This window comes from Ignavibacteriota bacterium (assembly GCA_016716225.1).
GTDB lineage: Bacteria > Bacteroidota > Ignavibacteria > Ignavibacteriales > Melioribacteraceae.
On sequence record JADJWT010000001.1, the window covers coordinates 288358 to 346028 of the forward strand.

Consider the following 57671-nt stretch of genomic DNA (forward strand, 5'->3'; position numbering starts at 1 on the left):
TTTTGTGGAAATGTAAAATTCCCAATCTTTTGTTTTAGAAATTTGTCCGATATTTGAGTTTATTGAATTCAAATTAAATTCCAAATTTTTAAATATACCAATTCCATAAAAATTTAAAGATTGTTGAGCCAATAAATTATTACTCAGCAAACCATAAATTATTATCAATATTGAAAAGCGAGTTTTATCTAATATCAACCCAAATATTATGAATACTCTGCGCAGCAAACTGAATTTCACCTAAATTACTTATTGTTGGTTTTTCTATAATTTTTTTTACAAAAGTAAAAATTAAATATTTGTAATTTGTTTTAAGTATTTGTCGTAATAAATTATTTGGAATAACAATTCTATTTTTATTGGGATTCTTGATTCTAAAAAACGGTGTAAGTTCATCATTTATATTTCTTTTAGCGCCAATAATTATTTGCACTTCACCGGAGTTTTCATTATTCCATTCCAAACTAACTTCAAAATCCTCTGTTTCTCTCGAGCCGGTAACTGAAATTTTCCCCGAAATTTGATTAGGAATTTTCATTATTGAAATTGTTTCTTTATTGTTTTGATCAGTAAATGATAATGGAATGTTAGAATTGTATGGAAAATTTAGTACGCTTTGAAGTAATACTCTTTTATGATATAAAACATTTTTAACACCGACTAAAGTATCAATTAGTTTGAAGTTATCAAGAAATTTTAAACTGTAAGGAATTACTCTTGCTGGATGATTATTAAATTTTACTTTTCCAAAATCTATTGTTTTGTAACCAACAATTTTATTTTCGGAATTTTTAATTGGCTGATTGTTATCAATAAATATTGCTTCGCCGTATCCGGAAAATCTGGTTAAATTATTATATGTATTTTTAATTCCACTGTAAACAACTAAAGATTTATCAAAAGAATTTTCTTCAATTACTCCGGTTGAATCATATCCGGTAAGTGTATATGAGCCCGGATTTTCATTAATTATCTCAATTACATCATTTGATTCATCATTATTAATTAACTCAATTGGAGCTGGCTCGTTACAGCTAATTACAAAGATTGAAATAATAATTGAAGTGAGATATTTATTCAGTTCGTTCATGTTCAAATATATAAATATTTTTTCCGGATTAATTAAAAAAAGGCTGTCTTAAAAGTAAATTACAAAATTCCGATTAAGACAACCTTCAAAAATTTAATTGACTCTGTAAGGAATTCCCCAAGATTTACTTTCAACCGATGCTTCACTATCATTTAGTGTTGAATGTGAGAAAGCGTTAATAACTGCATGCCTTCTTCCTCTAAATTGGTTAACAATCCATTCACCGGAATAAGTTCTATGATAATAACTTCCATCAAATTCTTCATTTATTAGTTCTAACTTTCTTTTTGCTCTGTTTGTTAATCTATTTTTAATTGCACCGTAAGTTAAAGTTACATAATCATTCGTTTCAAATTTACTTTTTATATTTACTTCAACTTTCACTTTTTCAAATTGAATTAAAGTAGGAATATTTGAATTTCCTCCAGAAATTCCCAAATTGAAATAATAATCTAAAGGATTATCAATTACAATTTCTTCATTGTTTGGTAAATAAATTTTTATACTTTCTATTTCAATATTTTCAGTTAATGTTCCGCCTTCAGGAAGTGAAATTGATGTAAGTCTCCAATTGCTATCCGGATTTGACGTATTTGCAATTTTTGTAAAAATTAAATTTCTCTTAATTGTTGTATTAAATGGTTTTTCATAAACATCTAAATCAATATTTCCCCAACCGCCTTTTGAAGAATCTTCTGAAGCCATAATAAATAAAACTCCTTCATAATTTGAAGTTAATGTTCCATAAGCAAGTTCTCCTTTAAATTCAACATCCAAAGTTTTATCAACTAATTTCATCCTTTGTCCAACTTTTACTGGATATATTGTTGCAGAAGTTTTTCCTAATACAAAATCCATTGCTTCTTCTTCGTTATAATTTAGATCAAAAGATTCTAATGATTCATCCGATTCAACAATTTTTTCTAATGTTTCTTTTTCAGTTGTATTATTTTCATTATCCAAAGGATTATTTTCTTCATTACAGGCATTTATTGAAAAAAGAAAAAATACAATTGCTAATATTAAAACGATTTTTGAACTTATTATTTTCATTGTTTCTCCTATGATTTTTGGTTTGCAATTCTTTTCCCAAATAATGCTAATTGCATGCCAAATCTTATTTTTCACTTAACTCGTTATAGTAAAATAGTTTACAAATTTTAGACGTTTTTATTAAATGCCTGAATTAAAACATATTTGCCTGAAAAGTAATTTCTCAGGCTAATTTTCGGTAATTTTTTGAATAATTTGATCGAGATAAGAATGATATTTTTGCGGAAGATTTTTATATTTTGATGCAAATTTTGATTTTAATTCATTTAGTGATTTTCCTTTAAATTCTGCAAAATCACTTTCAAGATTTTTAAGATAAATATTTACTTTTTTATCAACATTTTGATTTATTTCAGTTTTATTTGAATTGGAAATTATTTTTATAGTTTTTTCCAAATCAAAATTATTTTCAACATAAGATTTAAAGAAAAATCCTCGTAAATATTCTGAAACAATTGTTCTGCTTAAATTTCCCAATTCATCAGAAGTTTCATTAATTGATGAATGTGAAAAAGATTTTTCTCTTAATGATTCAATTATAGAATTTTCCATATCACTTTTTTCAATTTTGGAAAGTTCTTTTGGCAAATCTTTCAATTTTATAATATTTCTTTTATCTGCACGTGTAAAAATTACAGCTCGTTTAATAACACCTTCCAATTCTCTAATATTTCCTTTCCAATTATTTTCTTCAAGTTTTTTAATCACTGCATTGGAAATTTTAAATTCTTTACTTTCCTTTTTTGCAAAAAATTCTGCAAGAACGGAAATATCTTCAATTCTTTCATTTAAGTTTGGAAGATTGATATCAATTACATTTAGTCGGTAAAATAAATCTTCTCTAAAATTTCCCGTTTTAACTTGTTGACTTAAATTCTTATTTGTTGCGGTTATTATTCTAACATCAACATGCTGAGTTTTAGATGAACCAACTTTTTGAAAATCACCAGTTTGTAAAACTCTCAACAATTTCACTTGAAAATTTTCACTCGTTTCACCAATTTCATCTAAGAATAATGTCCCTCCATCTGCTTCTTCAAATCTTCCAATTTTATCAGATTTTGCATCAGTAAATGCTCCTTTAACATGTCCAAAAAGTTCGCTTTCCAACAATGTTTCAGGTAATGCTGCACAATTGATTATGACAAATTTTTTATTTTTTCTTTTGCTAAGATTATGAATTGCATTTGCAACAAGTTCTTTTCCGGTTCCGCTTTCGCCTTGAATTAAAACAGAAGCATTTTCTGGTGCTACTTTTTTAATAAGACTTACAATTTGCTCAATTTTTTTGCTTCTGTAAATTATTCCTTCAAAATTATTTGGCTCAATTGAATGAATAAATTCCGTGTTATCTTCAGTTTCAATATTTTTTAAATTCTTAATTTCCTCATTTAATTTGTTGATTTGATTTTTTAATTCATCAGATTTGTTCTTTTCAATTTGTCTATTAAGTTCTAAGAGTTTTGCTTCCTTAATTTCCAACTCACTTTTTAATTCAATAGATAATTCTTCTGAAGTAATTCTTTTTTTTCGTTCATCTAAAAATGTAATAAACGAACTTCCCCAAATGGTAAAAATGTAAGGAATGATAAACGCAGAATAATCAAACTGGAAATAATTTATTTTCCAAAGTGAAAAAATTATTATAAAAAAGACTACTGATGCGGAAAGCAAAATTTTAAATTTATCAAATAAAAAATATGAAATGATAAAAATTGTGAACAGAAAAATTATTGTAGAAATTTTAAAGTAATTATAATTTAAATTTTCTCCGGAAAGTAAATTGTTAATTGCAAAAGCATGAATTGCAATTCCGGGAATTCGATCATCAAAATGTGTTGAAATTGATTTTGCAATTAGCGGATCACTAATTCCAATTAAAATAATTTTCCCGTTCAATTTTTGCAGCTCAGTAATGTTATTATCAGCAAAATCAAAAAATTGCAGCAAAGAATATTTCTTAAATGATTTCCAAGAAAAATTAAAATTAACATAAATATCACTTGGATTTTTATTTTCCAACATTTTATCAGCAAAAGAAAATTCTAAATTATCATTTGTTTTAATTTTTGCCGGAATTAAAAAAATATTTTCATTAAAAAAATTTATATGTCCGGTTTGTAAATTTTTATCAAATAATTTTATTTGAGGAAAATTTATTTTTTCAGAAATCCAAATATTGTTTGAATGAGTTAAGTTTTCTGCAAGTGAAGAAAAAATAATATTATTGGAATTTTTTATTGAATTAAACAAAACTTGGTTGTAAACTTCTTGAGTACTAATATTTTCGGAAAGGAAAATTTCGAAACCAATTTTCCTAACATTAAGTTTATTTAAATAATCTAAAAGCAAAGCATAATAACTTCTTTTTAACGGCCAGCCCCCGAGAAAATCAATATCGGAAGAATTTATTTCAATTATTACAATATTTGAATCCGGTAATTTTTCATATTCGATTGAATAAAAAAAAGAATTTACTTTCGAATTTATTTGAGTTGAGAATTGCATAAAGATTAAGTAAATAAAAATTCCAATGAGGGGAAAAGAATATTTTATTAAACTTTTTTTACTCAACAATTTACTCTTCATTTACAAAACCAAATTTTGATTATCTTTTAATATACAATTTACAAAATTGAGTGAATCGAAATATAAATTTTTAAAAATGGATAACGATTTGGAAACAACAATTAATAATTTACGAGTTTACCTTTCCGGGAATGAAAAAAATAAATCTATAATATTTATTCATGGATTTCCTTACGATCATACAATGTGGGATGAACAAGTAAATTTTCTTAAAGATAAATATTTTTGCGTTAGATATGATATTCGCGGTTTGGGAAAAAGTCCAGCCGGCGATGGACAATATACAATGGATTCTTTTGTGGAAGATTTATTTTCAATTATTGATGAATTAAAGTTAGAAAAACCAATAATCTGCGGATTATCAATGGGAGGGTATATAACTTTTCGTGCTTTGGAAATAGATCAAATAAAATTTTCTGCTGCAATTTTATTAGATACAAGGACTGAAAGCGACAACAACGAAGGAAAAATTAAAAGACAAAACGGAATTGCAAAAATTAATAAAGAAGGTGTAATTTCTTATGTTAATAATTTTGTTCCGACTTGTTTTTGGGATGAAACAATTAAAAATAATTCAGAATTATATAACACAGTTTTAAATCAATCGAGAACAAGCAACGCAATTGGTGTTAAAGGTTGTTTGTTTGCAATGTTAAGCAGAACCGATACAACCGATTCGCTTAAAAAAATAAATATTCCTACTTTAATTTTGTGTGGTGAATTTGATAAATTAACTCCACCAAATGTAATGCAAAAAATTGCAGATGAAATTCCAAATTCAAAATTTGTGATGACTAAAAATTCTGGGCATATGACTCCGATTGAAAAACCAGATGATGTGAACTTAAATATTAATGATTTTTTGGATAAAATTTTTTCTTAATAAAATATTACAGAAAAATCTTTGTATTTACCGTTTTCGTAATTGAATTTTGCGCTAAATATTTTATTTTCAAAAAGCCATGGAATAAAAATTCTATCTCCTTCCCAAAGATTTATTTCAGTTAATTTTTCGTTTGGGATCCATTCTAATTTTCCTTCTGGTGAATCAATTAAATTTCCTTCAAAACCTTTAAAGACATAAAGCCAAACGTACCAATCGTCTTTTCCATCAAACATTGGAAAAGTTATGTGTCCTTTTAAAATTGGGTTTTTTACTGTCAATCCGGATTCCTCATGCACTTCACGAATTGCACATTCTTCTGGAGTTTCACCAGCTTCAAATTTTCCGCCAAGTCCGTTCCACTTTCCTTCGTGATAATCATTTTCTTTTTTGTTACGATAAAGCATTAAAGTTTTATCGTTTTCTATAACATAACAAAGTGTGGCAAGCTTCATAAAGTTAAAATCCCAAAAATAAAAGTTAAAAATCTTTTTGATATCTTCGCATTGTAATTAAACTGGAAGCTAATATTTTAAAATTTCATCGTATTCTTTGATCAATAAATTCGATTTAGTTAAATTTGCTTTTTTGCTATCTTTTAATAAGGACAACCATAATTTAGATTCATTTGAAGATTTTAAAGCTATGTTTATAAATTTTGCAAAATCTCTTTTGGAACTTCCCGATAATCCTTCCACATAATTTGCGATTACACTTGTTCCACATCTTAATAATTGATCGGCTAACCGACGTGATACAAAATCTTTCTCTAATGTTTCAATAAATTGAATCAATTCAAAAGTTAATTTATATAATCTTTTCTAAAATTCTTCTTTAAATTGATTGTTTGAATTTTTCATTTTAACCAATCTTTAACTTTTATTTTTTAAATTTTAACTAGCCAAATGTTTTTCTTTTATAAGGTATTCCTTCACATAATCTTCTACTGAATTTTCTAAAGAAGTAATCTCATTTTTGAATCCGGCGTTTCTAATTTTTTCTATTTTCGCTTCAGTAAAATATTGATACTTTCCGCGTAAAATTTCCGGCATATCAATTATTTCTATATTGGGTTTTAAATCCATTGCAATAAATATTGAAGAAACCAAATCAATCCAAGTTCGTGCAATTCCGGTTCCAACATTGAATAAACCATTAACATTTTTATTTTCGATAAAATGTAAAGTCATATCAACTGCATCTTTTATGTAAATAAAATCTCGCATTTGTTTTCCATCTTCATAATTTGGATTATAAGATTTAAACAATTTCACTTTTCCCGTTTCTTGTATTTGACCAAAAGCCTTATGAACTATGCTTCTCATATCTCCTTTGTGAAATTCATTTGGACCAAAAACATTAAAATATTTTAATCCGACAATTTTATCAGCAACTTTCATTTTCTGCGCCCACAAATCAAACATATGTTTTGAGTATCCATACATATTTAGCGGTTTTAAAGTAGGCAATTTTTCTTCATTATCTTCATAACCATTTTCTCCGTCTCCGTATGTTGCCGCACTTGATGCATAAATAAACTTAGAATCATTTTCCAAACAATATTCTGCTAAAGTTTTAGTGTATTTAAAATTATTGTAAAGCAAATAATCAGCATCTTTTTCTGTTGTAGCTGAGCAAGCGCCAAGGTGAAAAACTGTATCAACTTTAAATCCTAAAGAATCATCATTTATAATTTCAAGAAATTCATCTTTATGAAAAATATCTAAATATTTTAGTCCAACTAAATTTTTCCATTTTTCGCTTTCGCCAAGATGATCAACAATTATGATATCATCTATTCCCATTTTATTTAATTTCCAAACAATTGCGCTACCAATAAAGCCAGCTCCGCCCGTAACTATTATCATTTTATCTCCTTTTCATATTTATTGTAAAGTAAAGTTATAAAATTTCATTAAATTATATTTTCAAAAAATCGATATTTATTTAGAAAGCTTGGAGAAAATGCAATTCGATACTTTATATAAAATTTTAACAGACAGAATTTTAATACTCGACGGTGCTATGGGAAGTTTGATTCAAAGATACAAATTAACCGAATCAGATTTTCGAGGTGAACAATTTAAAAATCATCCAAAAACTTTGCGTGGTGATAATGATTTACTTTCCATAACTCAGCCCAATATTATAAAAGAAATTCATAAACTTTATCTTGAAGCTGGTGCGGATATTATTGAAACAAATACATTCAATGCAACTTCAATTTCTCAAGCTGATTATGGATTAGAAAATTTTGTTTATGATATCAATTTACAATCTGCAAAATTAGCAAAAGAAATTGCAGATGAATTTACAAAACTGAATTCCGCCAAACCCAGATTTGTTGCCGGATCTATTGGTCCAACAAACAAAACTCTTTCAATGTCATCCAAAGTTGAAGATCCCGGAGCGAGAGCTTTAACTTTTGATGAAATGAAAAATTCATATTATGATCAAATCAGAGGATTGGTTGATGGTGGAGCTGATATTCTTTTAATTGAAACAATAACTGATACATTAAATGCAAAATCTGCACTTTATGCTGTTCAACAATATTTCCAAGAAAAGAAAATTAATTGGCCAATTATGATTTCCGGAACTATTGTTGATCAAAGCGGCAGAACACTTTCCGGACAAACATTTGAAGCTTTCTGGCATTCAATTTCTCATACACCAAATTTATTAAGTGTTGGATTAAATTGTTCATTAGGTCCAACTCAAATGCGTCCGTTTATTCAAGAAATTTCAGATTTAGCCAGTTGCTTTGTCAGCATTTATCCAAATGCTGGTTTGCCAAATGAGTTTGGTAATTATGATGAAACACCAAATCAGATGTATGACGTTTTAGCAAAATATGCGGAATATGGAAATTTCAATATTGTTGGTGGCTGCTGCGGAACAACTCCGGAACACATTAAAGCATTTGCGGAAATATCAAAGCAATTTAAACCGAGAATTCCAAAACAAAAAAGTAAACTTCTTTCTTTAAGCGGATTAGAACCGTTAGTTGTAAGACCCGATTCAAACTTTATAAATATTGGTGAGAGAACCAATGTAATGGGTTCTAAAAAGTTTGCAAGATTGATAAAAGAAGAAAAATATTCGGAAGCATTATCTGTAGCACTTGAACAAGTTGAAAACGGTGCTCAAGTTATTGATATAAATATGGATGATGCAATGATTGATGCTGAAAATGCAATTACGAAATTCCTTAATTTAATTGCGTCTGAGCCGGATATTGCAAAAGTTCCGATTATGATTGATTCTTCAAAGTGGCCAGTAATTGAAGCCGGTTTAAAATGTTTGCAAGGAAAAGGAATTGTAAATTCTATAAGCATGAAAGAAGGTGAAGAAATATTTAAAGATCATGCAAGAAAAGTTTTAAATTACGGATCGGCTGTAATAGTTATGGCTTTTGATGAAAAAGGTCAAGCTGATTCTTACGAACGAAAAATTGAAATATGTGAACGCGCTTATAAAATTTTAACAGAGGAAATTAATTTCCCACCGGAAGATATAATTTTTGATCCAAATATTTTTGCAGTTGCAACCGGAATTAAAGAACACAATAATTATGCAGTTGATTTTATTAATGCTACAAAATGGATTAAACAAAATCTTCCTTTTGCAAAAGTTTCCGGCGGAGTAAGTAATTTATCTTTTTCTTTCAGAGGAAACGATATTGTTCGTGAAGCAATGCATTCGGCATTTTTGTTTCATGCAATTAAAGCCGGAATGGATATGGGAATTGTAAATGCTGGACAATTAGAAATCTATGAAGAAATTCCCAAAGACTTACTGGAATTGGTTGAGGACGTTATATTAAATAGAAATGAAAATGCAACTGAAAAATTAATTGAATTTGCACAACAAATAAATCAAAAAGAAAAAATTGAAGCAAAGGTTGATGAGTGGCGAACTTTGCCAATTGAAGAAAGGCTGGAACATTCTTTAATTAAGGGAATTGATGCTTTTATTGAAATTGATATTGAGGAAGCAAGAAAAAAAATAAAATCACCATTGCAAGTTATTGAAGGACCATTGATGAGCGGAATGAATAAAATTGGTGATTTATTTGGCTCCGGAAAAATGTTTTTACCTCAAGTTGTAAAAAGTGCGCGTGTTATGAAAAAAGCAGTCGCATATTTAATTCCGTTTATTGAAGAAGAACAAAAATCAACCGGTGAAATTAAAAAAGCCGGAAAGATTTTACTTGCAACCGTAAAAGGTGATGTTCATGATATTGGAAAAAATATTGTCGGTGTTGTACTAAGCTGTAACAATTATGATATAATTGATCTTGGAGTTATGGTTCCTTCCGAACATATTATTTCCAAAGCAAAAGATGAAAATGTTGATATTATTGGGCTTAGTGGACTTATAACTCCTTCGCTTGATGAAATGATTCACGTTGCAAAAGAAATGGAAAGAGAAAAAATATATATTCCTTTGTTAATTGGCGGAGCAACAACTTCAAAAGTTCACACTGCTGTAAAGATTGATGAAAATTATTCCGGAAATGTTATACATGTTTTAGATGCATCAAAAGCTGTTGCAGTTGCCGGGAAATTACTAAATGCAAATTCAAAACAAAATTTTTCTGATGATATTGCCAAAGAGTATGAATTAATTCGAATTCAGCATAATAAAAAAAATAACAATCAAAATTTAATTTCATTAGATTATGCAAGAAAGAATAAATTAGAATTGAATTGGAGTGAAATTGAAATTACAATACCAAATAATTTTGATTTAATAATCGAGCAAAATTTTCCATTAGAAAAATTAATAGAATATATTGATTGGACACCATTCTTTATTACCTGGGAATTGAAAGGAAAATTTCCTACAATTTTTGAAAACAATGAATATGGCATTGAAGCAAAAAAACTTTTTGATGATGCTAATAAATTATTGGATAAAATTATTTCCGAAAAATTATTAACTGCAAAAAGTGTGTGTAAAATTTTTCCGGCAAATAGTTTTGAGGATGATATTCTGTTATTCGAAAATGAAAATAGTAACAAAGTAATTTCGACTTTTCATACTTTACGACAGCAAAATGATAAACAAAATAAATTTCCAAATTTAGCATTATCTGATTTTATTGTACCACAAAGCTTTAATATTATTGATTATATTGGATTGTTTGCAGTTACTGCCGGAATTGGCTCAAAAGAATTAGTTGAGAAATTTGAGAAAGATCACGATGATTATAATGCAATTATGGTAAAAGCTTTAGCAGATCGATTAGCTGAAGCTTATGCTGAATTTTTGCACGAAAAAGTTAGAAAAGAAATTTGGGGTTATGCAAAAAATGAAGAAATATCAAAGGATGATTTAATTAAAGAAAAATATAGTGGAATTCGTCCCGCACCAGGATATCCGGCACAACCTGATCATACTGAAAAAATTACTTTATTTAATTTGTTGGATGTAGAAAAAAATATTGGAATTTCATTAACAGAAAATTTAGCTATGAATCCACCGGCTTCTATTTGCGGATTATATTTGGCAAATCCCGAAGCAAAATATTTTTCTGTGGGAAATATTTTTCAAGATCAAGTTGAAGATTATGCTAAAAGAAAAAATATGCAAGTTCAAGAAATTGAAAAATGGTTAAGACCTATTATATAAAATTCTAAAAAAGTAAATTCATCTTAATTTTTCTAAAATATTTATAAACTATTTTTTCATTCAACATTTTTAACAAATTTATATGACTGATAATCAATAAAATCATCAACATATAAATCAAAAGATTTTACTTTTCCTTCTGCAAAATAAAATTGAAATACTTTTTTGCCGTAAGTTGGATCTGAATATGTACAGAAAAATCTTCCGTTATCAATATATTCAAGCTTACCAGTTAATTTGGAATGATGTTCTAATTTAAGTTCAAGTGTGTTTTCAATTATGGTTATTGTGGCAAAACCATATTCTTCATTTTTATATTCACCCTCAAATTCCGCTAAATCAATTTCCGGTTTAATATTCATTTTTACAGAATCTTGAATTTCTTTTAATCTTTTTTGTGTTTTAATTCTATCCTTCAATCCTTCAGCATAATAAGTTGAATCATAATTCCTGTATGGAAGATTTAAAAATGCGTCAAGAATTTCCCAACGCAGCGAATAGAAAAGAGCATTTTGGTCATTGTTGGTTAGTACAACAATTCCAAGTTTTTCTTCCGGCATTAATGTTACAGAAGTTAAAAATCCGTTTACTCCGCCTGTGTGAGAAATAATTTCTCTTCCTTCATAATCTTGAAATTCCCATCCCATTCCATATAATGCAAAATGTGTTTTATTATAAGGGTGTTTTACTCTTCTCTCAATTGTTAATGGCTGTCTTGTTTTTTGAATTACAGAAAAAGGAATTATTTTTTCTCCGCTAAATTTTCCGCTATCAAGCTGTGCAAGTACCCAATGACTCATATCATTCATTGATGATCCGATACTTCCAGCCGGAGCAAGATTATCAATATTTTGAAAATCCAATAAACTCATTTTATTATTAACAAATGAATGGGGTTTTGCAATATTCGTACAATTTTTAAATTCTTGAGAATATGCAACCGTATTTTCCATTTGCAATGGTTGGAAAATTTTATTCTTTAAAAATTCTCCCCAAGTTTGATTTGAAATTTTTTCTATCACTTTTCCGGCAATTGCATATCCGGCATTGGTGTAACCGTATTTTGTTCTAAAATTATATTTTGGGGTTAACAATCCAAATTTTTCTATAACTTCATCGCTTGTCAAATCTGAAGTCCAATAGATAAAATCACCTTGAAATGTTTCCATTCCCATTCGGTGAGAAACAATATCTTGCAAATTTAGTTCATTGTTTATCCATTTATCTTTCATTTTAAAATCTGGAAGAAATTTAATTACCTTATCATCAAGTTTTAATTTTTGTTCGTGTTCAAGCAATGCCAAAGCAGTACCGGTAAATGCTTTAGTGTTTGAGCCAATCATGAACAAAGTATTTTCATCAATTTTATTTTGTGTTCCTAATTCAGTTACACCAAACCCTTTCTCGAAAACAACCTTTCCATCTTTTACAATTAAAACAGCAACTCCGGGAATTTCCCAATTTTGCATTCCCCTTTCTATGTAATTATCTAAACTATCTGAAATAAATTTTGGAAGTGACTGTGCGTTAATGTTATAAATAAAAAATAATAGAAATGAAATGACTAATTGATACTTTTTCATTTTAAATTCCTCTAAGGTTACTTGCAAAAATATGGATATTTTTTTCATTGATAATATTAAATTTTCTCATTTCATAACAATTTAAATTTCCCATATTGATTATTAGTTTCTCAAAATAAATTTCCTTAATCGATAATTTCTACAAGTAATATTTACATACTAATATTATATCAACTGAAATTTATCAATTCAAATGAGTTTTTAGTTTGGTTTAATTTTTGCAATAAATAATGAAAAATAAAGTTGAGGCTTTGATGAAGAATTTTTTACTTAAGTATTTTGCACTTTTCTTAACATTAACAAATTATTCTTTCGCTCAAGGAATTATTGCGAATCACAATTGCACAGATATTAATCAAATTCCGGAATCAGCAATCATTGAAGCAAAAAGTAAACTACATATTGCATACGGACACACTTCTCACGGAAGCCAAATAATTTCCGGCATGGAAAATTTGGATGAATTTATGAATGGAAATGGATTGTATAATATTCATGATGGAATTGAATCCGGCGCTTTGGATATTGATGATTATTTTGTAGATGGAGATTTGGGAAACCCCGATCGTACAACTTGGGCACAACGAACAAGAACTTATCTAAACAATTCACAAAATTCTGAAGTAAATATTGTTATGTGGTCTTGGTGTGGACAAGTAAGTTCGGCTTCTGAGGGAGATATAAATACTTATTTAAATTTGATGACACAGCTTGAAAATGATTTCCCAAATGTAAAATTTGTATATATGACCGGACATCTCGATGGCTCTGGTTTGGAAGGAAATTTACATTTGCGAAATGAACAAATCAGAAATTATTGTGTAACAAATAATAAAATTCTTTTTGATTTTTCAGATATTGAAAGTTATGATCCCGATGGAAATTATTTTGGTGATAAATATCCAAATGATAATTGTGATTATGACAGTGACGGTAACGGTTCTCAAGATGCAAATTGGGCAATCGAATGGCAAAATTCCCACACAGAAAATGTTGATTGGTACAATTGTTCAGCAGCTCATTCACAAGCTTTAAATGGAAATCAAAAAGCTTACGCAGCTTGGTGGCTTTGGGCAAAACTTTCCGGATGGAATGAAACAACTTCAACAAAAAATCAAAACAAGAGCGTTTCATATAAATTAGAAACTAATTACCCGAATCCCTTTAATCCCTCGACAAATATAAATTTCAGTATTGCGAAAAACGAAAATGTACGAATTGACGTTTTTAATTCACTCGGCCAGTTTGTAAAAACTTTGTTAAATGAAAATCTATCACAAGGAAATTATTCAGTTACTTGGAATGGTGAAAATTTTGAGAATAAAAAAGTTTCTTCCGGAATTTATATTTACAAATTGCAATCCGGAATTTTCTCGCAATCTAAAATGATGGTTCTTCAAAAATAATTTCTTCATATTCCCCAATTCATTAAGAGTTGGGGATTTTTTCATTTCATAATACATTTCTCATTAATTAAAAATTGAAATAAAAAAATAATAACCATATTTTCGTACCAACTTATTTACATCTTTGGAAACGTAATGAAAATTTATCCTCAAAAAACAATTTTTATATTATCAATTTTTCTTTCAATAATTTCAAGCAATTCTACATTTTCAATAAATGATGATTCACTTTTCTTTGCGCAAAATTACGATAAACAAGAAATCACAATTAAAATGAGAGATGGAATAAATTTATTTACCGCAATTTATTTGCCAAAAAATAAAACTGAAAAGCAGCCAATAATTATTTGGCGCTCACCGTATAGCTGTCAGCCATATGGTAAGCAGAATTATTTTACTCGAAGTTTGAATACTTTTCTTCACTTTATAAAAAATAATTACATTATTGTAATTCAAGATGTCCGTGGAAGATTCATGTCGGAAGGGAATTTTGTTGATATGCGACCACATATTCCGAATAAAATGAATAATTCGCAAGTTGATGAAAGCTCCGATGCCTATGATACAATTGAATGGCTTGTAAAAAACGTTGAAAACAATAACGGTAATGTTGGAGTTTGGGGAATTTCTTATCCCGGTTTTTATGCGGCGATGGCAGCAATTGATGCACATCCAAATTTAAAAGCTGTTTCTCCGCAAGCACCAATTGCCGATTGGTTTATTGCAGATGATATGCATCATTACGGAGCTTTATCATTAACAATGACTTTTAATTTTTTCAATCAATTTGGAGTTACAAGAAATGAATTAACAAAAATTTGGCCAGATGGAGTAAATTTTAATTCACCAGATGCTTACAATTTTTACCTAAAATTAGGTTCACTAAAAAATATAAATAAGTTGTATTTCAAAAATAATATTGCTTTTTGGGATAGTGTTATTTCTCATCCAAATTATGATTTTTATTGGCAAGAAAAAAATACACTTCCTCATTTCAATAATATTAAACCGGCAATTCTAACTGTAGGCGGCTGGTTTGATGGAGAAGACCTTTACGGTGCAATAAATACCTATCAATCAATTGAAAGAAAAAATTCTAAAATAGATAATAATTTAGTATTAGGTCCTTGGCCTCACGGAGGTTGGACGCGAACTGATGGTAATAAATTTGGTGATATAAATTTAAATTCCAATACAAGTAAATTTTACGTTGATAGCATTGAACTTCCATTTTTTAATTATTATTTGAAGAATGAAGGGAAATTAAATTTAGCAGAAGCATATATTTTTGAAACCGGGAAAAATATCTGGAATAAATTTGATCAATATCCTCCGCAAAATATTGCTGAAATAAATCTTTACCTAAATTCGGAAAATGCAATTACATTTTCTTATCCTCAAAATTCCAAAATTATTTTTGATGAATATATAAGTGATCCGAATAAACCCGTTCCGTATACTTCTAAATTTATTGATGCAAAAGATTATTATTACAAAGAATATTTAAATGAAGATCAGCGCTTTGCTTCTACACGACAAGATGTTTTGGTTTATGAAACTGAAATATTGCAAAATGATTTTAGTATTGTTGGACCAATTGAAACTGAGCTCTTTGTTTCTACTTCCGGTACTGATTCTGATTGGATTGTAAAAGTAATCGACGTATTTCCGGATTCAACAAAAGATATAAAAATTGGTGATACTGAAATTGAAATGGGCGGATATCAAATGTTGGTTCGCGGTGAAATACTTAGAGGAAAATATCGAAATAGTTTGGAATTCCCCGAACCGTTTAGCCCAAATGAAATTACAAAAGTGAAAATATATTTAAATGATGCTTGTCATACATTTAAAAAAGGTCATAAAATTATGATCCAAATACAAAGTAGTTGGTTTCCACTATTTGATAGAAATCCGCAAAAGTTTATAGATATTTACAATGCCGATGAAAGTGATTTTCAAAAAGCAACGCAAAGAATTTATTTTAGTAAAAATTATCCATCGAAAATAAAATTGAATAAACTTATTACAGAAAATTAAAATGAAAAAAATGGGAAATATTTTACCGGAGATAATTGAAATAAGAAGACAGCTTCATAAAAATCCCGAATTATCTTTTAAAGAATTTAACACAACAAAATTAATTGATGAAAAATTAAATTCATGGGGATTAAAATTTAATAGATTTTTCAACTTAGAGACTGGTGGATACTGCGATATAGGAGAAGGAGAAATTATTGCATTCCGTTCTGATATTGATGCATTGCCAATTACAGAAGATTCATCTCACGAAATTTGTTCAGAAATTTCCGGAGTAATGCACGCTTGCGGTCATGATTTTCATACCGCAATTGGTTTGGGTTTACTGAAATATTTTAATGAAAATAAAAATGAACTAAAACATAAACTTCGTGTAATTTTTCAACCGGCAGAAGAAGCTGCTCCCGGTGGAGCTGAGTTTGTTGTTAAAGAAAATATTTTGGAAAATGTAAAATCTATTTTTGCAATTCATGTTGATCCAATGTTGGAAGTGGGAAAATTTAATATTGTTGATGGACCGGTTCAAGCTTCATCTACTTCTATTAAAATTGAATTTTTGGGTCCGGGTGGTCATACTTCCAAACCTTCTGAAACTATTGATTTAATTAACGCTTCGGCTTATTACATTACACAAATTCAAAGTTATATTCAGCAAAATATTGATTCGAGAGAAACTGTAGCTTTTGCATTTGGAACAATTTCCGGCGGCTCTACTCACAATATTATTCCTCAACAAATTTTGTTAAGAGGAACTTTACGCACACATAATAATAAAGTTTTAAACAAATGTATTTCTTTAATGAATTCATTTACAAAATCTTTTGCCGAACTTTACAAAATAAAAATTGAAATAAATTTTCCAACAAATTGTCCAGCAACAATTAATGATTCTGCTTTAACAAAAAAATTTATTGAATTTATGAAAATTTCAAGAAACGTTGAGAAATTAATTCTCGATGCTAAACCTTCGATGGGAGCTGATGATTTTGCGTTTTATGGATTACAAGTTCCAAGTTTATATTTGCAAGTAGGTGCAAAAGGAAGCGGAACCTTACACAGCAAAGATTTAATATTGAATGAAGATTTAATCCAACCTTCATTGGAAGCAATGATTGGATTTATAAATTTATTTTAATTTTTAGACTAACTCTTTTTCAATAACTCTGTTATGAAAATTTTTATTACTGATGTAACTTTTGTGCAAGAAATTATTATCAGAATAGATATTCTTACCTTCTAATTTGAATTGTGAAATAAGTTCTTGCAAATTAACCGTCAAACGATTTAAATCCTCAGATGCCTTAGCAATTTGTTCAATTCCGCTTGCACTTTCTTGAGTTACACTACTAATTGAAGTTATGTTTTTACTTATTTGATCTGAAGTAGCAGACTGTTCCTCGCTTGCGGCTGCAACTTGATTAACAATATCTTCCACTTGTTGAGTTCCAGTAATAATTTCTTCTAAAGATTTCCCAGCTTTTTCAACTAGTTCTTTTCCTTTAATAACTTCATTTGTGCCCTGTTGCATTGTGTTTACTGCATCCATTGTATCTTTCTGAATTTGTTTAATCATTTCGGCAATTTCTTCTGTTGCTTTTGTTGTTCTTTCAGCAAGTTTTCTTACTTCATCCGCTACAACTGCAAAACCTCTTCCTTGCTCGCCAGCTCTTGCTGCTTCAATTGCTGCATTTAAAGCAAGTAAATTTGTTTGATCTGCTATATCATTAATAACTTGTACAATTTCTCCAATTTGATCACTGCTTTTTCCTAATGTATGCACTTTTTCAGCACTATGATTCACAACTTCCGATATTTTTTCCATTCCCATTATTGTTTCAGTAACAACTTTTCCTCCTTCTTTTGCAGATTTTCCAGCATTTTTGCTTGCTTGGCTAGCTTGAGTTGTATTCTGTGATGTTTCATAAATGGTTTTCGCCATTTGTTCAACCGCTGCTGCTACTTCACTTGCTTGCGATGATTGCTCTTGTGCCCCAGCTGCCATTTCTTCACTACTTGCAGAAATTTGTGCGCTGGCACTTGCAGTTGCATCTACTGCTTGAGCAACATTTAAAAGTGCCGAATTGAATGAATCTGCTAAATTATTAATACTGGTTTTAATCTTTAAAAAATCTCCTTTATATTCACCAATCATTCTTGATCGCAGATCACCGGATGAAATTTCTTCTAACACTTTACCAGATTCATTTATTGGTTTTACTACTGAATCTAATGTTTGATTAATTCCCAAAACAATTTCTTTAAACGCTCCATTGAATTTTTGTGCATTTCCTCTTATTGATAAATCTCCATTAACCGCTGCATTATTTAGAAATAATGATTCAGAAACTAATTCTTTTAAATTTTCAACCATTTGTGACATGCTAATAGAAAGTACATCCTTCTCAGATTTAACATTAACATCGATCGAAATATCACCATTAGAAATTTTATCCATTACTTCTGATTGTGTTTTGATATTTTTAATCATATTACTGAAAGCCTTTTCAAGTTCACCGATTTCATCTTTTGTATTTGCATTAATATTAACATCAATATTACCAACACTTAATTTTTCAGCAGTATTAATTAAAATACTTATGGGATTTTTAATTGATTTCATTATCAAAAATGAAAATATTGATAAAAGAATAACTGAAGTAATTACAATAATTATTGTGCTAAGTATATTATTTTGAAAGATTGATTCTCCATTATTATATTCCTCTTTAGCTACAAGTAATTGTAAATCAATTAACTCTCCAATTTTTTCTGTAATTGGATCAATTACTTGATAAAGTTCAATTGTTGTGTATTCTACCAATAAATCTCTATTTCCCGATTCAATTATTTGGATAACTTTATCAATACTTTGATCTGCTTTTACAAATAGTTTTTCTGCTTCTTGAACCAAAATTTTTTCTTCTTTTGTTAAAAAAGTTGATCTATAGTTTTCCCATTCTTGCGTAATAATTTTTTTTGCATTAACAATACTTTTTAAGCCATTTTGTTGAGTAAAATTATTATTTCTTATTTTATGTGTAGCATCAACAATATTTACAGCATACATATCAGAAATTAGTTTTAATTGTTTTAAAGGAATAACTCTATCATTGTAAACAGTTTTTAATGAATTATTATTTTTATAAAGACTCATAATTCCTAATAAGCTTATAACTAAAACCATCAAAATCGAAATAGTCATTAATAAAAACAATTTTTTGCTAATATTTAAATTTTTGAGCATTACTTTGTCCATATTTTATGAATAACATTGTAGGCTTTTTCCTACAAGAGCATCGGATAATTTTCGAAATTGTTGAATTGATTTGTTATTTTTTTGTTGGATGGATTAATTAAGCAAATATCCGGGTATAAGATGAAGTATAAAATCACACCGTAAATTTTCAAAAAGTATGGAAAATGCACCTTATTTGAATATTTTGGATTTCTATAGAATTGGAATTTTGCAACTTTTGGATTAAGTTATTCAACTAATTTTGCAATTCTATCAAATCTTACTGAGCTTAATAATTTCAATGGTTGAGAAAATGGTATATCAGAATTCCACGACCAGAAAATAATCATTGGAGTTCCAACAATATTTTCTCTCGGTACAAATCCCCAAAATCTACTATCTAAACTGTTATCTCTATTATCTCCCATCATAAAATAATAATCGTTTTTCAAAGTATATTCATTCGTTTCAAATCCATTAATAAAAATTTCTCCGTTATTTATTTGAACAACTTCACTTCCAAATTCTCTATTTATAATCATTTTCCAATCGTAAATATTTTCTAAGGTTAAATTAATTTTATCTCCTTTTTGCGGAATTACAAGCGGACCATAATTATCCTCATTCCAATTTTTTGAAGTCGGAAAAATTCTAGAATTTTTATTTCCTAATTTTTGAATTGATTGATTTTGATATAGTATATTTGAAGGAATTGGTGATTGTTTTCCATTTACAAAAACCAATTTGTTTCTAATTTCCAAAGTATCACCTGGTAATGCTAAACATCTTTTAACCCAAAATTCAACTTTATCATCAACTAATTGAGTTTGGTCGCCGGGAAATCTAAACACAATTATTTCATTTCTTTTTGGTTCTCTCAAAGCTGGAAGTCTAAAGTGCGGAAGTTCAATATTTGTAAACGGAATATAGCTTGGAGTAGATGCACCAAAAATAAATTTATTTATAAATAATCTATCACCCACCAAAATTGTCTTTTCCATTGATGGAGTTGGAACAATTGAGCCTTCAATTAATGCTGAGGTAACAAAAATAAAGACAATTGCTGTAAGAAATAAACTCTTTACTTCTCTGGAAATTCGATTCAATAATTTCACTTTTTTAATTTCTTTTTTCATTTAAATTCCTATTTTTAACTTCAGAATAGACGTGTAAAATTCTAATTGGTTTTCAAATTTAATTTAAACTAATATTTGTACAAACTTTATAGTTGATTCGTTTCAAAAAAAAGAAAGGAAATTTTATGTACGAATTAAAAACAAAGCTTAATGATGCAAATGTTGAAAATTTTCTAAATAAAATTGAAGATGCTGATAAAAAAAATCTCTCATTAAAAGTTCTTGACTTAATGAAAAAAGTTACAAAGGAAGAACCCAAAATGTGGGGAACGAGTATTATTGGTTTTGGCTCGTATCATTATAAATATAAAACCGGCCATGAAGGAGATATGTGTTTGGTTGGGTTTTCTCCGCGGAAACAAAATGTAACTTTATATTTAACCTATGATGTTTCACAATATGGAAAAATTTTAGAAAAACTTGGAAAAGTAAAGACCGGGAAAAGTTGTTTATATGTTAAAAAAGAAGAAGATATTGATTTTAAAGTTTTGGAAGATTTAATTTCTAAAGCTTATGATTATATGAAAAATATGAAATGGGATTAATTTTTATAAAAAAAGGATGCAATTTTTGCATCCTTTTTTAAAGAAATTTATAAACTTATTTTGTTCTGGCAAATTCGATTCTTCTATTTTTAGCTTTATTTTCTTTTGTGTCATTTTCAACAATTGGCTTTGCAGAACCGTATCCAACAGCAGTTAATCTTTCAGCACTGATTCCGTTACTAATTAACCAATCTTTTACTGCATCTGCTCTTTGTTGGGATAATTTTTGATTACTTTTTGCATTTCCAACATTATCTGTATGTCCGCTTATTTCAACGGAAATATCTTCATAAGTTGTTAATGTTTTCAGCGCTTTTTGCAATGTTGATTCAGATTCCGGAGTAATTGTTGATTTTCCGGTTTCAAAAGTAATTCCCTCTAAAACCATTGCAACACCAACTTTTACAACATCATCATCCGGATTTAGTGGATTTGTTCCTCTTTTTACTTCCGCATTATCATCTACAGTTCCGTCATCTGTATCTTTCTTAAATGGATTTGATTTGTATTTTATAACTTCATCTCCGTCAGACAATCCATCTCCATCTGTATCAGCTTTTAACGGATCGGTTTTATGTTTGGTAACTTCTTCGCCATCTTTTAAATCATCAGAATCAGTATCTGATTTCATTGGATTAGTTTTATATTTTAATAATTCATCAGAATCATTTAATCCATCACCGTCTGTATCAGCTTTTAAAGGATCAGTTTTGTGAACATTAATTTCATCTGAATCTTTTAATCCATCACCATCTGTATCTGCTTTGTTTGGATCAGTTTTATAATTATTCACTTCATCGCCATCGCTTAATCCATCGCCATCAGAATCAGCAGCTTTGGGATCAGTTTTGGTTTTAAGAAATTCTACACCATCGGATAATCCATCTCCATCTGTATCTGCAATTTCCGGATTTGTACCAAGTTCTTCTTCTTGTTCGTCAGTTAATCCATCTCCGTCTGTATCTCTATTCGGATCACTGGCAGTTACTGTTAATCCAATTGTAAATGTGAAAAATCCATCATTATTATCATTGTTAACAACTGCTTCCAAATTATCTTTAAGTGCCATATAGTAGCCAGCTGTAGTTTCAAACGCAACATTTTTTAACAATCTGAATTGAAAACCAAGTCCAACTGGAATTATACCCATCCATCCATCCAAATCTTCTCCAGCAGTTGCATTATCTGGAATATGCTCAAGTTCATATCTCATATAACCGGCGCCACCGTATATATAATAATCAAAATCATCAACAGAATATGGGAAAAGTAAAAATCTTAATTCAAGCGGATGAACAACGGTTTGGTAATCTGTGCCTGATACTTTTCCAACACCAAGTCCTAATTCTGTTCCAACATAATCTGATAAACCATATCTTAAAAACGCTCTTCCTAAATGATGTGCATTTTCGCGATTGTTAAAATCGGATTGTCCAATAGTTCCCCCATAACTTACTCCTCCTCCTAAACCCGGTTTGTTTAGCTGAGAATAAACCGGATTTACTATCACAATTGTTAAAATTGCAACAAAGAGTACAAACAGTTTTGATTTCATAACCCTTCCTTTTTTTGTGAATGAAATGTTTTAAAATTTTTCTTCAATTATTTGAGATGCAAATTTCAGTTTCAAAAAAAAATATTACAAAAAAATCATTTATAAAATAAAATTTACTGATATTTTTTTCAAAGTTAAACAATATTTAATTTTATTAATATCATAACACTATTTTAATACAAAAATATTACAATAATAAAACTAACAACTTGGATTTAATAAATTAGGATAAGTTATCTATTTTTGCTTGATTTAACCAAATATATTTAATAAAAAATTCTATTAAGATTTTTGATAAGAATTACATTAAGAAAATTTTATGCATGAAATTTCAAAATATTGTATATTTTTTATACTAATGACTGCGGAGATGAATTTTTACACAATTTATTCTTGTCTGCCGAACTTTTTTTTACGATAATTTCCTATATGAATTTTATAAATATTTATATTGCCACCACAAACAAACTTTCAAGATTTGAAAGTTTACATAGTATGCCACCGCGCCCCATTTAGGGGGAATAATTTTACATATCGTCAATTTAATTAATTCAAAAAATTTCAAAGGGAAGAAATGATTTCGGTCGGTATCATTGGTGGTTCCGGTTACACGGGAAAATATATTGTAAAGTTTTGTAGCCAACATCCAAATATTGGGGAATTCAATATTTATGCAAATAAAAGTGCATCTCAAACAATTCATGATGTTTTTCCGGATTTAGTTGGTGAAGTTGACAATCAAATTATAAAAAGTATTGAGAATTTGGATTTAACCCATGATGTTTACTTTTTCGCATTGCCTCATGGAGAATCTTTTAAATATATTCCAAATTTGATTATTGCGAATAAAAAAGTTATTGATCTTGGTGCAGATTATAGATTAGATAATGCAGATTTATTTCTACAAACTTACGGATTGGAACACTCTTCTTCGGAATTACTTAATTCAAAAATTTATGGTCTCGCTGATATTTTTGATAATTATACAACAAATTTAATTGCAAATCCCGGATGTTACCCAACTGCCGCTTTGCTTTCATCTATTCCATTAGTTAAAAATTTCGGAAATGATATTTTAAGTATTTCAACAATTTCTTACTCCGGATTAAGTGGAGCCGGAAAAAAAGCTTCTACCGATTTGCTCTTTGCAGAAAATTACAACAGCGTTAAAGCTTATAATGTTGGAACTCACAGACACGAAGTTGAAATTGAACAAGAACTGAAAAAATTTAATTCCAATATTGAATATTCTTTAACAACACATTTGTTACCAGTTTTTAGCGGAATTTATTCAACTACAATTTTTCATCTTAGTTCAAAAATTCAGCAAAATGAAATTGATGAAATTTTTACAAATCAATATCAAGAAAAAGAATTTGTAAGATTGAGAAAAACTCCACCCGAATTAAAATGGGTTATTGGTACAAATTATTGCGATATAAATGTTAAAGTTGCAAAAAGTAAAATAATTGCAACCGCTGCAATTGATAATTTAATTAAAGGAGCTTCCGGTCAAGCAGTTCAAAATATGAATAAAATTTTCGGCTGGAAAGAATCATTGGGAATAAAAAGTTTTAAGGAAGAATTTGAAAATGTCTAACTCATCAATTACCGAAGTGGAAACAAAAATATCTTATATTGAAAATGGCTCGGTTACTTCCGCAAAAGGATTTCAAGCATCTGGAATTCATTGCGGATTAAAAAAGAAAAATAAAGATTTAGCATTAATTTATTCTGAAGTCTCCGCAGTTTCTGCCGGAGTTTACACTTTGAATAAAGCTGCTGCGGCACCGGTAACAATTTCGAAAAATATTACTGATAACAATTCAACGGTTAAAGCAATTATTTGCAATTCCGGAAACGCAAATGCTTGCACCGGAGTTGACGGACATTTAGATGCGTTAACTGTTCAAAAAAGTTGTGCAGAAATTTTAGGTGTAAATCAAAATGAAGTTTTGGTAAGTTCAACCGGCGTAATTGGTTTAAAACTTAATGTTGATGCAATTAAAAATTCACTTCAACAATTAAAAGAAAATTTAAATTATGATGGAGGATTACTAGCAGCTGAAGCAATTATGACAACAGATTTGTCAAAGAAAAATTTTGCCGTAAAAGTTGAACTTTCCAAAGGTGAAATCATAATTGGCGGAATTGCAAAAGGCAGTGGAATGATTATGCCGAATATGGCAACAATGTTGGGATTTGTTACAACTGATGCAAAAATTTCGAAATCATTATTGCAATCTGCATTAACGGAATCCGTAAATGATTCTTATAACAAAATTTCTGTCGATGGCGAAACAAGCACAAACGATATGGTTTTATTATTGGCAAACGGAATGAGCAATGTTGAAATTTTAGAAAATACCGAAGATTACCAATTATTTGTTTCAGCGTTAAAAGATTTATCAATCAAAATGGCTAAATCAATTGTTGCAGATGGAGAAGGTGCAACAAAATTTATTACACTAAATATTACAAATGCGCCAACAGATAAAGATGCAAATATAATTGCGAAAGCAATCGCAAATTCTCCTCTTGTTAAAACTGCAATAAATGGCGGTGATCCAAATTGGGGAAGAGTTATTTCTGCAGCAAGCAGTTCCGGCGCAAATATTCAACCGGAAAAAGTAACTCTCTATTTTGATGATCTAATTTTAATGTCTCCAAATTATAAAATCAATGATGTAGAAAAAGAAGCAGCAAAAATTTTAGAGAATAAAGAAATTACAATTACTCTTGATTTAAATGACGGTAATGCAAACACAACTTGGTGGACTTGCGACTACTCCGAACAATATATTAAAATTAACGCTCACTACAGAACTTAAGAGAAATATTATGAATTTAGCAATCGTAAAAATCAGCGGTAAATATTTAGAAGAATTTACATCTACAATGGCTGGTGTAAATCTTATAAAAAATTTACAACAGAAATATTCTTCGGTTATTTTAATTCACGGCGGAGGAAAACTAATAACCGAATGGGCAGAAAAAATGGGAATAAAATCTGATTTTTTTGAAGGGCAAAGAATTACTTGCAAAGAAACTATGGAAATTACCGCGGCGGTTCAAGGCGGATTAATAAACAGTAAACTAACGGCATATTTGCATAAATATAGAATCAAAGCAATTGGGTTAAACGGAATTGATATGGATTCGTTTGTGGCTGAATATGTTAATGATAAATTGGGATTTGTAGGAAATCCTATTTCAAATCTTGATGATGCAAAATGGATTAAAGATTTATTAAAAGATGATGTACTTCCGGTTTTCTCAAGTATTTGCAGAGACAAAGACGGAAATTTAATGAATGTTAATGCAGATTTATTCGCCGGTGCAATTGCAAAATTGCTTAAAGCTGATTCTGTATTTTTTGTTTCAGATATTGAAGGCGTAATTCTTAACGGAAAATATCAAAATTCTCTTTCAGCAAATGAACTTAAAAACGGAATTTCAACCGGTGAAATAAATAACGGAATGATTCCAAAAATTAATTCTTGTTTGAATTTATTATCAAACGGTGTGAGCAATATTTGGATTGGCAATGAAATAAATAATAATCACGTAAAAGGAACTTGGATTGTCAACTAATTCGGAAAATAAAAGTTATCAAGTAAATACTTATAAAAGAAATCCCGTTGAATTTGTTAAGGGAGACGGAGTTTATTTATTTGATAAAGATGGAAATAAATATTTAGATTTTTTATGCGGAATTGCAGTAACCGGATTTGGACACAAAAATAAAAAATTAGTAAACGCTGCAATTACACAAATTGATAATCTTTGGCATGTTTCAAATTTATTTACTTCAACTCCGCAAGAAGAACTAGCTAAAAAACTATGCGAGAAATCTGGATTAGACAAAGTATTTTTCTGCAATTCCGGAACAGAAGCGAATGAAGCTGCAATTAAATTTGCCAGAAAATTCGGCAATGGAAAATCAACAATAATTTCTGCAAAGGGAAGTTTCCACGGAAGAACCTACGGAAGCTTATCTGCTTCGGCACAAGAAAAACTATGGGAAGGTTTTCATCCTTTAACTCCGGGATTTGTTAGTGTTCCTTATAATAATTCTGAAGTAATTTTAAATGCAATTGATGAAACAACAATTGCCATAATGCTTGAGCCAATTCAAGGTGAAAACGGAATTTTAATTCCTTCAGAAAATTATTTGAATAATGTAAGAAAAATTTGTGATGAAAAAAATATTCTTATGATTATTGATGAAATTCAAACCGGAAACGGAAGAACGGGAAAATACTTTGCTTATCAGCACAGTAATATTATTCCGGATATTGTAACGCTTGCAAAGGGAATTTCAAACGGACTTCCACTTGGCGCAGTAATTTGTTCAGAGAAAGTCGCAGAAGCAATTACACCCGGAAGCCACGGTTCAACATTTGGCGGTAATCCAATTTCAATTTCAGTAGCAAATAAAGTTTCAGACTTAATTACTGAAGAAGTTTTACTCAATAATCAAAGACTTGGAAAATTATTTTCAGATAAATTAAATCAAAAAAATATACCTATTATAAAAGAAATTAGAGTAGTTGGATTAATGATTGGTATTGAATTTATTGAGTCTGTTGATGCAAAAAATATTGCAGCAAAACTAATGGATCATAAAATTGTTGTAGGAACTGCCGGAAATAATGTTTTAAGAATTCTTCCGCCATTTATTATTGAGGAGTTACATATTGATCAATTTGTTAATAAATTTATGGATGTATTAATAATCGATAATTTAATAACAAACCAAAGTGAAGAATTATGTCATCAAAATTAGTTAGACAAAACAAAATTAAAAGAATTCTTACAGAGAGAATTATATCTAATCAAGAACAAATTCTAAAACTTCTTGGGAACGAAGGAGTTACAATCACCCAAGCAACATTGAGCAGAGACTTTGCTGATTTAGGCGTAATAAGAACTTTTACAAATTTGGGCGTTCAATATATTTTAAGCAGTACAGATTATGGCAAAGAAATTGCCAAACTTGTGGGATTAGAAATTTTAAATATTGCCCAGAATGAATCAATGATAGTTCTTAGAACCCTTGCTGGAAGGGCTCAAGGAGTTGCTCATTATATTGATCGTTTAAACAGAGAAGAAATTTTAGGAACAATTGGCGGCGATGATACGGTTTTAATCATTCCAAATAAAGTTGCCAACATTGAAAAAATTCTTGAAATCCTAAAGAATTTAATTACAGATAATTATAAAAAATGAGGTATTAATAAGATGCAAAACAACAAAATAGTTGTGGCTTATTCCGGAGGATTAGACACAAGTGTAATGGTAAAATGGTTAAGTAAAAAGTACAATGCTGAAATCATTACAGTTACCGGAAATTTAGGACAAAAATCTGAAATAGTTAATATTGAAGAAAAAGCATTAAGCACCGGAGCTTCAAAAGCATACGTAGTTAATTTGCAAAAAGAATTTATTGAAGAATATGCTTTTAAAGCTTTGAAAGGCGGAGCTCTTTATGAAGGAGAATATCCGCTTGCAACAGCTATCGGTCGCCCTTTATTAGCCAAACTTATGGTTGAAATTGCACAAAAAGAAAATGCAAATATGATTGCTCACGGCTGTACCGGCAAAGGAAATGATCAAGTGAGATTTGAAGTCGGAATGAAAACATTAGATCCAAGCATTCAAATTCTTGCTCCTTTAAGAACTTGGGAATTTAAAAGCAGAGAAGAAGAAATAATTTATGCTAAAGAAAATAATATTCCGATTTCTGCAAATCTTCAAAAATTATATTCAATTGATGAAAACATTTGGGGAATTGCAACCGAGTGCGGAATATTAGAAGATACTTCAGAAGCACCACCGGAAGATGCATATCAAATTACTACAAATCCGAAAGATGCGCCGCAAAAATCTGAAATTATTAAAATTACTTTTGAAAAAGGAATTCCAGTTAAGCTAGACGGAGTTGAAATGTCCGGAGCTCAATTGGTTAGCACATTGAATGATATTGGAGGAAAACATGGAATTGGAAGATTAGATATTGTTGAAAATAGAGTTGTTGGAATTAAATCAAGAGAAGTTTATGAAGCACCCGGAGCAATTATTTTACATGAAGCTCACAGACAATTAGAAAAACTCACTTTGGATAAAGATACATTCAGATATAAACAAAATGCATCAAACACTTATGCAAATTTAATTTATGACGGATTTTGGTTCACACCTTTATTTGAATCATTAACAGCATTTTTTGATAAAATTCAAGAAAGAGTAAGCGGTGATGTAACTTTAGAACTTTATAAAGGAACAATAAAAATTCTTTCAAGAGTTTCCGAAAATAGTTTGTACAATCAAGAGTTGGCAACATACACAGAAGAAGATACATTTAATCATAAAGATGCCGAAGGCTTTATAAACATTACAAGTTTACCGCATCAAGTAATAACTAAACACACAAAAAAAGAGTTTGATAAAGTAAAAAGTTTATAAAATATAACCGTAATATTTCAAAAGACAAAATGCAAATAACTCAAAAAAGTGATTTTGTGTTTTGTCTTTTTTGTTTAATGTTTGTTTGATTTTTGTTTTTTACTATTTGTATTTTTCACAATTCACTTCAACGGAGATACCAAATGTTGTGGGGTTCGAGATTCAATAAAAAATTTGACAGCAAAGCTTTAGCTTTTTCTTCTTCACTTTCATATGATATAAATTTACTCGAATGGGATATTAAAGTAAGTAAAGCCCATGCAAATATGCTTAACAAAATTGGTATTCTATCAACTACTGAGAATAAATCTATTCAACAAACTCTTGATATAATTCAGTTTAAATTTAATGAAGGAACTTGGAATCCAAATGTAACTGAATTTGAAGATGTTCATTCAGCAATAGAAAATGAACTTACAAAAATTATTGGCGATGTTGGAAAAAAACTTCACACAGGAAGAAGCAGAAATGATCAAGTAGCAACAGATGTAAGGCTTTGGATAAAAAATGCAATAAATAATTTATTATCTGAAATTTCAAATCTTCAAAAAAGTTTAATAAATGTTGCAGAAGAAAACACTCACACAATAATTCCGGGTTACACACATTTACAAAGAGCGCAGCCAATTTCATTTGCATTTCATTTGTTAGCTTATGTTGAAATGTTGGAAAGAGATAAAGCAAGACTTAACTTTTCATTTTCTCAAGCAGATGAAAATATTTTAGGTTCGGGTGCTTTAGCAGGTTCTACAATTGAGTTAGATAGAGAATTAACAACAAGGGAATTAGGATTTTCAAAAATATCAAACAATGCTTTAGATTCTATTTCCAACAGAGATTTTATTTTAGATTTTCTTCATTCATGCAATTTGGCAATGATGCATTTGAGCAGATTGAGTGAAGAAATAATTTTATGGACATCATACGAATGGAATTTTATAAAACTTGGTGATGAATTTACAACCGGCTCTTCGCTAATGCCTCAAAAGAAAAATCCGGATTTAGCTGAATTAATTAGAGGAAAAAACGGAAGAACTTTTGGAAACTATTTTGCACTTCTTTCTACAATAAAATCACTTCCTCTTAGTTATAACAGAGATTTACAAGAAGATAAAGAAGGAATGTTCGATTCATATTTTACACTTTTCGATTCCGTTTTTTTAATGTCGGAAATGATAAAAAGTATGAAAGTAAATAAAGAAAGATTTGTTGATGAAATTGACGGAAGCTTTATGCTGACAACAGATTTAGCTGATTATTTAGTTAAGAAAGGAATTCCATTTAGAGATGCTCATGACATTTTAGGAAAAATTGTAAAATTTGCAACTGAAGAAAACAAAAAGTTACATCAAATTACTTTGGAGGAATATAAAAATTTCACTCCACTTTTTGAAGATGATGTTTATAATTATTTATCCGCAAAAACTTGTTTAGAAAATAAAAAAACATTCGGCTCGCCAAATCCTAAATTTGTTATTGATTCAATTTACAACTGGAAAAAATTATTAAGCAAATAATTATTTTAATAAAAAAGCCGAATAAAATAATTCGGCTTTTTCATTTTACTTTTTTACTTCATCAAAATCATTTTCTTTGAATCAGAAAAATTATTTGCTGAAATTCTGTAAACATAAACTCCACTTTCCAAACTACTTGCATCAAACGGTAATTCATGACTTCCAGCTGATAAATTTTTATTTAAGATTGTTGCAACTTCCCTACCAATAATATCATAAATTTTAATTTTAACAATTGATGCTTCCGGAATTGAAAAATTTATTGTTGTTGAAGGATTAAACGGATTTGGATAATTTTGACTTAAATTAAATGATGATGAAATATTAGGATTTTTTTCTTCCAAAATATCTGTTGCAATTCCAATATCAATTTTGGCAACCGGCCAAACTCCGGGTGACGGGAAACTTATTCCTTTATTATATCCTCGCATCATACTATCTTGACCAAAATAATATAATGGCCAGCCTTTGTAAGAAAGTTGTTTCTTTCCAAAAACATCAATTACATTAAAGAGTGAAGTATCAATATTCGATGGAACAATAATGTTCTCGGTTTCATAAATTGGCCAAACTGCATTATTACTGAAATCTTCTTTAGTAAATTTATTTTTATCAAATTCATCATTTACAAATGTATATAAAGTTCTGCCATATCCATCTACAAAATATTGAATTTCTTCTTGTCCTTGCTCATAATTTCCATTGTATTGTAATCCATTGTGTCCTAAAAGTTGATTGTTAACAAGCATAATAGAATACTCTGGTTTAGCAACAAACCAAACTCCATTTACATTCTCGCCTTTAGTTTCACCAGATGACAAATCATTAAAGAAATAATATAATGGCCAACCTTTATATGTTGTTTGTTTACTACTATCTTCTCTAAGAATTGTTGCAAAATCCGACTGATTCAAATTACCGCCAGCAGATATATTTTCACTATAAAATACTGGCCAATTAACTTCGCATTGATCGTTACAAACTGAAGCTTCAAATGCATCTTTTGAGAAAAAATAAAGTGTATTTCCGGCAATATCTGTAAGTATATTTCCGTAAGTTGAATTATTAGCAATCAAAATATTTGCACTTGGTAAACTAGAAATGTTTCCCGGACTTGTTACTAAACTTGAATTTCCCGGATTTGGTGTAGCTGAAATCCAAGTCCCTTTAGGATCTTGTAATTCTTCACCATTTGTAAATCCGTCTCCGTCGGAATCAATCATAGCTAAATCTTTACTCCATAATACATTTCCGGAACCGTCTAAATAATTGCTTTCCACCAATTGCCCAAATGCATTTCTTGGAGTACCTCCGCCATTTGTATGGCAAGTATTACAACTAAATTTATTTCCGTTTGGAATTTGTGCAACTCTAAAATCTCTTGCTGAAATATTAACTAATGTAAATAGGGAAATGACTAACAAAGTCAAAATTAACTTTTTCATTGAATCAACCTTTCTAATTTTTTTCTTTTTTTGATAATGTTGATAATTTTAATGGAACATAAAACGGACACCATCCGATTAATGCTGTAAATATTGGAACAATGCCAATTGCTCCCCACCATGAATTATTTAAATAGCCAATAATTATTATTGAAACTCCTAATAATAATCTTATGTTCTTATCTATACCGCCAACATTTTTGTTCATAAATCCTCCAATTGGTTTTTATAAAAGTCTTGTTATGTTAAATCCGATTCTCAAATTTTTCATAGAAATTGGTAAATCAGCACCGGTAGTAAATTGAGTTGGATTTAGATTCGTATTATTTGATAAAATAATTTTAAAGAAATGTCCACCCGTTTCTAATTCAACACCAAAACTTAAAGAGTTGTATTTATTTCTAAATCCCGTAACAGTTGGATTCCATTCAGCAAGAACACTCAATAAACTTGAAATATAATACTGAACATATGTTCCGAATGTAAATGAGTATTTCTTTTCCGGGCAATAAATATGACTGTTGTAAGAATATGTTGGAACAAAACCAATTCCTAATTTATGTTGAATAAGTGAATTAAAAATCAATTGTCCGTAATACTGAAAATTTTTATTATGATTTGATTTTCTTCCAACAGGATCAGTATTCCATGCCGCTCCCCCTTCAACGGCAAACTGAAAAGGAAAAAATTCATTTTCAAATTGAAGTAATTGATATTTAGCTTTTAGTAATAAATTATCATCAACATTACTTCTTGCAATTGTTGCAACAAAATAATCCGAAAAAGTATAACCTAACGAAAGCTTAATGTTTACGGGACCATCAAAACCATAAAGAGCATCAATTCCCTCATTTAAAGTTGGAATAAATCTATGAGAGATTTCAAATTCAACATCTCCCTTTTGATTTGTCTCAGATGTCGGCAAATTTATTGCGTGTGTTGAGTGAAATAGATGTAACTGCTCGGATGTTTTCACTTCATTTTTTTTCCATGAAATTTTATTTTCTTGTGCAATTATTGTTACTGAGCAAATTAAAATTAATATCAATTTTTGAATCAGTATGATTCCGACTTTCTGCATTATCACTCCATATTTATTTTGCTTTTTCTAAAATAAAATTTAGATGTAAATCCATATTTTCATCAATCTTCATAAACATCAAACTTGGAACTTCGATTTTGTGATCTGATAGTTTAACAATAAAATTTGATGAAATTTTTACTTCTTCTCCAATAAATTCCAGTATTCCTTCAACATTTTGTTTTTTGGTTAAACCATGAATATTCATTTCACCGTTCACAAAAACTTTATATTTTTTGTCAGAGATTTTTTCCGACTTGATAATTTTTCCGGAATATGCAGCCATTGGATATTTTTCAGTTTCCAAATAATTTTCTCGCATATGTCTATTTCGTAAGCCAATTCCGGTATCAAGAGTTCTTAAATCAACTTCAAAATGCAACTGACTATTTTTCTCAAGATCATCTTCATAATAAAGATATCCATCAATATTATTTGTAACTCCTTCAAAGTCTTCAATCGGCGCATCCGAAATAAATTTAACAGAATTTTTTTCGGATTTTTTTACATGAAATTCCGAAGCAATTAAATTTAAGATTGAAGCAAAAGAAATAAACAAATACAAAATTATTTTTGATTTCATAGCAAACCTCATTAGTTATTTAATGCTCCTCTGTCAATCCATGCTGAAATTGAATCGATTACAGAATTACTTAATTTTCCGGATGGCGGCATTTGAGATGTTCCTTCACCGGTGTGTTTTAGCATTTTTATAAGAAAACTATTTTCACTATTCCCCGCTTCAACTAATTTATAATTTGGATTTAGTGCGCTGCTTTTATTTACAAGTTCTTCATAACTTTTTCCGTTCGATAAATCCAAACCGGCACTTAAAGAAGATCCCACATGGCAACCGGATAATGCACAACTTACGTTAAAAACATTTGTCTGGATATCTGAAAATTTTGTAATCGAAGTTAAATTTTGTTTTTCATCTTCACATTCCGTGGTGATGTTTTCTTCGCAAGAAATTACAAATGAAATTAGAAACAGTATGTAAAGAAATTTGATAGTTTTCATATTTTTCAAATTTTAATTATTGGTTAAACATTATTTACAACTGAAACATAGGACTTAATATCTTATTTGTATGTGACAAAATCACAAAAGTATTTTTTTTTGAAAAATATTTTTACTGAAGATAAGTAAGTCTTTTATTCAATTCGGAAAGTTGGTCAATTATTATTTTCCCGCGGGTTTGAGAAATAATATTTTGAGATTCTAATTCTTTTAAAGTTCTACTAACAACTTCGCGTGCTGTTCCAATATCATAAGCAATTTGCTGGTGAGTAAGTTCTAATATTTTTCCTTGTTTGGAATTTTGTTCAATTAAATACTCTATAATTCTTACATCAATTTTTTTGAAAGAAATATTCTCAATAATTTTCAAAACATTCATCAAAACTTTTGAGAGATAGTTGTAAATATATTCAGCCCAAATGTCATACTTTCTTATCCACTCTCTAATTTTTTCAGCTGTGATGAGCAAAACTTCACAATCCTTTTCAACAACTGCAATTGCTGGAAATTTATTTTGAGCTAACAAACATGAAATTGTTAAAATACAGCTCTCACCGGGATTTATTCTATAAAGTGTAATTTCTTGTCCAGTATAACCAACTTTGTAAACTCGAATAACTCCGCTTTTAATAATTGGAAAATAACTGCATTTATCCCCTTCCATTGTGATAAATGTTCCTTTTTTAAATGTATGTGATAAAACATTATCAGAAAATTCTTTTTCAATTGCATTTGATACATTTGAAAAAAATGGAATTATTTCCTTCAAGTGGATTTTCATAAATTCAAAAACTCAAAATGTTGAGTAATAATTTATTGAGCTTTACATTAAAATGATAGTTAAATATTTTTTAACTAATGTTATACGCATGAAGAATTTAGAAAAATAAATTCTGATAAATAGATATATTACTCAAAGAAATTTTTAGGAAAAAAGATGAAGATAAATATAAATTCCGAAATTGGTGAATTAGAAAAAGTTATAATTCATACTCCGGGACATGAAGTTGAAAACATGACTCCGCAAAACGCTGAAAGAGCTTTGTACAGTGATATTTTGAATTTATCTGTTGCATCAAAAGAATATTTACAATTTAAAAAAGTATTAAAAAAAATTACCAATGTTTACGAAGTTAGTGATTTACTTAAAACTTTGTTGAATGATGAAGAATCGAAAATTAATTTAATTACCAAAATTTGTAAAAAAGAAAATGTTCCGGAAATAATCAATTTACTTCTTGAACTACCGAATCAAATTTTAGCAAAAGAATTAATTGAAGGAGTTCCGTTAAAAGAATTTAATTTAACAAAATATTTAAGTGATGAAAGATATGAACTTCAGCCGCTTCATAATTTTTTCTTTACAAGAGATGCGTCAATCTCGATAAATAATAATGTGCTTATTGGTAAACTTGCAAATCAAGTGCGAGAACGCGAAGCATTAATTATGGAAGCAATTTTTAGTAACAAAAATATTTTCGAAACTAATGTTGTTAACCCAATCATAAATCAAAATGCAAAAAATATTACAATTGAAGGCGGTGATATTTTAATTGCTCGCGAAGATATTTTATTAATTGGCGTTGGGGCAAGAACAACTCCGCAAGGTGTTGATTATTTAATTGAGCACTTCAAAAAGACAAAAAGTAAAATGAATATTATCGCTCAAGTTTTACCCAAACAACCGGAATCATTTATTCATTTGGATATGGTTTTTACTATTTTAGATAATAATAAGTGTTTGATATATTCCCCGGTAATTCTTAACAATCACGCATATGAGTCAGTCCATATAAAAATCGATAACGGGAAAGTTAAAAGTATAAATGAAGAAGATAATTTAATTCAATCGCTTTCAAAATTGGGAATGGATTTAGAGCCAATATATTGCGGCGGCGAAAGCGATCATTGGATACAAGAAAGAGAACAATGGCATAGTGGCGCTAATTTTTTTGCTGTAGCTCCCGGAAAAATTATTGGCTATAACAGAAATGAATACACAATTGAAGCAATCAATCAAAATGGTTTTGAAGTTATAAAAGCAAAAGATATTATAAGTAATAAAATTGGGTTAAACGATTACAATAAATTTGTAATTACAATTGATGGAGCTGAACTTGCACGCGGCGGAGGTGGTTGTAGATGTATGACAATGCCTATAAGCAGAAAAAATATTTAGTTAACATTTCTAAACTTTTGAGGAGTTATGAAAATTAAAAATCTTTTAACTGTAATTGTAATATTACCAATTATTTTAAATGCTCAAAATTTATTCACTTCTGAACCATTTGCTCATACATTCTCAATAGTTGCACGGGATTCCATAACCGGTGAAATGGGTGTTGCGGTTCAATCACATTGGTTTGCAGTTGGTACAATTGTTTCATGGGGTGAAGCCGGAGTTGGAGTTGTAGCAACACAATCATTTGTTAATCCTTCATTCGGGCCAAGAGGATTGGCACTTTTAAAACAAGGATTAAATGCACAACAAGTTTTGAATCTCTTAATTGAATCTGATGAAGGAAGAGATTTTAGACAATTAGCAATTCTAGATTCAAAAGGAAATTCGGCAGCTTACACCGGTAAAAGTTGTGTTGATGATGCCGGACATATCGCAGAAAATAATTATTCTGTTCAAGCAAATATGATGCTTAATAATACTATATGGGAAGCAATGTCTGAAGCTTTTAAAAATTCTGAAGGAAAATTAGCGGAAAGATTATTAAAAACTTTAGAAGCAGCACAAAATGCCGGCGGAGATATTAGAGGAAAACAATCCGCATCAATTTTGGTTGTAAGAGCTGAACCAACCGGAAATATTTGGCAAGACAGGCTTGTAGATATTCGAGTTGATGATCATTTGGAACCAATTGAGGAAATTAAAAGAATTTTAAAAGTTCACAGAGCTTATGAGCATATGAACAATGGAGATTTGGCAATTGAGAAAAATGATATGGATTTAGCCATGAAAGAATATTCTACAGCTGAATCAATGTTTCCTGAAAACGAGGAAATGAAATATTGGCATGCAGTAACTTTAGCAAATATCGGAAAAGTTGATGATTCATTTCCACTTTTTAAGGAAGTTTTCGACAAGAATAAAAATTGGGTTACATTAACTCCCAGACTAATAAAATCAAAACTTTTAAAAGTTAGCGAAGAAAATCTCTCTAAAATACTAAATCAAGCAAATAAATAATAGTTGATAATCATAAAATTTATTTTTACGTTTGAAATGGATGAGGAACCTAATAACTTAAAAAAGGGTTTATCTTAAAACCGAAAAAAAACTTAAGTCGGTGAATCATCTTGGAAGTTACTCCACTTCCATTATATAAATTTAACTCACATTTTTTTTGTGAGGGGAGGTTAGAAAGCCTTCATAATAATCCAAGTGATTTTTATGAGGGCTTTTTTATGTTCATTAAAATAAACCTATATTTACTATTATGAAAAACGAAAAAACATCTCAATCTTTTATTGCAAAAACACCTTTTGGTTTAGAAGAAATTCTTGAAAAAGAACTTATAAATATTGGTGCAAAAGATGTTTCAAAATTAGTAAGAGCCGTTAAATTTAATGCTGATTTGAAAATTTTATATAAAGCAAATTTGGCTCTAAGAACTTCCTTTAGAATTTTAAAACCAATTTTTGAATTTAAAGCTCATAATGCAGAACAACTTTATAGAAAAGTAAAAGAATATAATTGGAATAAATTAATTTCGCCAAATGATACAATTGCTATTGACGGAGTTGTTAGTTCTGAATTTTTCAAACATTCAAAATATGCAGCATTAAAAGTAAAAGATGCAATTGTTGATCAGATAAGAGATGCTGTAGGAAAACGTCCAAATGTTGAATTAAAAAATCCTACTTACAGAATAAATATTCACATCGAAAATAATAATTGCTCAATATTATTAGATAGTTCCGGCGAATCTCTTCACAAAAGAGGTTACAGAAAAAGTGTTGGTGAAGCTCCGCTTAATGAAATTTTAGCTGCCGGAATGATTCAACTTTCCGAATGGGATTGTAATACAAATTTCGTTGACCCAATGTGCGGAAGCGGAACTTTGCTAATTGAAGCTGCGATGATTGCAAAAAATATTGCCCCAAATTTTAATAGAATTCATTTTGGATTTATGAATTGGAAAGATTTTGATAAAAATTTATTTGAAGAAGTAAAATCAGAGTTAATTCAAAATCAAAAAAAGTTTGAACACAAAATTATTGGGAATGATATAAATAAAAATTCGATTGAGAATGCAAGAGAAAATATTAAAAACGCAAATTTGCTAAATGATATAATTCTTGAAACTGGTGATTTTAGAAATTTAGATTTTCAAATTGAACCAGGAATTATAATTACAAATCCGCCTTATGATGAAAGAATAAAAATTGATGATATTAAAAAACTCTACAAAGAATTTGGCGACACATTAAAACAAAAATTTACGGGATTTGATGTTTGGATTTTAAGCGCAAATTCCGATGCAATGAAAAGTATTGGCTTGCGAACATCGAAAAGATTGCATTTATATAACGGAGCTTTGGAAAGTAGATTTTATAATTATAAACTTTACGAAGGAAGTTTGAAGAAAAAATTTGGAGAAAATTAATTATTAAACATTATTACAAATACTATCCGGAGTATTTCTGTAATAAATGTAAGTTGGGAAATTTACTTTTTTAAAATTGTAACTTATTTTTGCTATATCATAAAAATCAGAATCTTCTGCATAATTTATATTTCTAAAACCTTTCATTGCTATAAACATTTCCCTTTTACCAAAAAATGTTCCACCAACTGCACAATCATTTAAATGAACTAATTTTGTTAAATCATTTTTATCTTTTACAAATTCATCGCCGATTATTTCCAATCCTCCAAATAAACAATCAACATTTGGATTTTTTTCAATTTCAGAAATTCTCAATTCCAGATGATTTAATTTATATTCGTCATCACTTCCCAAAAATGTTAAATATTTTCCACTAGAAATTTGAATTCCGGTATTTAACGAAATCGGCAAACCTTTATTTTGATGTTTTAGATATTTTATTCTTTCATCATTCATTAAAAATTTATTCGCTAATTCAAAGGTTTTATCTTCACTTCCGTCATCAATAATTAACAATTCCCAATTTTTAAAAGTTTGGTTAATCACAGAATTTATACTTCGTTCCAAATAATTTATGCGATTAAAAGTCGGTAGAATTATAGAAACATCCGGTTTAAAGTTTTTGTATAATTGCATGTTCGTTTAAGTTTTACAAAGTGAATAAATTTTCAAATAATCTAATAATACTATTTTCCTAAATCAATTATTTATCTTGAATATTTTAGCAATTAATTGGCGATGCATCAAAAATCCGGAAATGGGTGGAGCCGAAATTCATTTCCATGAAATCTTTAAAAGAATTGCCGCAAAAGGTCACAAAGTAACTTTAGTTGCTCATCATTTTGATAATTCTCCGCAAAGAGAAATTGTTGATGGAATTGAAATTCTGCGAATCGGAAATAAATTTTTGTTCAATAAACAGTTCAAACATTTCTACCAAAAATATTTAGAAAAAAACAATTATGATTTAATTGTTGACGATATTTCAAAAATTCCTTTAAATACTCCAGAATATATTTCAAAACCAATTGTTGGAATTCTTCATCACATTCACGGAAATTCACTTTACAAAGAAATTCCCTTTCCGCTTGCGTATTATATAATTCAAAAGGAAAAGCAAATTCCGCAAAATTATAATTCAACTCCAATATTTACTGTTTCCGAAAGTACGCAAAATGAACTTGTTGAATTAGGATTTAAAAAAGAATTGACTTCAATATTGCATAATTCAATAAATCATAAATTGTTTGAAAAAATTGAAATTAAGAAAAGTAAAACTCCAACTTTGGTTTACGTTGGAAGAATTAAAAAATATAAAAACATAAAAATTATAATTGATGCTTTGCCGAATTTGATTTCCGAATTTCCCGAAATAGAATTATTTATCGGCGGAAAAGGTGATGACGAAGAAAATTTGAAAAATTATGTTTCCGAAAAAAAATTAGAAAAGTTTGTAACGTTTTTGGGATTTTTAACCGAAGAAGAAAAAGCTGAGCTTTTGGGAAATTCGTGGATTTTTGTAACAATGGCAGAAAAAGAAGGCTGGGGAATTACAGTAATTGAAGCAAACGCAATGAAAACTCCCACAATTGGTTCAAATGTTCATGGATTGAGAGATTCTATAATAAATAATGAAACCGGATTTTTAGTAAAACTTGGCGATACAAAAAAACTTTCTGAAAAAATTTCTGAATTACTGCGAAATAAAAATGAGTTAAATAGAATTTCAGAAAATGCTTATAATTGGTCAAAAAAATTCAATTGGGATAAATCGGCTGAACATTTTTTACAGAAAACCGCAGAATGGTATCCGCAGCTAAAGTCAAAAATTTAATCTGATAAGAAACTTTTTATTTATATCTTTTATGATTGCAAAAATGAAAATTTGAAAATGAGAAATTCAGATCAAAAAAAATATATTGAAACACTTTTGCGATATGAAAAAAAATTTACGCAAGATGAATTAAAAGATTTCAAAATGTTTGCAAAAAGAAATAAAGATGATGAAGATTTGGATAATATTTCTTTCCAAAAGTTGAAAAATCTTTACACAAAATATTATGTAAACAGAGAAAAAATTGATATCAACGAATTTTTTAAGAAGAAATAATTTTTGAGGATTTAATGAATAAAAATATGCTTCACAAAATAATTGGTGGTTTTGTTTTTTTCATAACCGCATTTGTTTACTTTTTAACAGTTCAACCTTCGGTTTCCTTTTGGGATTGCGGTGAGTTTATTGCATCATCAAATTTATTGCAAGTTCCGCATCCTCCGGGAACTCCGTTTTTCTTAATTCTGGGCAGATTTTTTGCAATGATTCCTTTTGCAGAAAATATTGCTTTTAGAGTAAATACAATTTCGGTTTTATCAAGCGCATTTACTGTTCTTTTTCTTTATTTAATTGCCGTAAAATTAATTGAATATTACAAAAGAAATGAAAACGGAAATTTGTTTGAGTCAATAATTACATACGTTTCCGCAGCAATTGGAGCTTTATCTTTAGCTTTCAGCGATACTTTTTGGTTTAACTCAATGGAAGCAGAAGTTTACGCATTAGCTACATTTTTTATTGCTTTTGTAACTTGGTTAATGGTTGTTTGGAATGAAAAAGCTGATGAAGAAGACAATGAAAAATATTTACTGATGATTGCATATTTAGTCGGATTATCAACCGGTGTGCATTTGATGGCTGTTTTGGCTTTGGTGCCAATTGTTTTAGTAATTTACACAAGAAAATATTTAACCGATGAAAATCACTTTAAACAAACTGCATATATTTTTCTTGGTCATTCTGCAGTAATTTTAGTTGTTGCAGCATTTTTATGGGCAACTGCTCCAACAAATCCTCCATCTGCAGAAGAGCATGAAGCATTTGATTCAAAATTTTTAATGTTTTCTGTTTTAACAAGTGTTGTAATTATGGGAATTTTCTTTAAGAAAATTTTTCATAAAAATTCATTTTATGTACCAATAATTCTTGGTGGAATTACACTTTTTGCAACCTATCCAGGAATTGTTAAACATATTCCTAATCTAATTTCAAAATTGGGCGGCAATAATTTATCAACTGATATATTTATTATCGTTGTGTTATCTGCAATTATTGGATTTTTAGTTTATTGGACTGCAAAAGAAAATAAACAAACTCTTCATTTAATTTTTAAAAGCTTATTATTTGCAATAGTTGGATTTTCATCATACGCAATGATAATTATTAGATCAAATCAAGATACTCCAATAAATTTGAATAGCCCAAAAACTTTTCCGGAATTAGTAAGTTATTTAAATAGAGAGCAATACGGTGATCAACCAATTTTTAAGAGAAGATTTACAAGAGAACCACATCAGCAAGGAGTTTACACAAATTACTCAAGTGATTTGGATTTCTTTTGGACATACCAAATGAATCATATGTTTAATAGATATTTATTATGGAATTATGTCGGTCGTGAATCCACTGTTGAAGATTCCGGAATTAAATTATCCCAACTTTGGGCAATCCCTTTTATTGTAGCACTTTTTGGAATTTTCTATCATTATAAACGTGATTGGAAACTTGCTACAGTATTTTTAATAATGTTTATCTTCCTCGGATACTTAACCGCATTTTATCAAAATCAACAACAGCCTCAGCCAAGAGAAAGAGATTATTTTTACGTTGGTGCATTTTTCGTGTTTTCAATTTGGATTGCACTCGGTATAAGAGGAATTTTCGATTTACTTTCTGAATTTCTTTCCAACTCAAGTGTAAAGAAACCGATCTTTACAGCAATTGCAATCTTAATGATGATTCTAATTCCCGCAAATATGCTTGCAACAAATTATTTTGGAAATGATAGATCAAGAAATTTTGTTCCTTGGGATTACTCATACAATATTTTACAAAGTGCAGCACCAAATGCAATTATTTTTACTAATGGTGATAATGATACTTTTCCTCTTTGGTATTTGCAAGATGTGGAAGGAGTTAGAAGAGATGTTAGAATTGCAAACCTAAGCTTACTAAATACACCTTGGTATATTTATCAGTTAAAAAATACCGAACCGCATGGAGCACCGAAAATAAAAATGAATTTAACCGATGCTCAAATAAATGCAATTGCCCCAACTCAATGGAAAACAAGAACAATTTCAGTTCCAATATCACCTAAAACTTATAAGGAATTTGGAATTACGGATACTTCAATTACAAACAAAGGAGCAATTTCTTGGAATATGGAACCATCCGTTAATTTCGGAAATATACAAGCAATTAGAGCTCAAGATATTGTTGCAATGGATATTGTTAGAGCAAATATGAATGAAAGACCAATTTATTTTGCTGTTACAACTCCGGATAATAGTAAAATAGGTTTAAACAATTATCTTGAAATGGAAGGTTTAGCATATCGAGTAATTCCAAAATCAAATACAGACTTTTTCTCTTCAATCAATCCAAATATTTTATGGAAACAATTGATGGAAGAACCGAAAGGTTATAGCAAAAATTATCAGCCCGGATTTAAATTTAGAGGATTGAACGACAGCACAATTTTCATGGATGATAACCATACAAGATTAACTCTAAATTATCGTCACGCATATTTACAGCTTGCAAATTACTATCTCAATGAAAATAATACCGAAAAAGCTCTACAAGTTTTAGATAAACTTGAAGAAAAAATTCCGGTTAAAATTATTCCAATGGATTACAGACTCCAATACAATTTTGCAAACTTCTATTTAATTGCCGGAAAGAAAGATAAATTTATTGAATATGCGAGAGAAATTGAAAAGCAAGCATTAGCAGATTTGGAAATGAATGGATATCTGCCATCCGGAGATTATAATCCGTATATTGTATTAAAACAGATTTATGATAATTTAGGCGAGTACGGAAAATTCTTATCGCTTTTACAAAAATTAAAGTTGGAAGTACCTAATGATCCTTCTGTTGATAGATTAATTGAGCAGTATAAAAAACTATCAAATCAGCCAACAACAGAAATACCACCTCAGAATAAATAATTTACTTATTTCTATCAAACCTTCGAAGCTTAAAAACTTCGAAGGTTCTAAATAGTTTAATTGGAACTTTCAATCAATACGTTTTCAAAAGCTTTTCTTTGATCTTCAGTTAATCTATGCGGTTTTTTTGTTGTAAGATTTATAAAAAGTCCTAATTGATTTCCAACCGCTGCCAATTCATTTTTACTATTATAAAAACTAAAACTAATTATTGCGGAAGCATTTTTTAATTCTGAAACCCAAACTTCTATTTTAATTTTTTCAGCAAGATAAAGTGATTTTTTATATTTAATTTCTGTTGAAGATAAAACTGGAGCAATATTTTCTTTTTCCATTTTATCAAACGTTAATCCAATAAATTCAAGCAATTTTGTTCTACCAATTTCCATCCATTCAATGTAAACTATATTGCTTAAATGTCCAACATAATCAATTTGATATGTATAAACTTCCTCAAAAAAAATTACTTTGTTCATCAATTTTCCTAATTATTATTTATAGCATATTTTATATAATCAACTGTTTCTTCAATTGAATTATAACATTTTACTAAACCGGAATTTTTCTTTTCAAATTTCATTCTTTCATCTATAATGTCAATAATTATTTTCCACATTTTACCTAAACAAACAATTGGTTTTTTATCAATCACATTCTTATTAATTAATTCCAAAACTGCAGACAGTTCTAATAAAGTTCCAGTTCCGCCGGGAAGAATTACAAATGCATCGCCAAATTTTATAAGATTGTCTATTCGTTCAAAAAGAGTGTTACATTTAATTTGGTTGGTTAAATATTTTGACGTGTGTGAATTAAAAATATCAATTGTAATTCCGGTTGCCGATTTACCTTCTTCAATTGCACCTTTTGAAACTGCATCCATAATACCTTGAAAACCTCCGGAACAAATATTAAATCCGATTTTTGCTAATTGTTTTCCTAATAAATAAGCTGTTTCATATTCTTCACTTCCGGGTTTGGGAATTGCACTTCCGAAAATAGTTACAGTTTTGTGATTCATTTTAAATAAGAATTATTTACCAATAATTTGCGTAATTATTTTTCTTGATCTGCTTCTATTATCAAAATCAATTAAAATAATTTGCTGCCAAGGACCTAAAAGTAAATTTCCATCCGTAAATGGAATTTGCATTGATGCACCTTGAAGAGTTGCTCTTAAATGAGAGTGTCCGTTACCATCATGCCAAGCTTCATCATGATAATAATTCTTTACAGACGGAATTATTTTTTCCATAAATTCCGGATAATCTTTAATAAGCCCGGGTTCATATTCCATTGTTGTAATTCCTGCAGTTGCTCCAGCAACAAAAACCAAAACATTTCCTTCTTTTAATTTACTTTCGGTAATTTTTTCTTGCACGGAATTGGTTACATCAATTATATGATTAAAACCCTTTGTTGAAACGAGAAAAGATTTAGTAAATATTTCCATTTATGTATTTGTTTTGTTTTCTGAAATACAAATCTAAGAAAAATATATGTGGAATTGAAAAGTGAATATTTTACATATAATTTCGCATAAATTTAATATTTTTACTAACTCATTTTAAACTTTGGAGATTTTTTATGGTTTCGCAAGATTTTATGGAGCTTGAAGATAAATTTGGTGCTCATAATTATCATCCGCTTCCTGTTGTTTTGGAAAAAGGTGAAGGAGTTTTTTTGTGGGATGTTGAAGGAAAAAAATATTACGATTTTCTTTCCGCTTATTCTGCTGTAAATCAAGGTCATTGTCACCCAAAAATTATAAATACATTAATTGAGCAAGCGAAAACTTTAACATTAACATCCCGTGCATTTTATAACAATGCGCTTGGTCCTTACGAAAAATATATTACTGAATATTTCGGATATGATAAAGTTTTGCCAATGAACTCCGGTGCTGAAGCTGATGAAACTGCGTTGAAAATTTGTCGACGCTGGGCTTATGATAAAAAAGGAATTCCGGAAAATGAAGCAAAAATTATTGTATGTGATGGAAATTTTCATGGAAGAACAATTACAGTAATTTCAATGTCAACCGATCCGGATTCTTATAAAGGATTTGGACCATATACGCCGGGATTTATTAAAATTCCATATAACGATTTATCTGCTTTAGAAAATGCTTTAGAGGATATAAATGTTGCAGGATTTTTAGTAGAACCAATTCAAGGTGAAGCTGGAGTTTTTGTTCCGGACGAAGGATATTTGAAAAAAGCTTATGATTTGTGCAAATCAAAAAATGTTTTATTTATTGCCGATGAAGTTCAAACCGGAATTGCAAGAACCGGAAAACTTTTAGCTTGCGATCATGAAAATGTAAAACCGGATATTTTAATTTTGGGTAAAGCTTTATCTGGCGGAGTAATGCCGGTTTCTGCGGTTTTAGCAAATGATGAAATTATGTTAGTTATAAAACCTGGTGAACACGGCTCTACTTTTGGAGGAAATCCTCTTGCATGCAAAATTGCTATAACAGCTTTGGAAGTTGTTAAAGAAGAAAAATTAGCGGAAAAATCCGAAAAATTAGGAAACCTTTTTAGAGAAGAATTAGCAAAAATTAATTCTGATATGATAGAATTAATTCGCGGAAAAGGTTTATTAAACGCAATTGTTATAAAACCTAAAAACGGAAAAGAAGCTTGGGATGTTTGCTTAAAAATGAAGGAAAACGGTTTACTCGCAAAACCAACACATCAACATATTATTAGATTTGCGCCACCTTTGGTAATTACCGAAGACCAAATTTTAGAAGCTGTTGAAATAATAAAAAAATCACTTGCAGAAATTTAGTACCTTCAAAATTTATAAAGATGCGATCTTTTTATAAGATCGTATCCTTTAATTTTTTACATAAAATAAATTATATAAAATTTAAATTACTTTTATTTATTGATGACTTATCACTTTTTGACATCTGGTTTTTCACTTTTTACAAACTCTTTGCTGCATTCAGCCATTGGTCAATTGTCATTTTTAGAAATGTAATATTAATCGGTTTTGAAATATAATCGTTCATTCCCGCAAGTAAACATTTTTCTCTGTCTTTCATGCTTGAATGAGCAGTAACAGCAACAATTGGAATTTTATTTACACTTTCCGGTAAAGTTCTTATTTTCTTTGTGGTTTCCAATCCATTTAAATCTTTAAGTTCAATATCCATCAAAACTAAATTATAATTACCGAAAGAAATTCTTTGAATTGCATCAAATCCATTATCAACGCAATCAACATAATATCCGGCATCTTCAAGCAATTTTTTCTCAACTTTTCTGCTAATGGGATTATCTTCAACAAGCAATAATTTTGGTTTATTTGTATAATTTATTTCGTTTGCATTTTCTGATTTTAAACTTCCGCTTCCATTTATTTTCAAATTTGCATTTCTTAATCCTATTACAAAACTAAATTTACTTCCCTTTCCAACTTCAGATTTTGCTAAAAGAGTTCCGCTCATTAATTTCAATATTTCTTTGCAGATTAAAATATGAAGTGAGTTTGTCGTAATTTTCGTTTTCTGATTTCCATTACTTAAATCGATGTTTAATAATTCATCCAATTTATTTTTTTCTATTCCGCCGCTTGTATCTTCAACGGAAGTTATTAATTCCAGTTTCTTTTCATTATTTATTCTGGCATCTGCTAAAATTTTTATTGAACCGCTTTCTGTTGATTGAATTGCATTGGTAACCAAATTTGTTAAAATTTGATTAAACTTTAAAGGATCTGTAATTATTTTTTCCGGAACATTATCACTTAAATTATAGGAAATGTTAAGATTTTTTTCGGTTAAAAATGGATTTACAGAAGTCATCACTTTTTCAATTTCGTTTCTGATATCAAATTCGGAATCATGAATTTCAACTTCGCCTTCATCTATTTTTGAAAGTTCAACAACATCATTTAAAATTCCTAAAAGCGACTGAGCGGATAATTTTGCACTTCTCGAAAACTCTTTTAGCTCTTCTTCAGTCTCAAATAATCCGTTTTCAATTAATGTTAAAAATCCCAATACGGAATTCATTGGCGTGCGTAATTCGTGACCCAATTTTGAAACTAAATTATTTTTTTTGGTTGAAGAAATATTTGGGATAATTTTCTGCGAGACATTTTTTGCATTTTTGATATTTTCAATTTCTTTGCTTAATTCCTTTTCTTTATTAAATTGAAAAGTAACATTTCTTATTGTACCTTCAATAATTTGCATATCGGAATTGCTTGAATCAATTTTGCAATCCATCAAATAAATTTCCTCGTTTCCATCTTTCCCAATTAAGCTCAAACGATAATTCTCAATTCTACCTTTGCTTTCAAGCTTTTTCAAGATATGTGTTTTTATTTTTTCACTATTTATAAAGTTTGAAAAAAAGTTATAATTCTTAATTTCGGTTTCCGGTAAATTTCCAATAATTTCATTAAACGATTGATTTGCAAATTTAATTGATCCATCTAAACCCAATTGGAATAATGGCGCAATTGATCTATCAATATAATTTGAAAAACTATTTTCAGAATCATTTTTTTGATCGTCATTATCATCAGAAACTTTTGAAAGATTTTTATTATTTAATTTACTTTTTGTAGTGCTAGAATTTTTAAGTTGATTTGTTAAAATAGAAATTAATAATAATGCTGCAACACCAAATCCGTAAACCCAAGAATTTACTTCGTTGATTATAAAAGTACTTGAAATAATTGCCGAAGCTAAAAATGAAATTGCAAAATATATTGCAACAAAAATTTGATTTTGAACTTTCCAAAATGTGAAATGAGCCATAACCAAAATAAGAAGCAATGCGCCCATTAAATTGTATGAATAAAATTGCGGAACTCGATATGCAAAAAAACTAATTGAAATAATTAACGATGAAAGATAAAAATGTAATAATCCAATTTGATTTTTTTTCCCGAATTTAGAATTCAGAGCAATTAAAGTTAGAAAAGAAAAAACTGTTGGAAATAGTCTTGCGAGATATAATTCGTATGAAAATTGAAAGTATAATTTAATTTCGAGAATTAAGGAAATTACACCAAGAAGCGCAGTAATTGTTGCAGAATATTTTAACGGCTTTGAAACAGAAAAATATATTTTATCTGAGTTTAAGCTGATTTTATTCAACTCTTTATTTTCATCTGTATCAAATTGAATAACTTTTAGTGCTTGACTCATCACAAAATCTTGAATTAATAATTTATTTAAGAATACTATCGCTAAACATTTTGCTATATTAAGAGTAATTAATTTTTAGCATGATTTAAATCACATTTACTTAAACATATGACAGAATTTTTTTACTCAATTGATTTGGAAATCTTTTATTTCATAAACCAAACAATTTCCAATCCTATTTTCGATAAATTTTTTCCATTTATTACCCAAGTAAAAAATTGGATTATTGCTTACATATTTTTATGGTTTATTCTTTTTTTTAACGGAGGGAAAAAAGGTAAAATTGCGGCAATTTCAGTTATATTTTTAATAATTATTTCTGATCAAATAAGCAGTAATTTCCTTAAAAATTTTTTTGATAGAATTAGACCAAGCAATTCACTGGAAAATGTTAATTTGCTAATTAATAACACAAAGTCCTTTTCTTTTCCTTCATCTCATGCCGTAAATAATTTTGCCGTAGCAACATTTTTCTATAAATTATATCCAAAATTTAAATGGATTTTATTCACGATTGCTGTATTAATGGCATTATCAAGACCTTATGTTGGCGTTCATTATCCTTCAGATATTTTGGGCGGAGCAATTATTGGAATTATTATTGGTTTATTATTTTCTGTTATTGTAAAATCCATTGAAAAGAAATTTATCAAAAATTAATTTTACCAAATTATGAAAACAAAACTTGATATTGCAAAAAATTGGCTCCCACGTTATACCGGAACTAAATTAGATAATTTTGGCGAATATTTTTTACTTACTAACTTTAATAATTATGTTTCAAAATTTGCCGAGCAATTTAATTGCGATATAAACGGCGAAGGCAGACCAATGCAAGCTGCAACAAATTCAGCGGGATTATCAATTATAAATTTCGGAATTGGTTCCGCAAATGCAGCAACTATTATGGATTTATTAATTGCAAAAGAACCAAAAGGAATTTTATTTTTAGGTAAATGTGGAGGATTAAAAAAATCAACTGAGCTTGGCCATTTTATATTACCCACTGCTGCAATTAGAGGTGATGGAACAAGCAATGAATATATGCCTCCGGAAGTTCCGGCTTTGCCATCATTTAAATTACATAAATTTGTTTCTGATAAAATTGTTGCAAGAAATTTAGAATATAGAACCGGTGTAGTTTATACTTCAAATAGAAGAGTTTGGGAATGGGATGATAACTTTAAAGATTATCTTAAAAAATTAGGAACAATCGGAATTGATATGGAAACTGCTACAATTTTTATTGCCGGATACGCAAATCAGATTGTACGCGGAGCATTACTTTTAGTTTCGGATTTACCAATGTTACCGGAAGGTGTTAAAACTGAGGAATCAGATTTAATTGTTACAAAGAACTTTGTTGATATTCATCTTCAAATTGGAATTGAAGCAATGTCTGATATTGAAGCAAAAGGTGAAACAATTAAGCATTTTACTTTTTAGAAACTTTTTGTGAATATTTTTGTTATATAAATAATAGATTTTGGAGAAATGATGAAAAATATTTTTACAAAAATAAATTTGATAATTTTCTTTTTACTTACCGGATATAATTTATCTATTGCACAAGTTTCTGAAGCAGATGCAAAAATTTTACTTTCTAAAATTTTTGATTTAAGTGTAAATGAAGATTACAATAATGCATCAAATTTAATTCTTTATGAAAAAGTTAACGAAAAAAGAAGTTATAATGCTTCTGTAAATGATGAATTAAAATCTGTAAAAAGACAATGCAAAAAAATTAAAGCTTACATTGATTTAAGCGATTCTTATGAATTTAGCGGATATAGATCTTCTAATATTAATAACTTTAACGGCGGAATTTTAAATGTAATTTTTAAAAGCAGCGATCAAAAACTTAATATTTCTTTTTCTTTTGTAAATGTTTCCGGAAAAATTCTTCTAGCAGAATTTAAATAATTTATTTTGCATACTTCCCTAAATAATCAATTCCTTTTTGAGCAATTTCCCATTTTTTGTTGGATGACTCGTGCATTAATAATCCTTCATCAATCATTGTTGCAGTTTCAAAATATAAATTTGTAAGCCATCTTTCATTTGCTTCGCCTTCCGGTTTTTCAAAATCTGCACTTGTCAATTTATTGCGCATATCTCTTTTTACAAAATCAATAACTTCGGTTTCTTCAGAACTTCCGCCTAAAAAAATTAGAGATTTTAAAATTGGAATTCTAAAATTATTTTGCGCAGTTACTGAAACTTCTTCAAAATCCTTTTCTAAATCTTCTTCAAAAATTTCATCTTCAAGAACTTCATTTTGAAGAACTTCTATTTGAGCTTTTTTATTTTCGTTCTTGTTTTCTTTTTTGGATTCCGAAATTAATTCTATTTCATAAAATGCTTGTCTGGCATCTTTTAATTTATCATAAAAATTTTGATAGGGTAGAATTTTAGAAATTAATTTTTGCGCTTCAACAATACTACCGTTCAAAATTTCTTCCGAACTTTTAAGTTTTAAATCCGTTATAAAATTATCTACATTATCAAATAAATTATTTACGCTTTTCTTAATTTCACTGTGATTCATTTCTTCCTCAATTTAAAATCTATCTAATTTTTCTATTTGTATAATCGAATAAAAAATGTTACAATTAATAGAATTCTTCAATCACAATGTTTAATTAAACTAAAGGTGAAATTATGGAAAAAAATGTTGGCGGAAATGATAAGAATATCCGACTAATAATTGGTGCAATTTTACTTATTGCTAGTTTTTTAGCTTCAAGTTTTTGGCTTGGTTTAATTGGTGTAATTTTAATTACAACTGCACTTGTTGGTTTTTGTCCGGCTTATATTCCATTAAAGAAAAATACGTTTAAGAGTGAAAAATAATATTGGTAAAATTGGCTGGGTTGATTTAACAACTCCGGATGCAGACAAAATTAGAGATTTTTACTCTAAAGTTGCCGGTTGGAATTTTGATAATGTTTCCATGGGAGATTACAATGATTACCTCATGTTATCTCCCAATAATGAACCAATTAGCGGAATTTGTCATAAACTTGGTGCAAATAAAAATTTACCGAATCAATGGTTAATTTATATTACAGTTGAAAATATTCAAAAAAGTGTGGATGAATGTTTGAAATTGGGTGGCAAACTGATTTCCGAAATTAGAAATTATGGCAACACAGCTAAATATTGTATTATTGAAGATCCTTCCGGTGCAGTTGCTGCTTTATATTCTGAAAATAACTGATATTAATTAATTAAGTTTCCGTATCCTATTTTTAAAATTATTTTAGTTTGCTAAATTTTAAAATTCATTCCAAAAATTGTAATTAAATTTATTATCATTTTTAAAGTACTTAAAAAATGAATGTCTTTATAAGACCTTGTATCTTTGATTGTTTTTTTTTATTAAATCACAATTTTCATATTAAATAAGTAAAATTGTAAAAAAATATTGACTTTTTACAATTCAGAGTAATTTTATCCTTGATTTTATTATAATTTATCCTTACATATATAAAGTAATCTTTCAAATTATTTTTCTAAAATAATACATTATATCAGTCTAAAATGCATCAACAACAATTAAATATTTCATCAATCCAAAAAAATTTGCCCAAAATTATGGATATGGTAATTCACGGGGATGAAATTATTATCACAAAATCTGATGTTCCAATTGCAAAAATATCCCCCATTGAAGAAACAAGACCAAAATTTACAAGTAGTTTTTTAAGGGCAAAATCGATTGAAACAAAAAGAAGTATTTTTATGGATTCTCCGGAAAATTGGTTCGGTTAAAAAAATAAACAATATTTTGGGGAAATTTAAACTTTTTTAACTTCTTTTCATTTCTATTTTTTGGAATAAAACCAACAAGGGATATTCATAAATTTTCCAGCGAAAAATTGTTTCAAAAATTCATCTAAAACTTAAAATCAATCCCATCAAACTTTAATAAATAATTTATCTAAATTTGTAATTAAACAGAAAATAATTAGCATCAGTTTAATTACATTTGTGTAAATAACTTTTCTAATTTGGATTAAAATATTATAATTATGGAAAACTTGAAAATTAAATTTGCCGAAGAAAGAGATATTCCAATAATTTTAGATTTTATTAAAAGATTAGCAGAATATGAAAAATTATCTCATCAAGTAATTGCAACTGAAAAAGAACTAAAAAAAACTTTGTTTGATGAAAAAAGTAATGCGGAAGTAATTCTTGGATATTTTAATGAAACTCCCGTTGCGTTTGCACTTTTCTTTCATAATTACTCAACATTTTTAGCAAAGAAAGGTATTTATTTAGAAGATTTATTTGTGCTTGAAGAATATAGAAGAAATGGATTGGGAAAACAAATGCTGCAATTTTTAGCTAAACTTGCCGTTGAAAGAAATTGCGGAAGATTTGAATGGTCGGTTTTGGATTGGAATATTCCTGCAATTGAATTTTACAAAAAAATAGGTGCAGAATTAAAAACAGAATGGATTTTAACAAGATTAACCGGAAATTCACTTTTGGAATTTGCTAATGATTAGTATGAAAATAAAAGTAATCATCATTTTTTTATTTTTTATTAAACTAACTGCACAAAATAATGAAATTGGTGCGGGAATTGGTTTAGGTTCATTTATGGGAAATTTTCCGGCGCAGACAGTTTTTGGCGGAAAAGTATTTTATGAATTTCAATCGCCATTAATTTATTTTGATAAAATTCAGTTTCATTTTTCTGCAGCACAAAAGTTAGAAAAATTTCTTCCTGGAAAGTCAAGAATAGAATATTTCTCATACTTTTATTCCGTTGGAACTTCTGTTTTGTTATTTCAAAATCCGAATGAAAATTTTTATATTAGTGAAGGATTAGGTTTAATTTATTTGAATGACAGATCTTTCAGTGATATTAATACTTGGAATTTGGGATTGTTACTAAGTCTAAATTTTGCTTACCAAATAAATCCACAATCAAAACTTGGTTTTAATTTTGATTACGGAATGACGTTTACAAATACAAATTCGAGTTATACTTTATTCCTTCTGAATTATTCTTATAATTTAGATTTATAAAAATTCACCATCTTTGTCATGCTGAACTTGTTTCAGCATCTAAAATATAATTTTTAGATTCCGAAATAAATTCGGAATGACATTCCAGTAAAATTTTTCTAAGAATTTTATAACTCGTAAAGTTCTTTCATCAAAGTTCCATATTGCTCAAAAGTTAATGATTGTTCACCATCGCTTAGGGCTTTATCCGGATCCGGATGAAACTCAATCATAATTCCATGAGCGCCAACAACTTTTGCGGCTTTAGCCAAAGGAGCAACTTTATCTCTTACTCCAATTGCATGAGAAGGATCAACAATAATCGGCAAGTGCGTAAGTTCTTTCAAAAACGGAATTGCGCTTAAATCCAAGGTATTTCTTGTTGCAGTTTCAAAAGTTCTAATTCCACGCTCGCATAAAATTACTTGTCGGTTTCCGTGAGCTAAAATATATTCTGCAGCATTTAATAATTCATCAAGCGATGACATCATTCCCCTTTTCAGCATTACTGGTCGGTGAATTCTTCCGACTTCTTTCAGCAATGCAAAATTTTGCATATTTCTTGCGCCAATTTGCACAATGTCAGATTGCAAAGCAACGTTAGCAACTTGCTCGGAAGACAAAACTTCGGTAATTATAGGCATATCATATTTTTTTCCGGCACTTTTCAATTCATTTAAACCCTCAAAACCCATTCCTTGAAAACTATATGGTGATGTTCTCGGTTTAAAACATCCGCCGCGCAAAACTTGGGTTCCGTGTTCTTTTGCAAATTGTGCACATTGAAAAATTTGATCATGAGATTCAACAGAACAAGGTCCGCCGATTACAATAAAATTATTTCCGCCAATTGCTATATCATTAACTTTAATAATTGTATCTTCAGCTTTATAATCTCTGCTTGCGAGTTTGTAACTTTTAGGTTTAGAAGTTTTTTTTGGTTTTTCCGCATTTTGAACCGGCTCAACTTTTTTCTGATCTTCGGTTTTTCCGGCAGATGCAGCAAGAAAATCAAGTGCGGCTTTTCCAATTTCTTTTGTTGGGTAACAACCCAAAACTTTTAGAAATCTTGTATGAATTCCTAAATCATCCAACAATAATTTAATTTTTTCGTCTTGAATATTTCCTTCAAAATCCAAGTAAAACATTTCTTCCCATGGATTTCCAATTATTGGACGCGATTCCAATTTTTCAATATTTACATCAAATTTGCTGAAAACCGCTAAAGCCTTTAAAAGTGAACCGGCAGTATGCGCAGTTGCCATTACCAAGGAAGTTTTTGCCGGAATTCTTGGATCAATTAATTGAGATTTTCTTGAGCAAACTAAGAATCGAGTAAAATTTTCCGGTTGATTAGCAATATCTCTTTGAAGAATTTTTAGATTGAAAAAATTTGCGGCTTCTTCACTTGCAATTGCACCAAATTCAACTTTTCCTTCATCCTTAATTTTTTTTGCGGAAAGCGCAGTATCAGCAAAATATTGAATTTTAACATTCGGAATTGTTGCTAAAAATTTATTGCATTGTGCAGCAGCTTGATAATGAGCAAAAATTAATTCAAGTTTTCCTAAAGTTGTGTTTTCTGAGCCAACTAAACAATGTTTAACTTGAAATTTTTCTTCTCCGATAATTGATAATTTTGTGTGAAGCAATAAATCATAAACTTCATTAATTCCGCCTGAAGTTGTATTTTCAATTGGAAGCATTGCAAAATCAGCTCTTCCCTCTTCAACTTCCAAAGCAACTTCATCAAATCTTTCTTTGCTGATAAAAATAATTTCCTTATTAAATTGTGCGAAAAACTTTTTTGCAGCCATTGAACTGTAAGAGCCGTCAATTCCTTGAATTGCAATTCTAATTACATCGGTTCCGTTATCAAACAGAGATTTTTGAAAATGATTTTGCTGCAAACGGACAGAATCATCAATAATATCATAGAATATTTTCGAAACATAATGGGAATCTAAGCCAATTTTTTTACCGGAATTTATTATTCGTGAAAGCAATTCAGTTTCCCTTTCCAAATCTCTAATCGGCTGATCAGATTCAATTTTGGATTCTACAACTTCCGTGCTTAATTTTCTTCTTTCGGCAAGTAATTGTAAAAGATCGTTATCAAGATTATTTATTTTTTTGCGTAAATTTTCCAGTTTTTTTGATTCTTCCATTTTACTCACATATTTTAAAATTTTGGTTAGTGAAAGTACGAAATTTATTGAACGTAATAAAGTTATAAAGATTGTGATTTATAACTATTTAATATAAGTCATGTTTATCTTATTATATTATTTTTATATATTTACGAATATAAAACATAAAACTTGATAAAATGATTCTGTAGTCTTATTAAATTGTTTTGAATTATTTTATGAAATTTCAACTAACAAAGTTCTATTTTTTTGTGAACTATAAAACTAAATAGGATATTTAAATCGATTTTAGAAAATAAATAGGGTTGAGCCAATGTCACAAAACAGAAGAGACTTTTTTAAAACTATAGCTGCTATTGGAGCTGGAGGAACTGCACTTTCGGCCGTAACTCCAAAAAAAAATATTGCAGCGCCGGAAAATCTTTTAAGTACTGAAAGAAAAGGTGTACTTGTTGATACTACAGTCTGCATTGGCTGCAGAAAATGTGAATGGGCGTGTAAAGGTGCTCATGATATTGAACAAGGCAATTATGAAGATTATCAAAATGACAAAACTTTTGAAACTAACAGAAGACCTTCTGCAAAAAGTTTGACCGTTGTAAATCAATATTTTGCTGAAGAAACTCCCGCAACAATTAAATTACAATGCATGCATTGCGATCATCCAGCTTGCGTATCTGCATGTATTGTTGGAGCATTTTCCAAAGTTGAAAATGGTTCCGTAATATGGGATACTGATAAATGTATTGGTTGCAGATATTGTATGGTTGCTTGCCCATTTCAAGTTCCAGCATTTGAATATGAAAAAGCTCTCGATCCAAAAATTGCAAAATGTGATTTTTGTTATGAAAGGACAAAAGTCGGTAAACTTCCGGCATGTATTGAAATTTGTCCGGTTGAAGCTATGACTTACGGAAAAAGAGAAGACTTAATTTTAGAAGCAAAGCGAAGAATTAAAAATTATCCGGATAGATATTATGATCACATTTTTGGCGAATACGAAGTAGGGGGAACATCTTGGTTATATATTGCGCAAAAAGATTTAGTTAGTTCTGTATTTCCAAAATTAGGAAATAACCCGGCCCCCGGAGTTTCAGAATCAATTCAACATGGATTGTTTGCATATTTTGTTCCGCCAATTGCAGTATATGCTTTACTTGGTGGAATTATGTGGTTAAGTAAAGATAGAGAAACTAAAAAGGAGAATACATAATGAGTCATTTACATTTACCAACTCCTATTAGTAAAAAGTTTTTCACACCGGGAGTTATTGTTTTATCGGTTATTGCACTAAACGGAATAATTTTTCTTCTTGGAAGGTTTTTCTTCGGAATTGGATCTGTAACAAATTTAAATGATCAATTTCCGTGGGGAATTTGGATTGGACTGGATGTTGCGGCTGGAGTTGCAT

At 29.1% G+C, this 57671-nt stretch carries 54 protein-coding genes (2 of these 54 only partly in view); 30 read left to right on the forward strand and 24 right to left on the reverse strand.

From position 1 onward, the window contains the following. The 4 genes from IPM32_01255 to IPM32_01270 form a co-directional block, all read right to left on the reverse strand. Nucleotides 1-72, reverse strand: the beginning of a protein-coding gene (locus IPM32_01255) for a hypothetical protein (GenBank protein MBK8943872.1). Its footprint begins 1824 nt before the window's first position; 72 of the gene's 1896 nt are visible here — the first part of the coding sequence; its start codon is at nt 70-72; the stop codon falls past the left edge of the window. 112 nt (nt 73-184) lie between these two features. After that, nucleotides 185-1090 (reverse strand): hypothetical protein, encoded by a 906-nt coding sequence (locus tag IPM32_01260; protein ID MBK8943873.1) that lies wholly within the window; start codon nt 1088-1090, stop codon nt 185-187. A 93-nt stretch (nt 1091-1183) separates the two neighbouring features. Then, nucleotides 1184-2143 (reverse strand): hypothetical protein, encoded by a 960-nt coding sequence (locus IPM32_01265; GenBank protein MBK8943874.1) that lies wholly within the window; start codon nt 2141-2143, stop codon nt 1184-1186. Between the two features lie 168 nt (nt 2144-2311). Beyond that, nucleotides 2312-4651 carry a sigma 54-interacting transcriptional regulator gene (locus tag IPM32_01270; GenBank protein ID MBK8943875.1) on the reverse strand — a complete coding sequence of 780 codons (2340 nt, stop codon included), beginning with the start codon at nt 4649-4651 and terminating at the stop codon, nt 2312-2314. Nucleotides 4652-4820: 169 nt separating this feature from the next. Between IPM32_01270 and IPM32_01275 the strand changes: the two genes are divergently transcribed. Then, complete coding sequence (locus tag IPM32_01275) at nt 4821-5615, forward strand: alpha/beta hydrolase (protein ID MBK8943876.1); 795 nt, start codon at nt 4821-4823, stop codon at nt 5613-5615. Here IPM32_01275 and IPM32_01280 read toward each other — a convergent pair. From IPM32_01280 to rfaD, 3 genes are all read right to left on the reverse strand, one after another. Beyond that, nucleotides 5612-6070 (reverse strand): 8-oxo-dGTP diphosphatase, encoded by a 459-nt coding sequence (locus tag IPM32_01280; protein ID MBK8943877.1) that lies wholly within the window; start codon nt 6068-6070, stop codon nt 5612-5614. The genes IPM32_01275 and IPM32_01280 overlap by 4 nt on opposite strands. A 69-nt stretch (nt 6071-6139) precedes the next feature. Next, entirely contained in the window at nt 6140-6409 is a 270-nt protein-coding gene (locus tag IPM32_01285) for a four helix bundle protein (GenBank protein MBK8943878.1), read from the reverse strand. A 99-nt stretch (nt 6410-6508) separates the two neighbouring features. Beyond that, entirely contained in the window at nt 6509-7483 is a 975-nt protein-coding gene (rfaD, locus tag IPM32_01290; protein MBK8943879.1) for an ADP-glyceromanno-heptose 6-epimerase, read from the reverse strand. 97 nt (nt 7484-7580) lie between these two features. Here rfaD and metH point away from each other — a divergent pair, with 97 nt between their 5' ends. Continuing rightward, on the forward strand, nt 7581-11252 hold the full coding sequence (gene metH / locus IPM32_01295) for a methionine synthase (GenBank protein MBK8943880.1): 3672 nt from the start codon (nt 7581-7583) through the stop codon (nt 11250-11252). A 56-nt stretch (nt 11253-11308) separates the two neighbouring features. On the opposite strand, the gene IPM32_01300 is transcribed toward metH, so the two are convergent. After that, nucleotides 11309-12835 (reverse strand): serine hydrolase, encoded by a 1527-nt coding sequence (locus tag IPM32_01300; protein MBK8943881.1) that lies wholly within the window; start codon nt 12833-12835, stop codon nt 11309-11311. Nucleotides 12836-13089: 254 nt separating this feature from the next. Here IPM32_01300 and IPM32_01305 point away from each other — a divergent pair, with 254 nt between their 5' ends. From IPM32_01305 to IPM32_01315, 3 genes are all read left to right on the forward strand, one after another. Then, nucleotides 13090-14241 carry a T9SS type A sorting domain-containing protein gene (locus IPM32_01305; protein MBK8943882.1) on the forward strand — a complete coding sequence of 384 codons (1152 nt, stop codon included), beginning with the start codon at nt 13090-13092 and terminating at the stop codon, nt 14239-14241. A gap of 135 nt (nt 14242-14376) precedes the next feature. Then, nucleotides 14377-16281 (forward strand): CocE/NonD family hydrolase, encoded by a 1905-nt coding sequence (locus tag IPM32_01310; protein MBK8943883.1) that lies wholly within the window; start codon nt 14377-14379, stop codon nt 16279-16281. 1 nt (nt 16282) lies between these two features. Beyond that, nucleotides 16283-17416, forward strand: coding sequence for an amidohydrolase (locus tag IPM32_01315; GenBank protein ID MBK8943884.1), 1134 nt, complete (start codon nt 16283-16285; stop codon nt 17414-17416). 3 nt (nt 17417-17419) lie between these two features. Here IPM32_01315 and IPM32_01320 read toward each other — a convergent pair whose 3' ends face one another. Next, on the reverse strand, nt 17420-19525 hold the full coding sequence (locus IPM32_01320; GenBank protein ID MBK8943885.1) for a methyl-accepting chemotaxis protein: 2106 nt from the start codon (nt 19523-19525) through the stop codon (nt 17420-17422). 239 nt (nt 19526-19764) lie between these two features. Beyond that, entirely contained in the window at nt 19765-20652 is an 888-nt protein-coding gene (gene lepB / locus IPM32_01325) for a signal peptidase I (protein MBK8943886.1), read from the reverse strand. Nucleotides 20653-20777: 125 nt separating this feature from the next. On the opposite strand from lepB, the gene IPM32_01330 reads away from it, so the two are divergent. Next, the gene (locus IPM32_01330) at nt 20778-21197 is read left to right on the forward strand and encodes a DUF1801 domain-containing protein (protein ID MBK8943887.1); all 420 of its coding nucleotides are present in this window, start codon (nt 20778-20780) and stop codon (nt 21195-21197) included. A 55-nt stretch (nt 21198-21252) separates the two neighbouring features. On the opposite strand, the gene IPM32_01335 is transcribed toward IPM32_01330, so the two are convergent. Further along, nucleotides 21253-22752, reverse strand: coding sequence for an OmpA family protein (locus IPM32_01335; protein ID MBK8943888.1), 1500 nt, complete (start codon nt 22750-22752; stop codon nt 21253-21255). A 574-nt stretch (nt 22753-23326) separates the two neighbouring features. On the opposite strand from IPM32_01335, the gene IPM32_01340 reads away from it, so the two are divergent. From IPM32_01340 to argH, 7 genes are all read left to right on the forward strand, one after another. Beyond that, nucleotides 23327-24352, forward strand: coding sequence for an N-acetyl-gamma-glutamyl-phosphate reductase (locus IPM32_01340; protein ID MBK8943889.1), 1026 nt, complete (start codon nt 23327-23329; stop codon nt 24350-24352). After that, entirely contained in the window at nt 24345-25583 is a 1239-nt protein-coding gene (argJ, locus tag IPM32_01345) for a bifunctional glutamate N-acetyltransferase/amino-acid acetyltransferase ArgJ (protein MBK8943890.1), read from the forward strand. Before IPM32_01340 ends, argJ begins: the two co-directional genes overlap by 8 nt. Nucleotides 25584-25593: 10 nt before the next feature. Beyond that, nucleotides 25594-26346, forward strand: a complete 753-nt coding sequence (argB, locus tag IPM32_01350) for an acetylglutamate kinase (protein MBK8943891.1) — start codon at nt 25594-25596, stop codon at nt 26344-26346. Beyond that, nucleotides 26336-27541 (forward strand): aspartate aminotransferase family protein, encoded by a 1206-nt coding sequence (locus tag IPM32_01355; protein ID MBK8943892.1) that lies wholly within the window; start codon nt 26336-26338, stop codon nt 27539-27541. Before argB ends, IPM32_01355 begins: the two co-directional genes overlap by 11 nt. Next, complete coding sequence (locus tag IPM32_01360; GenBank protein MBK8943893.1) at nt 27526-27984, forward strand: arginine repressor; 459 nt, start codon at nt 27526-27528, stop codon at nt 27982-27984. Before IPM32_01355 ends, IPM32_01360 begins: the two co-directional genes overlap by 16 nt. A 12-nt stretch (nt 27985-27996) precedes the next feature. Then, entirely contained in the window at nt 27997-29220 is a 1224-nt protein-coding gene (locus tag IPM32_01365; GenBank protein ID MBK8943894.1) for an argininosuccinate synthase, read from the forward strand. Nucleotides 29221-29363: 143 nt separating this feature from the next. After that, complete coding sequence (gene argH, locus IPM32_01370; GenBank protein ID MBK8943895.1) at nt 29364-30737, forward strand: argininosuccinate lyase; 1374 nt, start codon at nt 29364-29366, stop codon at nt 30735-30737. 53 nt (nt 30738-30790) lie between these two features. Here the strand turns inward: argH and IPM32_01375 are convergent, their stop codons facing one another. The 6 genes from IPM32_01375 to IPM32_01400 form a co-directional block, all read right to left on the reverse strand. Beyond that, the gene (locus IPM32_01375; protein MBK8943896.1) at nt 30791-32182 is read right to left on the reverse strand and encodes a T9SS type A sorting domain-containing protein; all 1392 of its coding nucleotides are present in this window, start codon (nt 32180-32182) and stop codon (nt 30791-30793) included. 13 nt (nt 32183-32195) lie between these two features. After that, nucleotides 32196-32390 (reverse strand): DUF2892 domain-containing protein, encoded by a 195-nt coding sequence (locus tag IPM32_01380; GenBank protein ID MBK8943897.1) that lies wholly within the window; start codon nt 32388-32390, stop codon nt 32196-32198. Nucleotides 32391-32408: 18 nt separating this feature from the next. Beyond that, entirely contained in the window at nt 32409-33263 is an 855-nt protein-coding gene (locus tag IPM32_01385) for a hypothetical protein (protein ID MBK8943898.1), read from the reverse strand. 13 nt (nt 33264-33276) lie between these two features. Beyond that, nucleotides 33277-33846 carry a YceI family protein gene (locus IPM32_01390; GenBank protein MBK8943899.1) on the reverse strand — a complete coding sequence of 190 codons (570 nt, stop codon included), beginning with the start codon at nt 33844-33846 and terminating at the stop codon, nt 33277-33279. An 11-nt stretch (nt 33847-33857) separates the two neighbouring features. Beyond that, complete coding sequence (locus IPM32_01395) at nt 33858-34283, reverse strand: hypothetical protein (GenBank protein MBK8943900.1); 426 nt, start codon at nt 34281-34283, stop codon at nt 33858-33860. Between the two features lie 112 nt (nt 34284-34395). Beyond that, nucleotides 34396-35064 carry a Crp/Fnr family transcriptional regulator gene (locus IPM32_01400; protein MBK8943901.1) on the reverse strand — a complete coding sequence of 223 codons (669 nt, stop codon included), beginning with the start codon at nt 35062-35064 and terminating at the stop codon, nt 34396-34398. Between the two features lie 156 nt (nt 35065-35220). On the opposite strand from IPM32_01400, the gene IPM32_01405 reads away from it, so the two are divergent. The 3 genes from IPM32_01405 (at nt 35221) to IPM32_01415 (ending at nt 38902) form a co-directional block, all read left to right on the forward strand. Then, the gene (locus IPM32_01405) at nt 35221-36462 is read left to right on the forward strand and encodes an arginine deiminase (GenBank protein ID MBK8943902.1); all 1242 of its coding nucleotides are present in this window, start codon (nt 35221-35223) and stop codon (nt 36460-36462) included. A gap of 27 nt (nt 36463-36489) precedes the next feature. Then, nucleotides 36490-37482 (forward strand): DUF1028 domain-containing protein, encoded by a 993-nt coding sequence (locus IPM32_01410; protein MBK8943903.1) that lies wholly within the window; start codon nt 36490-36492, stop codon nt 37480-37482. Between the two features lie 250 nt (nt 37483-37732). Beyond that, a complete protein-coding gene (locus tag IPM32_01415) occupies nt 37733-38902 on the forward strand; it encodes a class I SAM-dependent RNA methyltransferase (GenBank protein MBK8943904.1) in 1170 nt (389 codons plus the stop codon). A 3-nt stretch (nt 38903-38905) separates the two neighbouring features. Here IPM32_01415 and IPM32_01420 read toward each other — a convergent pair whose 3' ends face one another. After that, the gene (locus IPM32_01420) at nt 38906-39541 is read right to left on the reverse strand and encodes a glycosyltransferase family 2 protein (GenBank protein ID MBK8943905.1); all 636 of its coding nucleotides are present in this window, start codon (nt 39539-39541) and stop codon (nt 38906-38908) included. 76 nt (nt 39542-39617) lie between these two features. Here IPM32_01420 and IPM32_01425 point away from each other — a divergent pair, with 76 nt between their 5' ends. From IPM32_01425 to IPM32_01435, 3 genes are read left to right on the forward strand one after another with little or no spacing between them, the layout of a single operon-like run. Continuing rightward, nucleotides 39618-40739, forward strand: a complete 1122-nt coding sequence (locus IPM32_01425) for a glycosyltransferase family 4 protein (GenBank protein ID MBK8943906.1) — start codon at nt 39618-39620, stop codon at nt 40737-40739. Between the two features lie 57 nt (nt 40740-40796). Beyond that, entirely contained in the window at nt 40797-41015 is a 219-nt protein-coding gene (locus IPM32_01430; protein ID MBK8943907.1) for a hypothetical protein, read from the forward strand. A gap of 14 nt (nt 41016-41029) precedes the next feature. After that, a complete protein-coding gene (locus tag IPM32_01435) occupies nt 41030-43915 on the forward strand; it encodes a DUF2723 domain-containing protein (GenBank protein ID MBK8943908.1) in 2886 nt (961 codons plus the stop codon). 56 nt (nt 43916-43971) lie between these two features. Here IPM32_01435 and IPM32_01440 read toward each other — a convergent pair whose 3' ends face one another. From IPM32_01440 to IPM32_01450, 3 genes are read right to left on the reverse strand one after another with little or no spacing between them, the layout of a single operon-like run. Beyond that, complete coding sequence (locus IPM32_01440; GenBank protein ID MBK8943909.1) at nt 43972-44391, reverse strand: acyl-CoA thioesterase; 420 nt, start codon at nt 44389-44391, stop codon at nt 43972-43974. An 8-nt stretch (nt 44392-44399) separates the two neighbouring features. Then, nucleotides 44400-44936 carry an LOG family protein gene (locus IPM32_01445; protein ID MBK8943910.1) on the reverse strand — a complete coding sequence of 179 codons (537 nt, stop codon included), beginning with the start codon at nt 44934-44936 and terminating at the stop codon, nt 44400-44402. Nucleotides 44937-44948: 12 nt separating this feature from the next. Continuing rightward, nucleotides 44949-45368 carry a YjbQ family protein gene (locus IPM32_01450; GenBank protein MBK8943911.1) on the reverse strand — a complete coding sequence of 140 codons (420 nt, stop codon included), beginning with the start codon at nt 45366-45368 and terminating at the stop codon, nt 44949-44951. Between the two features lie 134 nt (nt 45369-45502). On the opposite strand from IPM32_01450, the gene rocD reads away from it, so the two are divergent. Beyond that, nucleotides 45503-46711 carry an ornithine--oxo-acid transaminase gene (rocD, locus tag IPM32_01455; protein ID MBK8943912.1) on the forward strand — a complete coding sequence of 403 codons (1209 nt, stop codon included), beginning with the start codon at nt 45503-45505 and terminating at the stop codon, nt 46709-46711. A gap of 139 nt (nt 46712-46850) precedes the next feature. Here rocD and IPM32_01460 read toward each other — a convergent pair whose 3' ends face one another. After that, nucleotides 46851-49088 carry a response regulator gene (locus IPM32_01460; GenBank protein MBK8943913.1) on the reverse strand — a complete coding sequence of 746 codons (2238 nt, stop codon included), beginning with the start codon at nt 49086-49088 and terminating at the stop codon, nt 46851-46853. Nucleotides 49089-49196: 108 nt separating this feature from the next. On the opposite strand from IPM32_01460, the gene IPM32_01465 reads away from it, so the two are divergent. From IPM32_01465 to IPM32_01475, 3 genes are read left to right on the forward strand one after another with little or no spacing between them, the layout of a single operon-like run. Then, nucleotides 49197-49748 carry a phosphatase PAP2 family protein gene (locus tag IPM32_01465; protein MBK8943914.1) on the forward strand — a complete coding sequence of 184 codons (552 nt, stop codon included), beginning with the start codon at nt 49197-49199 and terminating at the stop codon, nt 49746-49748. Nucleotides 49749-49760: 12 nt separating this feature from the next. After that, complete coding sequence (locus IPM32_01470) at nt 49761-50534, forward strand: AMP nucleosidase (GenBank protein MBK8943915.1); 774 nt, start codon at nt 49761-49763, stop codon at nt 50532-50534. A gap of 51 nt (nt 50535-50585) precedes the next feature. Further along, nucleotides 50586-51011: a hypothetical protein gene (locus IPM32_01475; protein MBK8943916.1), complete on the forward strand. Its 426-nt coding sequence runs from the start codon at nt 50586-50588 to the stop codon at nt 51009-51011. Nucleotide 51012: 1 nt separating this feature from the next. Here IPM32_01475 and IPM32_01480 read toward each other — a convergent pair whose 3' ends face one another. Then, nucleotides 51013-51636: a hypothetical protein gene (locus IPM32_01480; GenBank protein ID MBK8943917.1), complete on the reverse strand. Its 624-nt coding sequence runs from the start codon at nt 51634-51636 to the stop codon at nt 51013-51015. 113 nt (nt 51637-51749) lie between these two features. Here IPM32_01480 and IPM32_01485 point away from each other — a divergent pair, with 113 nt between their 5' ends. The 5 genes from IPM32_01485 (at nt 51750) to IPM32_01505 (ending at nt 54131) form a co-directional block, all read left to right on the forward strand. After that, the gene (locus tag IPM32_01485; GenBank protein ID MBK8943918.1) at nt 51750-51941 is read left to right on the forward strand and encodes a DUF2892 domain-containing protein; all 192 of its coding nucleotides are present in this window, start codon (nt 51750-51752) and stop codon (nt 51939-51941) included. Beyond that, nucleotides 51931-52308 carry a VOC family protein gene (locus IPM32_01490; GenBank protein MBK8943919.1) on the forward strand — a complete coding sequence of 126 codons (378 nt, stop codon included), beginning with the start codon at nt 51931-51933 and terminating at the stop codon, nt 52306-52308. The genes IPM32_01485 and IPM32_01490 overlap by 11 nt, the downstream gene beginning before the upstream one ends. A 323-nt stretch (nt 52309-52631) precedes the next feature. Then, nucleotides 52632-52862, forward strand: coding sequence for a hypothetical protein (locus IPM32_01495; GenBank protein ID MBK8943920.1), 231 nt, complete (start codon nt 52632-52634; stop codon nt 52860-52862). Between the two features lie 260 nt (nt 52863-53122). After that, a complete protein-coding gene (locus IPM32_01500; GenBank protein ID MBK8943921.1) occupies nt 53123-53605 on the forward strand; it encodes a GNAT family N-acetyltransferase in 483 nt (160 codons plus the stop codon). Then, nucleotides 53598-54131 carry a DUF481 domain-containing protein gene (locus tag IPM32_01505; protein ID MBK8943922.1) on the forward strand — a complete coding sequence of 178 codons (534 nt, stop codon included), beginning with the start codon at nt 53598-53600 and terminating at the stop codon, nt 54129-54131. Before IPM32_01500 ends, IPM32_01505 begins: the two co-directional genes overlap by 8 nt. 107 nt (nt 54132-54238) lie before the next feature. Here the strand turns inward: IPM32_01505 and IPM32_01510 are convergent, their stop codons facing one another. Beyond that, nucleotides 54239-56278: a bifunctional 3-deoxy-7-phosphoheptulonate synthase/chorismate mutase gene (locus tag IPM32_01510; GenBank protein ID MBK8943923.1), complete on the reverse strand. Its 2040-nt coding sequence runs from the start codon at nt 56276-56278 to the stop codon at nt 54239-54241. Between the two features lie 295 nt (nt 56279-56573). Between IPM32_01510 and IPM32_01515 the strand changes: the two genes are divergently transcribed. After that, nucleotides 56574-57473: a 4Fe-4S dicluster domain-containing protein gene (locus IPM32_01515; GenBank protein ID MBK8943924.1), complete on the forward strand. Its 900-nt coding sequence runs from the start codon at nt 56574-56576 to the stop codon at nt 57471-57473. Then, nucleotides 57473-57671: the 5' portion of a Ni/Fe-hydrogenase cytochrome b subunit gene (hybB, locus tag IPM32_01520; GenBank protein MBK8943925.1), read on the forward strand. 1046 nt of this gene lie beyond the right edge of the window; 199 of the gene's 1245 nt are visible here — the first part of the coding sequence; it begins with the start codon at nt 57473-57475; its stop codon lies beyond the right edge, outside the window. Before IPM32_01515 ends, hybB begins: the two co-directional genes overlap by 1 nt.

Coding starts and splice junctions, on each gene's coding strand:
- IPM32_01260 (MBK8943873.1), bottom strand. CDS start 1,090: ATGAACGAACTGAATAAATATCTCACTTCAATTATTATTTCAATCTTT.
- IPM32_01265 (MBK8943874.1), bottom strand. CDS start 2,143: ATGAAAATAATAAGTTCAAAAATCGTTTTAATATTAGCAATTGTATTT.
- IPM32_01270 (MBK8943875.1), bottom strand. CDS start 4,651: ATGCAATTCTCAACTCAAATAAATTCGAAAGTAAATTCTTTTTTTTAT.
- IPM32_01280 (MBK8943877.1), bottom strand. CDS start 6,070: ATGAAGCTTGCCACACTTTGTTATGTTATAGAAAACGATAAAACTTTA.
- rfaD (MBK8943879.1), bottom strand. CDS start 7,483: ATGATAATAGTTACGGGCGGAGCTGGCTTTATTGGTAGCGCAATTGTT.
- metH (MBK8943880.1), top strand. CDS start 7,581: ATGCAATTCGATACTTTATATAAAATTTTAACAGACAGAATTTTAATA.
- IPM32_01300 (MBK8943881.1), bottom strand. CDS start 12,835: ATGAAAAAGTATCAATTAGTCATTTCATTTCTATTATTTTTTATTTAT.
- IPM32_01305 (MBK8943882.1), top strand. CDS start 13,090: ATGAAGAATTTTTTACTTAAGTATTTTGCACTTTTCTTAACATTAACA.
- IPM32_01310 (MBK8943883.1), top strand. CDS start 14,377: ATGAAAATTTATCCTCAAAAAACAATTTTTATATTATCAATTTTTCTT.
- IPM32_01315 (MBK8943884.1), top strand. CDS start 16,283: ATGAAAAAAATGGGAAATATTTTACCGGAGATAATTGAAATAAGAAGA.
- IPM32_01320 (MBK8943885.1), bottom strand. CDS start 19,525: ATGCTCAAAAATTTAAATATTAGCAAAAAATTGTTTTTATTAATGACT.
- lepB (MBK8943886.1), bottom strand. CDS start 20,652: ATGAAAAAAGAAATTAAAAAAGTGAAATTATTGAATCGAATTTCCAGA.
- IPM32_01330 (MBK8943887.1), top strand. CDS start 20,778: ATGTACGAATTAAAAACAAAGCTTAATGATGCAAATGTTGAAAATTTT.
- IPM32_01335 (MBK8943888.1), bottom strand. CDS start 22,752: ATGAAATCAAAACTGTTTGTACTCTTTGTTGCAATTTTAACAATTGTG.
- IPM32_01340 (MBK8943889.1), top strand. CDS start 23,327: ATGATTTCGGTCGGTATCATTGGTGGTTCCGGTTACACGGGAAAATAT.
- argJ (MBK8943890.1), top strand. CDS start 24,345: ATGTCTAACTCATCAATTACCGAAGTGGAAACAAAAATATCTTATATT.
- argB (MBK8943891.1), top strand. CDS start 25,594: ATGAATTTAGCAATCGTAAAAATCAGCGGTAAATATTTAGAAGAATTT.
- IPM32_01360 (MBK8943893.1), top strand. CDS start 27,526: ATGTCATCAAAATTAGTTAGACAAAACAAAATTAAAAGAATTCTTACA.
- IPM32_01365 (MBK8943894.1), top strand. CDS start 27,997: ATGCAAAACAACAAAATAGTTGTGGCTTATTCCGGAGGATTAGACACA.
- argH (MBK8943895.1), top strand. CDS start 29,364: ATGTTGTGGGGTTCGAGATTCAATAAAAAATTTGACAGCAAAGCTTTA.
- IPM32_01375 (MBK8943896.1), bottom strand. CDS start 32,182: ATGAAAAAGTTAATTTTGACTTTGTTAGTCATTTCCCTATTTACATTA.
- IPM32_01380 (MBK8943897.1), bottom strand. CDS start 32,390: ATGAACAAAAATGTTGGCGGTATAGATAAGAACATAAGATTATTATTA.
- IPM32_01385 (MBK8943898.1), bottom strand. CDS start 33,263: ATGCAGAAAGTCGGAATCATACTGATTCAAAAATTGATATTAATTTTA.
- IPM32_01390 (MBK8943899.1), bottom strand. CDS start 33,846: ATGAAATCAAAAATAATTTTGTATTTGTTTATTTCTTTTGCTTCAATC.
- IPM32_01395 (MBK8943900.1), bottom strand. CDS start 34,283: ATGAAAACTATCAAATTTCTTTACATACTGTTTCTAATTTCATTTGTA.
- IPM32_01400 (MBK8943901.1), bottom strand. CDS start 35,064: ATGAAAATCCACTTGAAGGAAATAATTCCATTTTTTTCAAATGTATCA.
- IPM32_01405 (MBK8943902.1), top strand. CDS start 35,221: ATGAAGATAAATATAAATTCCGAAATTGGTGAATTAGAAAAAGTTATA.
- IPM32_01410 (MBK8943903.1), top strand. CDS start 36,490: ATGAAAATTAAAAATCTTTTAACTGTAATTGTAATATTACCAATTATT.
- IPM32_01415 (MBK8943904.1), top strand. CDS start 37,733: ATGAAAAACGAAAAAACATCTCAATCTTTTATTGCAAAAACACCTTTT.
- IPM32_01420 (MBK8943905.1), bottom strand. CDS start 39,541: ATGCAATTATACAAAAACTTTAAACCGGATGTTTCTATAATTCTACCG.
- IPM32_01430 (MBK8943907.1), top strand. CDS start 40,797: ATGAGAAATTCAGATCAAAAAAAATATATTGAAACACTTTTGCGATAT.
- IPM32_01435 (MBK8943908.1), top strand. CDS start 41,030: ATGAATAAAAATATGCTTCACAAAATAATTGGTGGTTTTGTTTTTTTC.
- IPM32_01440 (MBK8943909.1), bottom strand. CDS start 44,391: ATGAACAAAGTAATTTTTTTTGAGGAAGTTTATACATATCAAATTGAT.
- IPM32_01445 (MBK8943910.1), bottom strand. CDS start 44,936: ATGAATCACAAAACTGTAACTATTTTCGGAAGTGCAATTCCCAAACCC.
- IPM32_01450 (MBK8943911.1), bottom strand. CDS start 45,368: ATGGAAATATTTACTAAATCTTTTCTCGTTTCAACAAAGGGTTTTAAT.
- rocD (MBK8943912.1), top strand. CDS start 45,503: ATGGTTTCGCAAGATTTTATGGAGCTTGAAGATAAATTTGGTGCTCAT.
- IPM32_01460 (MBK8943913.1), bottom strand. CDS start 49,088: ATGAGTCAAGCACTAAAAGTTATTCAATTTGATACAGATGAAAATAAA.
- IPM32_01465 (MBK8943914.1), top strand. CDS start 49,197: ATGACAGAATTTTTTTACTCAATTGATTTGGAAATCTTTTATTTCATA.
- IPM32_01470 (MBK8943915.1), top strand. CDS start 49,761: ATGAAAACAAAACTTGATATTGCAAAAAATTGGCTCCCACGTTATACC.
- IPM32_01475 (MBK8943916.1), top strand. CDS start 50,586: ATGAAAAATATTTTTACAAAAATAAATTTGATAATTTTCTTTTTACTT.
- IPM32_01480 (MBK8943917.1), bottom strand. CDS start 51,636: ATGAATCACAGTGAAATTAAGAAAAGCGTAAATAATTTATTTGATAAT.
- IPM32_01485 (MBK8943918.1), top strand. CDS start 51,750: ATGGAAAAAAATGTTGGCGGAAATGATAAGAATATCCGACTAATAATT.
- IPM32_01495 (MBK8943920.1), top strand. CDS start 52,632: ATGCATCAACAACAATTAAATATTTCATCAATCCAAAAAAATTTGCCC.
- IPM32_01500 (MBK8943921.1), top strand. CDS start 53,123: ATGGAAAACTTGAAAATTAAATTTGCCGAAGAAAGAGATATTCCAATA.
- IPM32_01505 (MBK8943922.1), top strand. CDS start 53,598: ATGATTAGTATGAAAATAAAAGTAATCATCATTTTTTTATTTTTTATT.
- IPM32_01510 (MBK8943923.1), bottom strand. CDS start 56,278: ATGGAAGAATCAAAAAAACTGGAAAATTTACGCAAAAAAATAAATAAT.
- IPM32_01515 (MBK8943924.1), top strand. CDS start 56,574: ATGTCACAAAACAGAAGAGACTTTTTTAAAACTATAGCTGCTATTGGA.